The following is a 57,671-nucleotide window of genomic DNA, read 5'->3' as shown; positions in this document are numbered from 1 at the left end:
GAACATTTTATCGAAATCCTGCTCCGCGACCTGTCGATCAATGTCACAGAAATGTTTCGCGATCCGGGCTTCTACAACAGTATGCGAAAAGAAGTGGTGCCCGTGCTCAGAACCTATCCCTATATCAAAGTCTGGCATGCAGGCTGCTCCACAGGCGAAGAAGTTTACAGTTTTGCCATCCTGCTGCAGGAGGAAGGCTTGCTCAACCGGGCACAGATTTATGCCACCGACTTCAATCCCGTTGTGCTCGAAACAGCACGAAAAGGCATCTACCCGGTGAGCCGCATCAAGGAATACACCCAGAACTATCAGGCCTCAGGCGGCCTTTGCTCGTTTTCCGACTATTACATTGCCCGCTACGACTCGGTCATCATGGACCAGAGCCTGAGGAAAAACATTGTTTTCGCCGAACACAACCTGGTCACCGACAATGTGTTTGCCGAGGTACACATCATCATCTGCCGCAATGTCCTGATCTACTTCAACAAAGAATTGCAGAACAGGGTGTTGAAACTTTTCACCGAAAGTCTTGTCAAGGGAGGATTCCTCGGGCTGGGTTCAAAGGAAACCATTATGTTTACCGATGTGGCTGATGCATATATGGTGGTTGATGGCAACGAAAAGATTTACAAAAAGAAAATCCTGCTGGGGATCTGATGGCAAAAATTTCAAAGACCAGATATGCTGCCGTGGCTGTGGGCACATCGGCAGGCGGAATGAAAGCCCTGAAACAGATGATTGAGGCCCTCTCCCCCGCTTTCGGGCTGCCCATGTTTGTGGTTCAGCACCTCAGCCCGCAATCCGACAGCTTCCTGCCCCGCTACCTGAGCCAGTTCACGCATCTTAAGGTCAAAGAAGCTGATCCGAACGAGCCTGTGAAACCAGGACATGTGTACACCGCACCGCCTAACTACCATATGCTCGTGGAGCGCGATCGGAGCATCCTGCTCAGCGTGGACGAAAAAGTCAACTTTGCACGTCCTTCCATCGACGTGATGTTCGAGAGTGCGGCCTGGACCTACCAGCAAAGGCTCATCGGCATTCTGCTTACAGGGGCCAACAACGACGGTGCCAGGGGCATGTGTACCATCAAGTCGCTGGGCGGACTCACCATTGCCCAATCGCCCGATGAAGCAGAGGTGCCGGCCATGCCCGAATCGGCCATCAACCTGGGCTGCGCCTCTATGGTGCTAACCATCAAAGAGATAGCAAGCTTTCTGAATGCGATTGCTGCCTGAACGCGACTTCTGACAGGAAATTGATCCTGGTTGCAGCTAAAGTTCCTCAACCCACTCCAGGTCCACATATACCGGAAGGTGGTCGGCAAAACCACCCAGATATGTCGGTCCCATATAAGTGCGGAAGATTTTATTTCCGAGGTAGCGCTCGTCGTCCTGAAGCAGAAAATCTGAGGCAAAGATGCGGGCGCTGCCGGCCTGGTAACGCAACCCCCGGCCGGGGTTGAGCAGGCCCTGGCTGACGATAACCATATCAAATATTTGCCAGCTGTGCTGGTGTTTCAGGGTGCCCTCATGCCCAAGATGTTTGTTGTGGGCAAAAAGGTTGACCAGGTCGGTGCTGCTGGTGGTCTTGCCTGGAGGGAGCGCCCGCAGGTGCAGCAGCAGGCTTTCGTCGGTCGGGGTGTCGTTAAAATCGCCCATCATCAGCAGCTTGGCTTCGGCATGGCGTGCCAGGATGCTGTCGGCCTGATGCCTGAGCACCGAGGCAGCAAGAAAACGCCGCTCCACCGATTCAATCTGGCCACCGTAGCGCGAAGGCCAGTGGTTCACAAACACATGCAAGGTATCGGCATCGCCCACCAGAAAGGTGGCCCGCAAAATGTCGCGGGTTTTGAAATTCGGATCAGTCTGGTCAACGACCGGAATGGCCCAGCTGCTCAGCAACCTGAGGTGGTCAGGACGATAGATCAGGGCCGCATCAATGCCTCTGCGGTCGGGCGATTCGTAGTGGATGATGCGGTAACGCGCCTGACGCAGGGGCGTGTTCTGGGTGAGCTCGCGCAAAACACGCTCATTTTCCACCTCGCAAAAGCCTATGATATGCGGCAGGTCACCCTCACCAATGGCTACCAGAGTTTTGAAAACATTGTTGCGCTTGGCTGTGAAGCGGCTGTAAGTCCAGCGCTGCTCGCCTTCGGGGGTGAAGGCGTTGTAATCGCGTGTGCTGTCAACTTCCACATCAAAGAAGTTTTCAACATTCCAGAACATCACCCGCATGCTGCGCGGCTGGGCAAATGCCGAAAAGCCCGCAAACAACAAGGCCACCATCGACAGCCCGATGATTTTTCCGCCCGTGATGCGCCACGATTTTGTCATGAAAAAACCAAATTATCCGGTATCCACGCCAAATGTAAGCCATTTTGGGGCTTTTTACTAAGTTTGTCCCTGTAATCACAAAAAACGCCAAAAATGCCTGTCAAAAAAAGTCTTTGTAACTATCTGGATCATAATGTTTTACAAAAAAGTTGAAAAAAAGTCGAAAATTTTAGATGCGATTTTAACATCGAGTGGTACTAATGGGTGAACAAAAAGGAAAATTCAGCGATGATGAGATCCTCAATGGCATCAGGGTACACGATCGGGATGTGCTGGAACACCTTTACAAGGAAGTATTTCCTTTAGTGAGTTCGGTACTTTCCGACGAAGGTTGTACGGATGATGATGTTTGGGATGTATTCCAGGAAACGCTCGGGGCAATTTACAGCAAACTTGTCGCAGGCGATGGTCCGATGAAGCTGAACTCCTCGTTCACAACGTTCTTTGTTGCGGTTAGTAAACATGTCTGGCACAAGCACCTGCGCAGAATGCAGGCGGACAAGCGGTATCATGACGAGCAACGATCGCTGATGAAGACCGTGGAGCTCGACCAAATGGAAGATCACATACGCGACAGCATCCGCCTGAGGCTGATGTGGCGCAACTTTGGCAAACTGAAGCCCGAGTGCCGCCAGCTCATCGAAGGCATCGCCAAAGGACTGGGGGCCTCCGAATTGATGAACTTCAGCCCGCTTAGCTCGCGTCAGGCATTTTACAACAAGCGCCGCATCTGCATCGAGAGATTAATTCAACTAATTAAAAATGATCCAGATTACTTTATTTTCAAAGACTATGAAAAACCTTGACAGAATTGAGCGTTACGTAAACCACGAGATGGACGAAGACGTACTGTGGGAGTTCAAAAAAGAGCTTGAAAATAATCCGCAACTTGCACAGGAGCTTGCAATAGTGCGCGGTTTAAAGCTAACTTCGCAGTCGGCTGACAATCTCAAACTTATGGGTATCATGGAAGAAATCCGACAGCAAAACCAGCCTGCGAAACAACGCAGCCTGGTTAGCCGGCGCACCCTCGCATATGCTGCGAGCCTGCTGCTGCTCGCCACGCTCGGAATCTTGCTTTGGCAAAATGTTTTTTCCAACAGGCATCATCACAAACTATATGCTGCCTATTATCAGCCCGAGCCTGTATCGTTTGCTGTCCGATCGACCACGATGGGAAGCGACCAGCCCGTGATGCTGGGACTGAACTACTTTGAGCAAGGCAACTTTGCCAAAGCCATCGAAAGCTTCAACCAGTCGCCCGGCAATGCCATGGGCAAGCTTTACAACGGGCTGGCCAATATGGAGCTGGGAAATTTCGAACAGGCCATCGCTCAGTTCAAAAGTATATTGGCCGGACAGGACAACCTATTTACCGACCAGGCCGCATGGTACCTGAGCATGTGTTATCTGAAAACAAACAAAACAAAAGAGCTCGAAAGCATGCTCCGCCAGATTGCCTCCGGCCGGAGCATTTATAAGACCAAGGCCCAGAAACTGATGAAAGAGCTGGGAATGCACGAAACCGACTAAAGCGGGCGATAAAGCATAATTTTTTCAGGGCCGGCAACCAATTCAAGCCGGCCTTTTTTATGCCCAAAACTCCAATATGCACCCCGAACGGCACGTCTATTACCTATCGGTATTTTCTTAATTTTGTCACCAAACCATATTTCTGATGGACAAACCACCCCGCCCCTCGCGCAATGAGGTGTTTCTCAACTACAAAATATGGCTATCGGGCATCACCGGGCACGGCAGGGTATCGGCCGAAGCATTCGCGCTGCTCGAACAAACAGCCATCTCCGGTCGCCTGACGCAGGCCGCCGAAGCCCTGGGTATCAGCTACCGCAAAGCATGGGGACTGATCAAAGAAGCAGAGGAGATCCTGGGCTACCCCCTGCTCGACACCCAGCGCGGGGGAAAAGATGGCGGCAACTCGAGCCTGACACCCGCTGCCCTCAAACTGCTCGAAGCCTACCATGCCCTGCAGCAAAAATTTGACCAGCAGGTCGAACAAGCCTATCAGGAATTTCTGGCAAAGATATCCAGTCAATGAACTGTTTATTTTCAATCCGAAAACAACTTCATGCATTAGACATAAATTGCGGCGACCAGACCGTTTAATACACATATCTCTGTAAATCTGCTTGTTAACCAATTTTATCAGCCATTTAAACCCAAAAAAACATATTATCTTATGACCAACCAGACAACGCTTAGCGGACTTTGTCCCAAATGCGACATCCGGCCGGCCCTGGAGAGGCTTGGCATCAAAGCTATGAACCATGGCGCCAGCGATGGCCTGCAGTGGATAGAAACCAGGGGCGAAGAGCTGAAAAGCTTTGCCAGCTGCGATGGCAGGCACATCGCTTCGGTGCGGCAGGCCCAATGGGACGATTATGAAAACATCATGGAGAAAGCGCAGAAAGCCTTTGCATACTGGCGCATGGTACCGGCACCCCGCCGGGGCGAGATTGTGCGGCAAATGGGCGAGGCTTTCCGCCGGCACAAGGAAGACCTCGGACGCCTGGTGAGTTACGAAATGGGTAAAATCTACCAGGAAGGTCTGGGCGAAGTACAGGAAATGATCGACATTGCCGACTTTTCGTTGGGTATCTCGCGGCAGCTTTACGGATTTACCATGCACAGCGAGCGGCCGCGGCACCGCATGTACGAGCAATATCATCCCCTTGGCGTGGTCGGGGTAATCACCGCCTTCAACTTTCCGGTGGCCGTTTGGGCCTGGAACGCCATGATCGCGCTGGTAACCGGCAATGTGGTGGTGTGGAAGCCTTCATCCAAAGTCCCGCTATGTGCCGTGGCCATTCACAACATCATCCGGGAGGTGCTGGTGGCCAATCAGGTGCCGGCGGGCGTGGTTAACCTGGTCATCGGTAGCAGCAAACATATAGGCGACAATTTTCTGGCCGACAAGCGCCTGCCGCTCATCAGCTGCACCGGAAGCGTGGCCGTCGGACGCCGTGTGGCGCGCATTGTGGGCGAACGTCTTGGCAAAAGCCTGCTCGAGCTGGGCGGCAACAATGCCATCATCGTGAGCAACAAAGCCAACCTCGATCTGGCAATCCGCGCCACAGTTTTCGGCGCGGTGGGTACGGCCGGACAAAGGTGCACCACCACCCGCAGACTCATTATCCACGAAGAGATTTACGACACTTTCGTGCAACGGCTCATCAATGCGTACAAACAAGTGAAGATCGGTTGCCCCCTCGACCCTGAAGTGCTGATGGGACCGCTCATCGACCGCAGTGCCGTTGAAGCTTACCTGCATGCCCTGGAGCAACTCGGCAAAGAAGGCGGACGCATTCTCTTTGGTGGCAGGGTACTCGAAGGACCAGGTTATGAATCAGGTTGTTACGTAGAACCTGTGCTGGCCGAAGCCGAAAACCACTTCAAAATTGTACAGGAAGAAACCTTTGCACCCATCCTCTACCTTATGAAGTATAAAACCATTGAGGAAGCCATTGCCATGAACAATGGTGTACCGCAAGGGCTGTCGTCCTCCATCTTCAGTACCGACATCATGGAAACCGAGCAATTTCTCTCGCACGAAGGTTCCGACTGTGGCATTGCCAACGTGAATATCGGGACTTCGGGAGCCGAGATAGGCGGGGCTTTCGGAGGTGAGAAAGAAACCGGAGGCGGGCGCGAGTCGGGCAGCGATGCCTGGAAGTTTTACATGCGCCGGCAGACCAACACCATCAACTGGAGCACCGACCTGCCTTTTGCGCAAGGCATTAAATTTGTAATCTGACAAACCGAACCCATTTAATAAATGACTAATATTCAGGTATTTCGCGAGCAGATCGAAAAAGGCTACGCCTGCAAGGGCGATTATCTGGTGCTGGGTGGAGCCATGATTGACCATCAGGCAGTGGATGGCCTGCAGGTGAAAGCCCCCCTGCGCATGTTCAACAGGCATGGGTTGGTGGCCGGCGCCACAGGAACAGGTAAATCGAAAACCCTGCAGATGATTTCGGAGGGGCTTTCGGACCAGGGTGTATCGGTGCTGCTCATGGACATCAAAGGCGATATGAGCGGGCTGGCCATGCCGGGCAACCCGCATACCCGCATCGAAGAACGCCACCAAAAAATTGGCAAAACATGGCAGCCCTCGGCCTACCCCGTTGAGCTTCTCACCATCTCGCACGAACCAGGCGCCCGCATGCGTGCCACCATCAGCGAGTTCGGGCCGGTTTTGCTGAGCAAGATGCTCGAGCTCAACGACAACCAGCAAGGCCTGGTGGCACTGGCTTTCAAGTTTGCCGACGACCGTGGCCTGCCACTGCTCGACATCAAAGACTTTCGCGCTGTGCTTCAGTATATTGCAGGCGAAGGGAAAGACGAAGTGCAGAAAAACTACGGTTTGGTGAGCAGCGCCTCGGTGGGTGCCGTTATGCGCAAGCTGCTCGAGCTGGAACAACAAGGCGCCGAGCTCTTTTTCGGCGAACCCAGCTTTGAGGTGGACGACCTGGTGCGTCTCGACCCACAAGGCCGCGGCTACATCAACATCCTCCGCCTGGTGGACATTCAGACCAGGCCAAAGCTCTTTTCTACCTTCATGCTAGCCTTGCTGGCTGAGATTTATGAAAAGTATCCTGAAAGGGGCGACGTGGAACGCCCGGAGCTGGTAATCTTCATCGACGAAGCCCACCTGATATTCAACGAGGCTTCCAAGGCCCTGCTCAGCCAGATCGAAACAATCATCAAGCTCATCCGCTCCAAAGGTGTAGGCATCTTTTTCTGCACCCAGGTGCCCTCGGATGTGCCCAATATCATCCTGAGTCAGCTGGGAATGAAGGTGCAACACTCCCTGCGCGCTTTTACTGCCAAAGACCGCAAGGACATCAAACTGGCAGCCGAAAACTACCCCGTCTCGGAGTTTTATAAGACCGATGAACTGCTCACCTCGCTGGGCACAGGAGAAGCCATGGTGAGTGTGCTCAACGAAAAAGGCAATCCCAGTCCGCTGGTGCACTGCCTGATGTGCGCCCCGCAGTCGCGCATGGATGTGCTGAACCCGGATGAGATTCAGCAGTTGTTGCGCCGTAGCCAGCTGGTGTCGAAATACAACACCACCATCGATCGCAACAGTGCATTTGAAATGCTTCAGCGCAAGTTGGAACAGAGTAGCGATCAGGCGCCTTCAGGCACTTCCGGCCGCAGCGGCCCGGGCAGCCAGCGTCGCGAGCCAAGCACCTTTGAAACGGTGATGAAAAGCCCGGTTACCACCACCATCATCCGCGAGGTCACCCGCGGACTGCTGGGGGTGCTGGGCATCAAAACCACCACCCGCCGGACTTCCACACGAAGGCGATAACCTGACGGAGGTCGTTCACTTTGGCCGGAGCGCCTTTAGCTGAAAGCCCTGTGGCAAGCCTTTGGCTCAGATTACTTTTGCCGCCCAAATAGTCGCAATGATCATCCACACCTACGCCGGGGAGCTTGCAGCTTTGCTCGTGGCAGTCTTCTGGACCATTACCGCACTCTCGTTTGAGGTAGCCACCAAACGCATCGGTTCGCTGCCCGTCAACATCAGCAGGCTGCTGTTTGGCTTTTTATTCCTTACGGCATTTACCACCTTAAAACGGGGAATGCCCCTGCCACTCGATGCCGGCAGCCAGCAATGGATATTTCTGAGTCTTTCGGGACTGGTGGGCTTTGTGTTTGGCGATTACTTTCTTTTTGCCAGCTACAGGCTGATCAGCTCACGTATCGCCATGCTCATCATGACTTTTGTGCCTCCGGTCACAGCCTTTCTGGGCTGGATATTTCTTGGCGAACGGATGAGTTTGCAACATCTGGCCGGAATGACGCTGACAGTGTCGGGCATCGCCATCACCATCATCAGCCGGCCCAACGGGGGCAGGATGCAACTTCGCTATCCCGCCAAAGGGATTCTGTTTGCATTTTTCGGCGTACTTGGTCAGGCCGGAGGACTGGTGCTGAGCAAGATAGGCATGCAGGAATACGACCCGTTTGCCTCAACACAGATCCGCATCATCACAGGTTTTGTGGGTTTTCTGGCTATCATTGTTTTCACCGGGCGTACGCAGCAGATTTGGCGCAGCCTCAACGACCGTATAGCACTGGCCGGCATCACCACGGGTTCATTCTTCGGGCCGTTTCTGGGGGTATCGTTCTCCCTTGTGGCCATTCAGCACACCAGCACGGGCATAGCCTCAACCCTGATGGCCATAGTGCCCATCCTCATCATCCCTCCTTCGGCACTCATCATGAAACAGAAGATCCGGCTTTTCGACTACCTGGGCGCAATGATCAGCGTGGCTGGCGTGGTGCTCTTCTTCGTCTGAAAAGTCAGGCGCCGTTAACCGGAAAAAAACATCCGAAAATCAGTCAAGCTCATCACCTATGCCGGTAATGGCTAATTTTACAAGCCAATCAAAAACCAAAACCGATCCTATCATGCAAAGATTTATCAGAATTTTTGTTCCGGCACTTGCTTTATGGTTTGGGCTTGCCCGGCCGGCAATTGCCCAGGAAGCCGAACAGAAAGCACCTAAAGGCTATGTGTTCACCCCTGTAAAAGAAATTCCGCACACCCCTGTGGCCAACCAGTTCCGTTCGGGCACTTGCTGGAGCTTTTCCGGACAGGCTCTGCTCGAAGCCGAGATATTGCGCACCAAAGGAAAAACGGTCGATCTGTCGGAAATGTTTGTAGTCAGGCATGCCTATTCGGAAAAAGCAAAAAAATATGTGAGGCTTCAGGGCCACCTGAACATGGCGGCCGGTGGAGGATTCAGCGACGTGATGATGGTAGCAGCCAATTACGGTATGATGCCCGAGCAGGCTTACACCGGTCTGGTGATTGGCGAAGACAAACACGTGCACGGCGAAATGGATGAAGTGTTCAAAGCCTACGTGGATGCGGTGATCAAAAACAAAAACCGCAAACTGACTCCCGTGTGGCACCAGGGTTTCGAGGCCCTGCTCGATACCTACCTGGGTAAATTACCGGCCAGCTTCAGCTGGGAAGGCAAAACCTACGATGCCAAAAGCTTTGCCAAAGAAATGGGAATCAAACCCGAGGATTATATCGAACTCACCTCCTACACCCATCATCCTTTCTATCAGCCTTTTGCTGTTGAGATACCCGACAACTGGATGTGGAGCATGTGCTACAACCTGCCCATGGACGAATTGATGCAGGTGTTGGATCATGCAATCGACAAAGGATACACCGTTGCCTGGGCAGCCGATGTGAGCGAAAAAGGCTTTTCGTGGAAAAACGGCCTGGCTGTGGTGCCTGCGGAAGAACGCTCCGACCTGAGCGGCACCGAAAAAGAACGCTGGGAAGCCCTTACCCCGGCCGAAAGGCAGAAAGCACTCTTCAGTTTCGAACAAGTGGTGCCCGAGAAAAAAATTACACAGGAGATGCGCCAGACTACCTTCGACAACTACGAAACCACCGATGACCACGGCATGCTCATCGTGGGGACAGTCACCGACCAGAACGGCAACAAGTATTACAAGGTGAAAAACTCCTGGGGCACAGAAGAACACATCTACAACGGCTATCTCTATGCATCCGTGCCTTACGTTCAACTTAAAACCATAAGCATCATGGTGCACCGCGATGCCATTCCGAAAGCCCTTTTGAAAAAGCTCAACCTTTAAAAAAACTTAAAGTTTCAAAAGGGAGCCACGCGGCTCCCTTTTGCTTTTCCACGACTTTGGGGGTTTTGGTTACTTTTGCCAAAACTCCAACACACAGTAAATATGTCATTGTACAGTATTTTTGAGCACACCCATTCTGGTCTCCGCTGGGTTCTAATTCTTCTTTTCGTCCTGACAATCTACCGCCTTTTCGTCGAAGCATTTAGAGGAAGCTACAGCCCTAAAACGCTGCAATTTGGAAAGTTTACCGTCATTGTGGCCCACATCCAGGTATTGATCGGCCTGGTACTTTACTTTTTCCTGAGCCCAAAGGTACATTTCGACCCGGAAGCCATGAAAAGCACCTTCCTGCGATTTTATCTTGTTGAACATATCAGCATGATGCTGATTGCGGTCATTTTGCTTACCATCGCATGGGTGAAAGGAAAAAAGAAAGAAGCACATCAAAAAAGAGCCAGATATTTGTTCACCTGGTTTGTGGTTGCTTTCGTCATCATATTGGCAGCAATTCCTTGGCCATTCCGAACCGCATTGGGTGGCGGATGGTTTTAATGTGAAAAATTCTTTCGAATTTTACACCTGTTTTTCAAACCTTTATCACCACATCTCATGGAACAGCATTACGGTTTTCTCAGGTCAGTTCTGGTGCTGATTGCAGTCGGCATCTGGGTGCTCGTGCTTCAGAATGCAGGCCTGGTGCCCCAGATCAAACCCACACAAGTAACAACAAATCAAGCTCTTGAGGTAAAAGGGGTAGTCGAGGTTGAAAACACTGTATTCATTAAGGGTCGCGTGGATGCCAACATTGAATCAATCAACGGGCATGCAAAGTTTTACAAAGATCCACGAACCGGAGAGTATTACGTGCTGCCTGTGACCGATCCTTACCAATAAACATAAATGATTGAATAGCAGCATGTTAGATCCGCTGCGCAATATCATGAAGCGCTTCGACTCCGCGTGGGACGAGCGTTCAAATTTCAGGAAGCTTGAGCGCTACGGTGTGGTATTGCTTTATCTCATACTTGCGGGATTGTTTGCAGCTATCGTGCTCAGGCACTGAAAGTTTATCTATTACACACGAAATTTCGGGCCGTATTAGGTAAAAAATATTAGTTTCGCTTCACAGGTAAATCGATTTAGAGAATTAACCAAAACAATGAACAGATGAAAAAAAACTTTACGCTGATTTTTTCATTGCTGATGGCCATTGGGACTCATGCACAAGTGATGCTCTCCGAGAACTTCAGCAGCGGTACTTTCCCGCCAGCAGGCTGGACTGTATCCGGCCAGAACACCAACTGGCGCATCTCGCAGACGGCCAATGCCGGAGGCGTTGCACCGGAGGGACGATTGAACTGGAGTCCGCAGTTTAATACCCTGACGAGGCTGATCTCTCCCGCAATTAATTTGACGGGCCAAACCAAGGTTGCGCTGCGTTTAAAGCACAAGGTGGATCACTATTCGTCCAATTTCCAGATTGGCGTGAGCACCAGAGCCAACGCCACCGCCACATGGAATAACGTTTGGACACAAACCGTTACTGCAGATATCCCCGCCCAGGAAAGGCTGATTATCATTGAAAACAGCGATGTGAACAGTGATGCCTTTCAGTTCTCAATTTTCTTCTCGGGCAACAGCTACAATATCGACGACTGGTGGTTCGACGATTTCGAACTCTTTGTTCCCGCACAGGTGGATGGCGGTCTGGCCTCACAGAATATACCCACATATTTCTTTGGAGAGAAGACCATACAGGGCACGGTAATCAACTTTGGCCTTGATCCCATTACCAGCTATAAGGTGAACTGGTCGCTCAACGATGGAGAAGTATTCACCACCGATGTCGCAGGCCTGAACATCGCTACCGGACAATCGCACAACTTCACTGCACAACAGACACTCAATCCGCCTGCGGGCGACCATGTGTTTAAAATCTGGATCTCGCATGTAAACGGACAACAACCCGATGGCAATCCCGCCAACGACATGATCACCAAAAACATCGGTGTTGCCACCCAAAGCCTGCAAAGGCGTCCGCTTTTCGAAGAGTTTACAAGTTCAACCTGTGCCCCTTGTGCTTCATTCAACAACAGCATTTTCAATCCCTTTGTGAATCAGAATGGACAAAACATTGCCCTAATCAAATACCAGATGAACTGGCCGGGCAGTGGCGACCCCTATTACACCGCTGAAGGCGGGGTGCGCCGCACTTACTATGCAGTGAATGCTGTGCCTATGCTGTTTGTCGAAGGCAAAAATGTGGCCACAAGTGCAGCTGCTGTGAATACAGCCTACCAGGCAGGCATGGCCGACCCGGCTTTCGTAAAGATTGAAGCTACCCACGAAATTCAAGGCACTTTCTTTAACGCCAATGTGCAGATTACACCTTACGTCAACCTCAACAACGCAACCATGCATGTGGTGATTGTTGAAAAGCTGACTACCGGAAACGTGGCTTCGAATGGCGAAACCTCCTTCAAGCATGTGATGATGAAAATGTGGCCCAACGCCAGCGGCACCACCCAGAATTTTGCCGCCGGCCAGACAGCCACTTTCAACATCAGCCAGAATATGGCGGGCACATTTGTTGAGGAAATGAACGACCTGGTGGCAGTAGTTTTCCTGCAGGACAACAGCAACAAATATGTGTTCCAGGCTGCCTACACCCTCGACGCCAGCCAGGTGGCTGCCACTGTGAGCTTCGATCCTGTAGCCGGCAGCACAGGCATTCCCACAAACAGCCAGCTGCATATTCACTACAATATGCCGATCGCTTTTATTGGTGGCATCCCCATCACCAACGACAATGTGGCCGCCATCATCACCCTCAAGCAGCAAAACGGACCCAACTTCCCCTTTACTGCTACTATCAACGACGAGAAAACCACCATCACCGTGACACCCACCGGGCTGCTGAACAGCTATACATGGTACGAACTGAGCATCGAAGCCGTACAGAACAACTATGGTGTGATTACCCCCGGAGCTTCTAACAATTTTGAAACAGGTATGCATGTGGGCATTGGTGAACAGTTTACCACGCTGGCGGGCATTTATCCCAACCCTGCCAACGACAACATCACCCTGCGCTATTACCTGAGCGAAAGCAGCAATGTGCAGATTCAGATTCTGGATCTGAGCGGCAAGCTGGTTCAGCAGATAGCTCATCGTACACAAGCCGCCGGCGAACACATGCAGCAAATCAACATCAGCCAGATGCCTGCGGGCGTTTACCTGGTCAGAATGCAAACACCTACGTTCGTGCAAACAGAAAGGCTTATTGTGAAATAACATACCTTAACTCATTCAAACAGGCTGCTTCATCACCTTCGAAGCAGCCTGTTTTTTATAATCCATCCCAAAAACCCGGATATTTGCCCCGCATGGAATCTCCGCTCAAAGCCCGCGTGGCACCATGGCTTTTGTTGCTCACCTCCGCCATCTGGGGCATGGCGTTTGTGGCGCAGCGCAAAGGCATGGAGTTTCATGGGCCACTCACTTTCAACGGCTTACGGTTTCTATTGGGCGCCCTAACCTTGCTGCCTTTTGTTGTTTTGCGAAAGCAAAATGCAAATACAGTTAGCTGGTGGCGCAACCCTGTTTTGCTACTTCATGCCCTCATGGCTTCGGTGGCGCTGTTCCTGGGCTCAGCATTTCAACAGGTTGGCATTGTGTACACTACAGCCGGGAAAGCAGGTTTTATCACTTCGTTCTACATCGTATTGGTTCCGTTTTATGGCTTACTCAAAGGCAACACCCCCGGCCTGAGGTATTGGGTGGGCACTGCAGTTGTTCTTGCAGGCTTGTTTTTACTGACAAAAGAACCTGAGCTCAACCTGAGAATGGGTGATATGCTCGTGCTGATCAGCGCAGTATTCTGGGCCATGCACATCATCATACTGGGCAAGATATCAGCCTTTCATAATCCCATCACACTGGCTTTCTGGCAGTTCACCTTTGCCGGTTTGTTCAGCCTTGTTCCAGGCCTGTTGCTGGAACCGTTTGCCACCGATCAGCTCCTGCAATCCTGGTGGCCGCTGATTTATGCAGGCGTATTTTCGGCAGGCATAGGCTTTACCCTGCAGGTGGCTGCACAACAACATGTAAAACCCGAATATACCGGCCTGATTCTGAGCCTTGAAGCCCTTTTCGCTGTATTGGGAGGTTTTCTGATACTCAACGAAAAGATGGATTCGGCAGCACTTGCAGGCTGTGCACTGATGCTTGCAGGGCTTTTTCTGGCGCAGTTTCAGCCAAAGCCCGGCCAGTAGATGTCAGGCTGTCGGCTTGGATCAAGGCTTTGGATAAACAGCACTTTTGTTCGCCAGCTTACCTCATGGCGTCGAAGCCCTGACCGTACACCCCCATCACCGTGGAGAGCGACACAAAAGCATCGCGGTCTTCCTCCTTTACAATGCGGAAAACCTGCGGATATTCCGAACGCCTGACAATGATCATCAGGATATCGTTTTCGGTTTTGGTGTACCAGCCTTTGCCCTTGATGAGCGTTACTCCCCTGCCCAGCTCAGTGGCAATGCGCGAAGCGATTGCTTCGGGATGTCTCGAGAAAATAAATAGCTGCACCGACTGCTTGTTGCCTGTGATGATCAGGTCGATGGTGTAGCTTACCACACTCATCACCACAAACCCATAAACAAGCGGCTCGATACTCCTGAATATCAGCCACGAACTTGAGATGATCACCACGTCGATGGCCAGAATGATTTTCCCGGGTGTGATATTTCTGTATTTGTTGATGATGAGGGCAACGATGTCGGTGCCGCCTGTGCTTCCGCCCTGGGTAAAGATGACCCCCATGGCCGAGCCCGCCAGGCCGGCACCCACTATGCTGGCCAGAAACTTATCCGTAACAAAAGGTTCGCGGATGTAATACTGAAGCAAGGCAAAAAATCCGGAAAGCACGGCAATGGAATAAATGGTCTTCACACCGAATCCACGACCGAGAATGCGAAGCGCAAAAATGAGCAGCACGGCATTGATTACGGCAACCGAAACACCCACAGGCAATCCGGTGGACCAATAGATCAAAGTGGAAATACCCGTGACCCCGCCGCCAAGGATATCGTTCGGGATGAGGAAAGCCGTCCAGCCAAGGGCCATGACAAAAAGTCCGGCTGTAATGATCACATATGCCTTGATTTCGGACCAGATGGATGTTTTCTGTTTTCTCATGTACCACGACAATTGCGCCCAAAATTAAAGCTTTCGCCCCTGCCGGCAATGCCTTCTTTTGAAATAGATTCCGCACAGGCCGTCAGGCAGCAATGGAAGTATTTTTGTTGCCAAATGCTGTTAAAAATCTGAAATTTTGAGAGGCACACTGACAAGCAGCACGGATTGGCAATAATTTTGATGCCTGAAAACACCAAACTTCGAAAACCTTACAGTTATGATCTGGATAATTTTTGGATTCTTTATGCTGCTGAGCTGGCTGGTTGGAGCAAGGCTCAAGTCGAAATTCAACCAATTCAGCAAGATACCCATCAACTATGGCCTCACCGGCCGTGAAATCGCGCAGAAGATGTTGCACGACAACGGCATCTTCGATGTCAAGGTTGTATCAGTTGAGGGCCAGCTCACCGACCATTACAACCCTGTGAATAAGACTGTCAACCTGAGTCCGGATGTGTACCACGGCCGTTCGGTGGCTGCAGCTGCCGTGGCTGCGCACGAATGCGGGCATGCCGTACAGCATGCCACCGCCTATTCCTGGCTGACCATGCGCAGCAAACTCGTGCCTGTGGTGAGCTTTGCTTCACAATGGGTGCAATGGGTGTTGCTGGCCGGCATCCTGCTTATCGAAACATTTCCACAAGTGCTGTTTTTTGGCATCCTGATGTTTGCCACCACCACCTTGTTCAGTTTCATCACTCTTCCTGTTGAGGTGGATGCAAGCCGCCGTGCACTTGCCTGGCTCAATGTGAGCGGCATCACCAGCCACGAAACCTATCCCAAGGCCAAAGACGCCCTCAAGTGGGCAGCTTACACCTATGTGGTTGCCGCATTGGCATCGCTGGCCACACTGCTCTACTACATCATGATCTTCATGGGCAGAAGAGAGTAACCGTAACAAAACCAACAAGATAAGCCTTAACAAAGCCTTGCATCCTTGCAGGGCTTTTTTGTTTTTCTTTCCTTCCGAAAATCAAATAAGCATACACTTGGCCGTTCAATCAGATGGCAAAGCAGAAAATAAGCATTGAAATTCCATTTTAGCCGCAACCGTTTTCGCCGTACTTTTTATCGTTAAAAAAGATTAAGCTGATGTAATTTGCTGAAGCTCATTCCCTATTTTTGCGCCCAAATTTTACCAATCAGGTCAAATCACTACACTAAACCACTTCACACAAGCTTATGGATCAAATTGTTTGGTTTATTCCCCTGGCAGGCATCGTGGGGATAGTATTTATGTTACTCAAATCCAGATGGATAGAATCGCTGGATGCCGGTACCGAAAAAATGCAACGGATTGCGGGTTATATCGCTCGCGGGGCCATGGCCTTTCTGAAGGCGGAGTACCGGATACTGGCCATTTTTGTCGCATCGGTGTCGGTGTTGCTTTTCGTGAAAGGCACATACGAGACCGGTTCCAACGGATTTGTGGTGCTGTCGTTCATCACCGGAGCAGTGCTTTCGGGCTTTGCCGGATTCATCGGAATGCGCGTGGCTACCAAGGCCAACGTACGCACCACGCAGGCCGCCCGTAATTCGCTTTCCGATGCACTCAAAGTGGCATTCACCGGAGGCAGCGTGATGGGCATTGGAGTGGTTACGCTCGGACTTCTTGGACTAAGTCTGCTTTTTTTACTCTTTAATAACCTTATCGGTGTCGACTGGAAGCTCGATGTTGTGCTGAACGTTTTATCAGCTTTTTCGCTGGGGGCCTCTTCCATTGCCCTGTTTGCCCGTGTGGGCGGAGGCATCTACACCAAGGCCGCCGATGTGGGGGCCGACCTGGTGGGAAAAGTAGAAGCAGGAATTCCTGAAGACCATTATCTGAACCCGGCCACCATCGCCGACAATGTGGGTGACAATGTGGGTGACGTGGCAGGCATGGGCGCCGACCTTTTTGAATCGTATGTGGGTTCCATCCTGGCCGCAATGGTGCTGGGGGTGGTGTTTGTCAACATGCCTGAAGTGAGCAATTATTTCCAACTGGGGCCGGTGCTCCTGCCAATGGCTCTGGCAGCCGTAGGCATACTCACAAGTGTGGCAGGCACATTTTTTGTACGCATAACCCCCAAAGGCGACCCGCAGGCTGCACTCAACAGGGGTGAGCTCATCTCCTCGGTGGTCATGGTCATTGCTTCCTATTTCCTTATCAACTTCTTCCTGCCCGACAGCTGGAAGCTGATCCACAACGACGGCACTTACACCCAATACACCGCAATGGGTGTGTTCATTGCCACCCTGGTGGGCCTTGGCATTGGTATCGGAATCGGAAAAATTACCGAATATTACACAGGCGCCGGCAAGAAAGCTGTTAAAGCCATTGTGGATCAATCCCATACCGGCGCTGCAACAAATATCATCGCAGGATTGGAACTCGGGATGAAATCCACAGCCATTCCGGTACTTGGGTTGGCTGTTGCTATCATTTTATCGTACCACTTCGCCGGTTTATATGGCATTGCCATTGCTGCGGTGGCCATGCTTGCCAACACAGGCATACAGCTGGCTGTGGATGCCTATGGCCCCATTGCCGATAATGCCGGTGGCATTGCCGAGATGAGTGAATTGCCTAAAGATGTGCGCCAGAAAACCGACAAGCTCGACGCTGTGGGCAACACCACTGCTGCCATTGGCAAAGGTTTTGCCATTGGCTCGGCCACCCTGACCGCACTTGCCCTGTTTGCGGCTTTCATGACCCAGGCCAACATCACCGTGATCGACGTTTCGCAACCGCATATTATGGCCGGACTGCTTATTGGTGGTATGCTCCCCTATCTGTTCTCGTCCATGGCCATGGGCGCAGTAGGTCGTGCCGGCCAGAAAATGATCAACGAGGTGCGACGTCAGTTTAAAGAAATTCCGGAGCTGCGCAACGCACTCGAAGTGCTGCGCAAATACAACGGCGACGTGCATAAGGTAACCAAAGAGGAAGCCGAAATCATGCAAAAAGCCGAGCGTGCGGCACAATACGAGAAGTGTGTTGAAATCTCTACCGAAGCTTCGCTCAAGGAAATGATCCTGCCGGGACTGCTTGCAGTGATTGCTCCGGCTGCTGTGGGCTTTTTGGGTGGCGCACAGATGCTTGGTGGCATGCTTGCGGGCGTGATGGCCTCGGGTGTGCTCCTGGCCATTTATCAGTCGAATGCCGGCGGAGCCTGGGACAACGCCAAAAAGATGATCGAAGAGGGAGTGCAACACCAGGGCGTCACCCATGGCAAGGGTAGCGCCTCGCACAAAGCCACCGTAGTGGGCGATACGGTTGGCGACCCGTTTAAGGACACCAGCGGCCCGTCGCTCAATATCCTTATTAAGCTTATGTCGGTGGTAGCTTTGGTGATTGCACCCAGCATTGCTGAACCTCCTGTAAAACCAAAGAATGATAAACCACTGGAATTCAAATACAAATCTGAAGCGCCAGCCAAATTAGAGAAGCCTGTCGCGACAACAGGTTTCATCGAATGATTTTTTTCGAAAAACATTTTTCAAAGCCGGGACAAATTCAGATTCCGGCTTTTTTCTTGTAACTTTGAGGGTACTTATTCCAATTTGAAGCACAAACCAAACCAGATTAACCATGAAAACCTTCATTTCTACCTTTGTTTTAGTGCTTGCAACCCTGACACTCGCAGCACAACCAGGAACACTTGATTTGAGCTTCAACCCTGGTTCAGGCGCAAATAACGAATACGTCAAAAGAATTGTTGTTCAGCCTGATGGCAAGATTCTTGTGGCCGGCGAATTCACTCAATTCAACGGGCAGAACCTCAAATACCTTGTCAGGCTTAATGCCAATGGTAGTTTGGACGAAACCTTCAATACCGGATCGGGTTTCAATGGAACAATCGGTGACATTGCCCTTCAGAGTAACGGCAAAATTATCGTTGGTGGTTCTTTTTCAAGTTTTAACGGAACAAGTGCCCAATACCTTCTTCGCCTGAATGCTGATGGTTCGCGCGATGGAAACTTTAACACCGGAACTGGACCAAACGGCTCCGTAGGATGTATATTGGTCGCTCCTGACGGAGACATTTTCATAAGTGGTAGCTTCACTAGCTTCAACGGTGTTATGCGCAACAGGATTGCAAAGCTCGGAAGCGACGGTTCACTTGCAACGAATTTTGATCCAATGGCAGGACCAGATGGTCTGGTATATACAATGGCTTTACAAAATGATGGTGCTCTGTTGATCGGAGGAAATATCTATAATTTCAATAATATTCCCGTCGGTCGTATTGCCAGAATATTGTCAAATGGACAACCTGACCCGTCCTTCAATCCCGGAACTGCAATACAAGCCATCAATCAGCATATTAATTCCATTAGTCTGCAAAGTGATGGGAAGATAATTGCAGCAGGTCTTTTTGACAGTTTCAATGGTCAGACTATAAGTAATATTGTAAGGCTTTTTCCCAATGGGCAAATTGACCCTTTATTTACACCACCCACATTCAGCGATCAACTTCAGTCAGTAGTCAGCCTTCCTAATGGGAAAATAGCGGTTGGGGGCCGTTTTAGTTCGTCAAGTCCACTGTCGCGGAAATACCTGACAATGCTGAACAACAATGGCACAATTGATGAAACATTTAATTATGGCACAGGGCCTACATCATTTATCTTTAAGGTAGCACCGTATGGCAGCGACAAATTGATGATAGGAGGCTATTTTACTTCTTATAACGGAACAAGCAGAGGCAGAATAGCACGTATTAACGTGGAATCGTTTACCCATCTCCCCGAAAAAGAAATAGATACCAAACTCGCTAACTGTTGTTGGTCAAATAACAACCAAACCCTCAACATAAAACCTTTAAAAGAAAGCAAACTTGAGCTTAAAGTTTTTGATTTAAATGGACAATTAGTATATCAACAAATTATCACTGGTGAAAGTGATATTTACTTGAATGGATTGAAGGGGGGAATCTATCACTTTGTGCTTCGTGATGGTTATTCTGTACAAACAGAAAGATTTATAAAGTTATAAATGGTTTATCAGGACTCTCCACAGCTCAAGAAAATGCATTGCCTCACCAATATTGGGGTTGCTATCTGATAGCTTATCACACAAAGGAGTTACGTTCAAACCTTGATGCTGTATTTAAAAAGTTTTTAATTAGAACGCTGGGCTATTCATTTATTTTAATTTAGGTCAACAGCTCCTGCACGAAAGCGCAAATTGACTGCATATTTAACTTGCTTGTTGTTTTAAAGAACACTATGTTAAGCTGCTGTCTATCTTATGGTTATAATGATTTACTATTGACCCAATAGTCGGGGCCAAGTGATGGCGTTACCTTCATCACCCGGAGGACAGCCGACTGACACAGGGACGATATTAATGCAAATCCCACCTTAGCCCAATTTGGATGGCAATTTGAGCGCAACTTTTTTTCCATAGCAAAATTGACCGACAAGAGTGGTTGAACTCATCCCGGTCATTGGCGGGGTGGAACGGGGTCTTCTGCTGCCCAGCCTTACATTTGCAGTTGGATTGCGAACAACCAGTGGTTTTGAATTCGGGGCAGGCCCAAACATCTCCATCGCAGATACGGGCTTAGCTTTAGCCTAGGGAATGAATATTTCCTCCGGAGATCTTAATTTCCCAATTAATTTTTCGGTAGTTACTTCTAAAAAGGGTGCCCGATTCAGCCTGCTTGTTGGATTTAACAGCGCCAGTTATTAAAACCAGAAAATTTTTTTACTGACTTCCGCAAATTAACACCCTAGATCAAAGATTTGGGCCAGTTTCATTTGCTCTTCGGTCAGCAGTAGGATTTTCTTGATTTTTTCTTTTTGTTTTGGGGTGGTAATTTCGATTTCGTAAATGCTTTGTGCGATTTCAATTACTTTTTCTGCTGAGAGATCTGAACATTTCTCTTTTAACTGTCTTTCAAGCTCTTTGAAAACTTTATATGCCACAAAATTCAGGCAGATGTGTGCTTCAATCCTTCTTTGCTTATAGTGGAAGATTGGTCTGATTTTCAGATCTGTTTTAGCAATTCTGAAAGCACGCTCAATTAGCCACAGTTGGTTGTAGTTTTCAAGTATTTCCTCTTTGGGCAGGGTAGAATTGGTCAAGTATCCCTTTAAGCCATCCCATCTTTGGTCTTGCTGTATCTTTTGCTGATCAATGCGAACTTGAACTTGCCCATCTATTTCCAGGAATTTGTTGTAGCCTCGATTGTTGATAGCTGCTTTTGTAAGCCTGCCTGTCTTGATTGCTTTTTCTAATCGTTTAAGCCCCTTTTCTCGGTTGTATTTATCTTTTTCTGCTCTTTGATGGAAGTAGTTGACTAAAAGCCTGAACCCTTCTTTCTAAGTTGAGTCCGTATTTCAAGAGCCTTTAAAGCATCCTCATCAGTGGCAGCCCCAAAACTCTTCCTAACTTTATACTTGCGGTTGAGCTTCTCAACTACTTGTACATAGATCCAGCCGCTTTTATGCTTTAGCTTCCTGACAAACACCCGCAAATATCATAACAAAAACCAAATTAACACCCAAAATCCCTAACACCCAATTTCTAAAAAACAGACATACAACTACTTACAATAATATATTCAAAAAATAAAAAAAATCTGTGGAAGTCAGGAAAAATAATAAACAGGGGAGGAGCTTTCGCCCCTCCCCTGCCAAGCATATAGTAACAAAACAACCGGTTGCTTTATCGCACAAGAACAATCTTACCGCCTGATAGCGAGGCTTTTGCTCCTGTGTTGTGGTGCAGCTGGTAGTAATACGTGCCGCTGTTGCCTATGTCGCCACGGCTTAGCTCGTAGCTGTGCTGGCCAGGCATCAGGTCTGCATCAACCAACCGATGCACCATCTGTCCGTATTGGTTAAATATGACAAGGCTTACCCTGCCAGCTTTGGGCAGCGTGAAGGACACTCTGGCCCTGTCGCTGAATGGATTGGGCATCACATAATGGGCAATTCCAGCGTCGGATGTACCTTCGGCGTGCTGTATGGCCAAAGTGCGTAAATGAACATCATTAAGAATGCTTGCCTCTGGTGAAGCAAACTCGGTAACAGGTAAAAGTTCCATATAGCGGAGCTCTGCTCCTACCTGCTGCCTGATTCTGGCCCGCAAACTAAGCAATGGCTGGTCAGCCGAAAAAGCCCTGCCCATTACCTCATACCAGGCTACCTTGATGGTTCCATCTTCCTTATCAATCGAACTGATTTCGAAACCAACCACTTCCTCCACGTCCAGCATATCCATATTGTAGCGCAAACCAATGGTTACTGCGCCAAGCACAACATCTCTGTCCACAAAGACAGGCACCATCACTTCCTCACCAGGTGCGGCTTTCACAGATTGAACGTACACAAGTGTAGCTGAGGTTTTCAGTGGAGTTCCTGGCAGGTATGAGGCATTCAGGTCGCCAGCGGCTGTCAGGTAAATGTTCATGTAGTTGTCACCTTCGCTGATTACCCCTGGATTCACCTCGTGGTAAACCATATCGGCCGGAGTTGTTGCTGCATACGTGCCAAAGGACTGGAATACCAGCTCGGGGGCCTGTGGATACAGCATGGCGTTGGGATGGGTAACCCTGGCGCCAGAAAGGATAAAGTTGTGCCTGTTGCCCGGAAAGACCTCCATATTTGGGTTATCCGTACCACGTATAATCATTATCAGGGCATCGTTGGCAGTCAAGCTTCCATTGTTGTTAACATCGGCTACCGTAATTGAGTAAGGCGTGTATGGCGCAGCAGTTATCGGTTGTATCCATGGGAAATAAACACTCATAGGTTCCTCAAGTACCATCTTCCCAACAATCAATGCATCCAGACCCGTTAGACCTCCCCAGTTGTTCCACATCCAGGTGCTGCCAAGCTGGTTGTTGCCAGGCTGCTCCCATACCCTCAGGGTGTAGTCCGTTCCACTCTCAAGTCCGTCGAATGAGTATGTGCCGGCATAACCTATATTCTGTGGTGAGGTAACCGCAACTCCTGACTTGTACAACTGAACCACAAACTGCGATGACGGCACCTGCGACTCGATCGGATTGTAATAGCGCAAACGTCCGGCCAAACTGGCATTCGAACCGAAGCGGGCTTCGTAGCTCGTGAAACAATCCACTATGGTCACCTGCCAGATCGCATCTGCCGACATCAGCTGACCAGACTGTGCATACCAGCCCTGGAAGGTGTATCCACTATTGGCCATAGCCGTCAACGTTACTGTGCTACCTTGTGCAACCGTACCACTAAACACAGCCTGTCCGCCCTGAGCAGGTATAGCCAGCAACTGAAGACTGATAGGCACCACATTCACCGTTAATGCATTGCTCAGGGCTGTGGACTGCGTTACGCATCCGTGGTCCGACAACAGCTGCACGCTTACCACGTCGCCCTGCTGCGGCACGATAACAAAGTTCGCTGTGTTGCCTCCCGCTACCTGCCCGTTAACCTTCCAGGTGAAGACAGGGTTGCTGCCGCCATTCACAGCCACGGCTGTAAAGGCTACCGGCGTACCCTGACATACCACAGGCTCGTTGGCCGTGATACTTACCGATGGTGTTACTGGTGTACTTAAGCTTAACTGCATAACCGACTGTACCTGACACAATCCATTGGTATTGGCGGTAAGGGTTAACGTTACTAGTCCGATGAGTTTATCATTGGTTCCGGGTGTATAAATGGGGTTGAGTGCACCGGTATTGCTGAAGGTGCCATCGCCGCTGCTGGTCCACAAAACGCCACTGGCATTGCTCACCTGTGCTTCTGTCATGGTGTAGGTGTCATTGGCACAAATTGTGGCGTCGCTGCCTGCAAAAGCAATCGGCGTGGGCTCGACCAGCCATGTTACAATGTACTCCTCCGATGGTGTGCATTGGGTGGACAGCCTGCGGGTGCGAACCTCTAACTCGGCAACGCCTGATGTGCTGATGTTACTTGCCGAAGTATAGGGCTGCCATAACGTCCAGATATTGCCTGTGCGGGTGCGGTAATGCAGCTCGTCGGTGCCATTGCCTCCGCTGCCGGGCACAAGCGTGGCGCTTACCATGCTACCCTCGCATACCATAGCCACTGCCGGCTGCCTGACAAGGACGCCCGGCTGGGCCTGCTTTTCAATATTCCAGCTAACAGTATTATAACCCGAATTGCTGCATACATCGCCCTGCCTGAATGTTCTGATTTCAATATGGCTCAGGCCTGCGGCTGCAATGGGGCTGCCGGGTGTGTATAGCATCCAGCTGCTCCAGCTTGTGCCGTTGTGTGTGCGGTATTCGGAAACATCAAGTCCGCTGCCGCCTGTGCCAGAAAGCAAGGTGGCCGATACTGATGTAGTCTCGCAAACCACAGGCTGTGCGGGCGATGGTTGCAACATGCCGGCCATGGGCGTAGGCTCTACTTCCCAGCCTACAGTAATCCAATTCGAAGAAGCACAGTAGCTGGCCAGGCGACGACTGCGGATCTCAAGTGCTGTGATACCATTCGTAGATAGGGCTAAGCCTTCATAAGGCTGCCAGTTGCTCCAGCCACTGCCCGAAAGCTTGCGGTACTGCTTCTCGTCATTGCCGTTGCCTCCTGAAGCATTGCTCAGGTCAGCCCATACCTGGCTGCCTTCGCACACTTTGACCGCATCAGGATATTTTGTCAGCAGGCCGGCCTCAGGCATCATCTCAAAACTCCAGCCGGAATGAACCCATGCCGAAGGACTACAATAGCTGGCCAGCCTTCGCGATCGTATCTCGATGTGCAATGCGCCAGGAATGCTCAGCACCTGACCGTTGTATGGCATCCAGTCGGTGTAATAAGTGTGATAAAATACACGGTACTCTGTCTGGTCAATACCATTACCGCCAGTGCTGCCTGTGAGAACGGCTGATACCTGAGTAGCCTCGCAAAGGGTCAGAAATGCCATCGGATTGCTGATGAAGTTTCCTGCAACTGGTGTAGGCTCCACTGTCACCGTCCACTCTCCTGTGGATTGCTCAGGAACAGTGTTGCAGGTGCCATCATTGGCGTATCTGCGGTAGGTTGTGGTGCTGGTCAGACCGGCAGGTGGCGTATAGCTTGACGAAGTGGCTCCGGTGATACTGGCTGTAAAATTGTCCGAAGAGCTCCGCCAGCTGTAGGTGATGTTCCCATCGCCTCCCGAGGCAGGGTTTACACTGCCTATGGTGGACGGGGTGCCGCCATAGCAGATGGTCTCGCCGGCAGTGGCTATGGCGCCCGGGGTGAAATCGGGCCTGACTGTCACCGTCCACTCACCTGTGGATTGCTCAGGAGCAGTGTTGCAGGTGCCATCGTTGGCGTATCTGCGGTAGGTGGTCGTGCTGGTCAGGCCGGCAGGTGGCGTGTAGCTTGACGAGTTGGCTCCGGTGATGCTGGCCGTGAAGTTGTCCGAAGAGCTTCGCCAGCTGTAGGTGATGTTCCCATCGCCTCCCGAGGCAGGGTTTACACTACCTATGGTGGACGGGGTGCCGCCATAGCAGATGGTCTCGCCGGCAGTGGCTATGGCGCCCGGGGTGAAATCGGGCCTGACTGTCACCGTCCACTCTCCTGTGGATTGCTCAGGAGCAGTGTTGCAGGTGCCATCGTTGGCGTATCTGCGGTAGGTGGTCGTGCTGGTCAGGCCGGCAGGTGGCGTGTAGCTTGACGAATTAGCCCCGGTGATGCTGGCCGTGAAATTGTCCGAAGAGCTCCGCCAGCTGTAGGTGATGTTCCCATCGCCTCCCGATGCTGCGCTTACACTGCCTATGGTGGACGGGGTGCCGCCATAGCAGATGGTCTCGCCGGCAGTGGCTATGGCGCCCGGGGTGAAATCGGGCCTGACTGTCACCGTCCACTCTCCTGTGGATTGCTCAGGAGCAGTGTTGCAGGTGCCATCGTTGGCGTATCTGCGGTAGGTGGTGGTGCTGGTCAGGCCGGCAGGTGGCGTATAGCTTGACGAATTAGCCCCGGTGATGCTGGCCGTGAAATTGTCCGAAGAGCTCCGCCAGCTGTAGGTGATGTTCCCATCGCCTCCCGATGCTGCGCTTACACTGCCTATGGTGGACGGGGTGCCGCCATAGCAGATGGTCTCGCCGGCAGTGGCTATGGCGCCCGGGGTGAAATCGGGCCTGACTGTCACCGTCCACTCACCTGTGGATTGCTCAGGAGCAGTGTTGCAGGTGCCATCGTTGGCGTATCTGCGGTAGGTGGTCGTGCTGGTCAGGCCGGCAGGTGGCGTGTAGCTTGACGAATTAGCCCCGGTGATGCTGGCCGTGAAATTGTCCGAAGAGCTCCGCCAGCTGTAGGTGATGTTCCCATCGCCTCCCGATGCTGCGCTTACACTGCCTATGGTGGACGGGGTGCCGCCATAGCAGATGGTCTCGCCGGCAGTGGCTATGGCGCCCGGGGTGAAATCGGGCCTGACTGTCACCGTCCACTCACCTGTGGATTGCTCAGGAGCAGTGTTGCAGGTGCCATCGTTGGCGTATCTGCGGTAGGTGGTCGTGCTGGTCAGGCCGGCAGGTGGCGTGTAGCTTGACGAATTAGCCCCGGTGATGCTGGCCGTGAAATTGTCCGAAGAGCTCCGCCAGCTGTAGGTGATGTTCCCATCGCCTCCCGATGCTGCGCTTACACTGCCTATGGTGGACGGGGTGCCGCCATAGCAGATGGTCTCGCCGGCAGTGGCTATGGCGCCCGGGGTGAAATCGGGCCTGACTGTCACCGTCCACTCTCCTGTGGATTGCTCAGGAGCAGTGTTGCAGGTGCCATCGTTGGCGTATCTGCGGTAGGTAGTGGTGCTGGTCAGGCCGGCAGGTGGCGTGTAGCTTGACGAATTAGCCCCGGTGATGCTGGCCGTGAAATTGTCCGAAGAGCTCCGCCAGCTGTAGGTGATGTTCCCATCGCCTCCCGATGCTGCGCTTACACTGCCTATGGTGGACGGGGTGCCGCCATAGCAGATGGTCTCGCCGGCAGTGGCTATGGCGCCCGGGGTGAAATCGGGCCTGACTGTCACCGTCCACTCACCTGTGGATTGCTCAGGAGCAGTGTTGCAGGTGCCATCGTTGGCGTATCTGCGGTAGGTAGTGGTGCTGGTCAGGCCGGCAGGTGGCGTGTAGCTTGACGAATTAGCCCCGGTGATGCTGGCCGTGAAGTTGTCCGAAGAGCTCCGCCAGCTGTAGGTGATGTTCCCATCGCCTCCCGATGCTGCGCTTACACTGCCTATGGTGGACGGGGTGCCGCCATAGCAGATGGTCTCGCCGGCAGTGGCTATGGCGCCCGGGGTGAAATCGGGCCTGACTGTCACCGTCCACTCTCCTGTGGATTGCTCAGGAACAGTGTTGCAGGTGCCATCGTTAGCATATCTGCGGTAGGTGGTGGTGTTGGTCAGACCGGCAGGTGGCGTATAGCTTGACGAGGTGGCTCCAGTGATGCTGGCTGTGAAATTGTCCGAAGAGCTCCGCCAGCTGTAGGTGATGTTCCCATCGCCTCCCGATGCTGCGCTTGCACTGCCAATGGTGGACGGGGTGCCGCCATAGCAGATGGTCTCGCCGGCAGTGGCTATGGCGCCCGGGGTGAAATCGGGCCTGACTGTCACCGTCCACTCGCCTGTGGATTGCTCAGGAACAGTGTTGCAGGTGCCATCGTTGGCGTACCTGCGGTAGGTGGTGGTGCTGGTCAGGCCGGCAGGTGGCGTATAGCTTGACGAATTAGCCCCGGTGATGCTGGCCGTGAAATTGTCCGAAGAGCTCCGCCAGCTGTAGGTGATGTTCCCGTCACCACCCGATGCATCGCTTGCACTGCCGATGGTGGACGGGGTGCCGCCATAGCAGATGGTCTCGCCGGCAGTGGCTATGGCACCCGGGGTGAAATCGGGCCTGACTGTAATGACAATACTGGCGCAGCCGGGACTAAATTGATTATTGTTGTAATTCCGGGCATAATAGGTAGTGGTTGATGCTGGGCTTACTGTAATGGAATTTCCGGTGGCTACAAAAGAACCGCCACAGCTTCCGGTATACCAATATACTGTACCCTGGGCACCCTGAGCCGTAAGCTGTGTGCTTCCTCCGTTGCAAATTGGATTGTTAGTGGCTGTGATACCCGTAGGGTTGGAGGGAGCGCTCAGGGTGGTGAATTGTTGCTGCGGCCCGTAGCCGGTACCCTCGCTGTTGGTAGCATAGGCACGTACATAATATGTCGTATTGGATGAAAGACCAGCAATATTGCTTGTAAACGTACCCACACCTGTACCCCCGTCAGTTGAGTAGCCTCCACCCGGATGACTACTCAGTGACGGCATGGTGGATGTGCTCCAAACCACACCTCTAACAGAAACAGACGCTCCTCCATCTGAACTCACATTTCCTCCGGATACGGCACTTGTTGAAGTAATGTTGTATGGAGCTGTAGTCTGATTAACAGTTGGTGGTGCAAGAACCTGACCACCTGTTACATCCCAACGCCATACACCTGTAATTCCTATGTAAGAATTTTGTTGATTTAGATGAAAGTTGGATGTTCCTGAATAGGGCAATTCAGCATAAGAGGTTTGATTGCCCGTTGACCAGCCTGCAGTGGGCCAGGCACTGATATTTCCTGATCTGTGCCAACCAATATTGTTGTATCGGAGTTCTATCTGAAACGAACGATTTGTTGAACTGTAGCCAGCAGGTCTTCTTAATACAATCTGGAAAGTAGTACCTGTTGATGCATTACCATACCCCACATTCGAGTTGTACGGCCTCACTGCAACATAGGTTGCCACAACGTAATTCCCGGTTGTATTTTGGTCGTAGTATATATTTCCTCCATTGTTAGGGTTAAGATCATCGAATTGTGCGGCTACGATAGGAAAACCCCGGTTAAATCCTGCGATGCCGGTAGGTGCATATGAATTGTAACCCTGACCGAAAGTAATGTATCCGTTAGATCCAATGTAAATACTTGTGTATGTATTTGATCCGAAGTCCACTCCATGCGGAAAAACAGATGTGATGCTCCTATTTGTATAGGTGTCATCACCTTGAGCAACTGGGTCGCTGGTTGTGTAAGTGAGCAAAGCAGCTTGTCCGTAAACATTATCAAGATTGATTGCCAGACAAAGCGAAAGCAGCACAACAATAGTCAATCTACTGTTTTTGTACTTTATAGCATTGATGTTTTTCATAACTACTTCTAATTATTGATTTTTAAACAACTTTGGAAACATCGTAACATGCATTACTTATGAAATCTGATCAGTCATTTTTGCGTTACTAATCGAAGAGCTTTTGTAATGAAATTCATATAAATGAAAGCTTTTTAAACCCATTATCAGACTTTTCAAATATGAATACGCCTTGTTTTTCTTCCTTTTAGTGGTATTCTAAGACAATAAATCTGGTTGTTTTCAAAATTTGACAATTTCGAGCTGGGTATTGAAGGTTGAATCACAGTAAACAATACTTTCAAACAATCTTTTGTTGTTGACACAGTTTGGCAGTAAGTAATGCCTTTCAGGCAGGATGAAACGTGGATTTATGGTCCTCTGACAAGTAAGTTCTTTTCCCCATTGGTTTGCTCCTGAGAGAAAGACAAGAAATTGTAGCGGATTTTTTTCATAATACTAAATTTAGGTTTCTAATCATTGAGTTTTCGTTTGCTTTTTCGAACAAAAATCTTGAGCCCACTTCGAAAAGTCGAAACGGCCAATAATAAAGAGATTGCATTTGCATCTGATTTTGGCTTTATAAATATCTGTTCGGGAAACTTTTGTTATTACTCCGGCAAATAAACATATCAATTAACAGGCTTTAGCGTAGTTTACTTTTTCGTGCTCAAAAAAGCTTTTGACTTTCTTCTTGTTGTGGTAAAGCTTTCGCATGTATGTCCTCACATAGCCTTCAAGTTCACTCTGGCTACGTGGTGCAGGCTTGCTCCTTATCTTGTTCTTCACATCATTGTTCACATATTCATCAGGGTTCAGTTCGGGGCTGTAAGCTGGCAAGAAGTACAGCTCTATAAGCAGTCTGTTTTCTTCCAACCAGGCTGAAACCCGTTTAGAGTGATGTACTTTCAAATTATCCACAATCAGGAAAACCTTACGGGGCGCATCGCGCACAAGCCGTTTCAAAAAAGTGAGGAAAATGTCTATGTTCATTGCCCCTTTATAGACCATCCAACGTATCTTGCCTTGGTTGTCAATGGCCGAAACCATACTGGTGCTAAAGCGTTTGCCCGTTACATTTCTCACAGGTGTTACCCCTTTGGGCGAATACCCCCTGCCCCTGTTATCCTCACTCGAAAACCGGTTTCGTCGCACCACATAATGTCGGCTTCATGTTCTTTTGCCTTTTCCTTTATGGCAGGGTAAACCTCCTCAAGCCACCTCTTAACCTGTTCAGGTTGTTGCTCGTACGACCTTTTAACAGGCTTCTGGGGTGTAAACCCCCCATCGCTTGAGGTAATCGCCTACTGTGCGTATGGGTAGTAAAATCCCAAATTGCATTTGGATCAGCTGGGCAACTGCATGGCGTGTCCATAAGGCATAAGGCAGCTTAAGCTGTTCAGGATGCTTGTCTATGAGCATGCTTTTAGTGGCTTTCTCTTGCAACTTGTCCAAACGGCGCATTTCGCCTTGCTTTCTGCCCCTGGTCTTAGGATTGATTGCTGAAACCCCTTCTTCTTTATAGGATTTCCACCAAAGGTGAACTGTCCGGCCACTGCATCCAAGCATCTTTGCAACTTCAACTTGTTTCTTGCCACTTTTCAACATTCGTATCGCTGACCTGCGCATCTCCTTTAGCGCTGGGTCAGGTAGTTTTCTAAAATCTATTCGTTCCATACGACAAAAATACACAATTATTTTATATATTTAACCGCCGAGGTAATAAGTGTGTATTATGAACTCTTCAGTTCAGGTTTGAGCTATAAAGATATGTTATTCAAAGTCATTTTGCAAGAGAAAAATAAAAATATAAAATTCATTTTGGTATTTCTTTACTGAATTTCACTTTTATATTAACAGAATTGAGCTTAAAAGCCAAATCTCATCCTTGCAGTAGTAAAGAGCTTTATCTTAAAAACAGGAATATAAAGGTTTTGTAAATAAAATTAAGCAAGTGAGTTAATCTTGCAGGCCACGTACAACGAACCCTTTAACGAATGGAAACTCGAGATTCCTCTCTGAAACAAAGCATCAATAGACCATGTTGTCTATAATAACTGTTTTTTAATTGACATAATCTATCGAAAGCCTATGAAAATCACCAAACATAATTGTTCCGTTTGATTTTCAGTATGCTTGCAACACCACCAGCTTCCCCTGCTGGCGCAGCTTCTCGCACAGGGCGGGCACAATCTTAGGGCGTGGATAAAGCCCCTGCTGACGAAACTCGATATCGTCGTCGCCCATGTTTTCGGCATTACCCAGCCAAATGTTCACTTTGTCGGCCATTTTAAGAAAATAAGCCAGATCGGAGGCAGGCGATCCGAGCGGATATTTTTCCATTGGTTCGTCGAGCAGGTGAAAGGCCTGATTCAGGGTGACCATGCCTTCGGTAACCAGCTCAAAACCCTCGATGAGATAGCTTGGCGGGGTAATCACACTTTCGTTTGGTGCAATCTCCAGCGGGCGGCCCATGATACGCCCCACCATTTTTGCCGTCGATCCGCCGCTGATGATATGAATTCCCTGACTTTCGGCAAATTGCGTAACTACCTGTTCGTCCAGGGCACGATCGGAAGGCGGGCCGCTCAGCAGGTTGACAACAATACCCCTGCGATTCAATGCAAACAGCACGGTAATGTCGTCTCCTTTTCCTGCCGGCCACAATTGCCTGGCCTGCGAATGTATCCGATCTGCAATCAGTTGTCCGTCAATCTTTTCCACCGGCAGCATCCCCTGAACAAAACGCCTCACCCCTGATATGTCCCATCCCTCGGGATAGTGCTTTCCGATGCCAGCCTGTGTTACCCCATCGCTCATGAGCAACAAACCTTCGTCTTTGTCCACCTTGAAGCTGGCTTCATAAACCAAGGCCTTGTTGCGGGTATATATCCGATAATCAGGCAATTGCGTGAACGTCCGTGAGATGAGCAGCGGCGAAGGCATTTCGTAGCACAATACAGTGGCTTGCCCGTTGTTGAGCAGCCTTGCAATGGTAAACACCGCAAAAGGCTCACCTGACCCCCAGGCTTTGTCCATGGTGCCCGAAACGGCATCGAAAGCCTCGCGTATGCTGCTGCCCGACCGGATATGTTCGGTGAGCCTGGCCACACACATGGTGGCGGCAATGTGCGCCCGAATGCCTGATCCTAGACCGTCGGCTAGAAATATGGTAGTAGCAAGTGCATCGCGATAAACACCCCATGCATCACCACAAGGGTCACCGGGCTTTTTGGCGCTTTGCGCCACAAAGGTATCTGTGTGTATATACATCAACCCGCCTATTTTCCTATCGAATCCATCAGTTTTTTGAGCAGCAGCTCGCCTTTGGCGGTGTGCTCGCCCAGAAACTTTGCCAGCTCCTGCGCCATACCTATTTGATGGTCCACAAGTTCCTGTGCTTTGATCAAAGCTTCCGATTTGAGTTCATCCAGTTTTTCGCGGCTCGATTGCCTATCGGTAATATCCAGAAACACCCCCACATGCTGTTTTTGCTCGGGCAGGCTGTAGGCAACCACATGACAAATCAGATTGTAAGGAGCAAAGTGCATCACCGTCCGGATTACATCTTCCTTGCCTCCCGCAAGCTTCTCGAAGCAGTCGGGATCGATGAGGTAGCTGATCTTTCGTCCGACAAGGGCGTCGGAGCAACTAAACATCTTCTTGAATGCCGGATTCATGTGGATGATGGAGAGCGAAGCGTCGAGCAACACAATGCCATTGGGATCGCGCGCCACTATGGTTTCGAAGCGGCTTTCGGCCGTGCGTCGCATAAACGGGATGCACATCTCTATCTCGGCCAGGCCGTCGAGCACTGCAATGGCCTTGTCGCGGCAGGTGGGATAGCCACATGCGGTGCAGTTGAGTTCATCCTGTTTGGTGTATTTTCCGGTTTTTTGCAAAACCTCACGGATAGCTTCTTCGGTGTAGGCCGTTTTGGGCTGCTGCACCGGTGCATCGAATGATGTACGCGTAAAGCTGCTTAGCATTGACTCTGCACTTCCAGGGTTTGTTTTGTTGTATTCCAGCACTTTGCGTCGATCACTCACAAAATTGTGCCCTGTGCTGAACGATGGTCCGGCAATGCAGCCATTCTTGCACCAAAGTGGTTCAATGATCACAGGTGTTGCCGGATTGCTCAGCGATTCAAGGGCCTGTTTCAGTTCGCGGTGGCCGCTCACAGCCAATACCTCGCTGCTAAGCAGGTTATCGTCCATGCCTGCAGTGCGCAGCAAGCCGCCTTCGAGCGGAAAAAGACGAGCCTCGCCGGGCACAACGTGGTCAAAACTGCTTTCTTCGCATCGTTTAAGGTCTATCTCCTTGATGCTGAGCAACTCGTCGAGCTCCTCAAAAGTAAGCACGGCATCTATTTCGTCTTGGGCCGACTGCCATGAAGCTTCGTCCTTTTTGGCAACACACGGGCCGACAAACACCACCTTTGCTCGCGGAGTCTGTTCCTTAATCAGACGGGCGTGCATGCGCATGGGCGATGCTACCGGAACAAGCGCCGGAATCAGCTTTGGAAAACAGCGCCTTACGTAGTTGACCACAGCAGGACATGCCGTACATATGTGCGATTTTCCGGGATTAGCTTCGATGTGTTCCCTGCTTGCTTTGGCTGCATGCCACGCTCCCAGGGCCGTTTCGCCCACAATCCTGAAACCGGCCAGCCGGAGGGCCGAAGGCAGGCGCCTGAGTTCCCAGTCGAGGTAATAGCTCACAAACGAAGGCGCAATACTTGCTGCTACCATCTGCCCGGAGGCCAGCATATCCAGAACTTTCGACAAATCCGGACGATATTCTTTGGCCTGCTGTGGGCAGTGGATGATGCATGTGCCACAGGCAATGCATCGCTCAGGCAATACCTGGGCCTGGCCATCACTCATTTTTATTGCACCTGCCGGACAAACCCGCACACATCGGTAACAATCGCGGCAACGCGCTTTTGCAGTGAAAACAACCGGCAACCGGCTTTGATTTCTTGATGTTGTGTTCATAGCCTGAGCGATTTTGGGTAAAAAATGCAAAGCCCGGGACACACAGAAATGCCCCGGGAATGCATGTTTAACCAAATTCAACCAAAATCCCAATCATATGTCAACTGTTGGCAGAGAGTGACGCGCCTATACGACGCACTTCCCTGTCGATCATTTCCTTTGCTTTTTCAAAAGTGGCATGCTCGAGGATCTGTTCGTTGACGCGCAGCACTGGTCCGCGGTCGCAACGCTCGAAGCAGAATGTCGCCTTAACATCGACCATTTCTTCCTGACCTTCAAAGCCCACAATATCTTCCAGCTTGTTTTCCACCACATAGCGGGTGATCTGCTGCAGCAACTGACGCGAGCCGCGCATGTAGCAGTTTGTACCCACACACACATACACCTCAATTTTTGGGTGATTAGTGTTGCGAATGTTAATTACCTGATCAGTGATGCGCTTTCGGCCATGGTAGTACGTGTGCAGCAGCTCGTGCGCCCTGTGTCCGCCAATCTCACCCAATACACTCTGGTACAATTCCTTAACGTAAGGATTGTCCTGCGATTTGTGCAGCTCGAGCTGTTTGTCGGCATTGTAAATACCTTGTGCACGTTTTTGCCTGAATTCAGGATCGAAGCTCACGGGTTGTCCGCCGCCGGCAATGCAGCCACCCGGACAAGCCATCACCTCTACCAGGTCGTAATCGGCTTCGCCCTTGACGATGGCATCGCAAAGTTTGCGGGCATTCCCCAAGGTATGTGCAATCCCAAGTTTAATCGTGGTTTTGCCCAGTTTCATTTCAACTGTCCGGATACCCTCAAGGCCACGCGTCTGCTTGATGTCGGTATCAATGAGGGTTTCGCCGGTGATCTTTTCATACGCAAATCTCAGCACAGCCTCGCTCACACCACCGGTGTTTCCGAAGATGACCCCGGCGCCTGTTTTGAATCCGAGCGGCAGGTCGAACGATTCAGGCTTGAGTTTGCTGAACTGCAAACCTGTTTCGTGGATCATTCTGCCCAAACCCTCGGTGGTGAGCACATGGTCCACTTCGGCCATACCGTCGTGGATAAACTCATCACGCTTGGCTTCAAATTTCTTGGCAGTGCAGGGCATGATGGAAACAATCACGAGATTTTCCGGCTTGATATTAAGCAACTTCGGAAGGACCTCGCGGGCAACGCTGCCAAACATCTGTTGTGGCGATTTGCAGGTGGACAGGTTGGGAAGCAGCTCCGGATAGTACTGCTCGGCAAATTTGACCCAGCTTGGGCAGCAGCTTGTAAACATGGGCAGTTTTTCGCCTTTCAGCTTACGCTCAATAAATTCCGTGCCCTCCTCGAGCACTGTGAGGTCGGCTGCAAACGAAGTATCGTACACCTGGTCGAACCCTATCCGTTTGAGTGCAGCCACAATCTGGCCCGTGCTGATGGTGCCCGGTTCCATTCCAAAGCCTTCGCCAAGCGCCACGCGCACTGCAGGTGCCAACTGGGCCACCACATATTTATTCGGGTCGTGAATGGCCTTCCATACTTCTTCCGTTTCCGGACGCGGAACCAGCGCACCTACCGGACAAACAGCCACACATTGACCGCAATAGACACATTCCACATCATTGAGGCTTTTGCCAAATGCCGGACCTACAGTGGTTCGTGCCCCACGGTTAACAAAATCGATGGCGCCCACACTCTGCATTTCTTTGCAGGCCCGCACGCAATCGCCGCAAAGCACACATTTGTTGGGGTCGTGAATGATGCTGCGCGAATGGTTATCGATAGGCGCCACTTTTTCGGTGCGCTGAAATCTTACTTTGGTCACACCAAGCCGGCGGGTAAGGTCCTGAAGCTTGCAGTTGTTCGAGCGGATGCAGCTTGGGCACGAAATATCGTGGTTGGCCAGAAGCAGTTCCAGGTTTACCTTTCTGAGCTGACGCACCTGGGCAGTGTTGGTGCGCACAACCATACCGTCTTTGGGTTCGATGGTGCAAGTGGCCTGAATACCCATGCCATCGATCTCGCACACACACAGGCGACATGCGCCATAGGTGCTCAGGTGCGAGTGATAGCAAAAGGTAGGCAGCTCAATGTCGGCCTTGCGAATGAGTTCGAGCAGATTGCGTTCGCCCTCAATCTGGACCATCATTCCGTCTATGTTTACAGTTCCTTTGGTATTCATCGTTTTTCGAATTGTTGAGTTACTACTGCTTTGATGGCCAATTAGTTAAATCCTACTACCGCATCGAATTTGCACACCTCGAAACAAACCCCGCATTTGGTGCACACTTCGGGATCGATCACATGCACCTGCTTCTTGTCGCCGCTGATGGCCTTTACAGGACATTTGCGGGCGCAGGCCGTACAACCGATACATTTTTCGGGGTCGATGCTGATGCTGCGCAAAGCCTTGCAATTGTTGGTGGGGCAGCGTTTATCGCGGATGTGGGCAAGGTATTCGTCTTTAAACTTCAGGATGGTCGAGAGCACCGGACTGGGGGCTGTTTTACCCAGGCCGCAGAGCGAGGCAAGTTTCACTACTTTGCCCACTTCTTCGAGCACTTCAAAAGTTTCTTCCGTGGCCCGACCTTCGATGATATCGTCGAGCAAGGCCAGCATTTGCTTGGTGCCTTCGCGGCAGGGCACACACTTGCCGCAGCTTTCGTTTTGTGTGAAATTCATAAAGAACCGGGCAATCTGTACCATGCACGATTGTTTGTTCATCACCACCAGGCCGCCCGAACCCACCATGGCTCCGATGGCCGTAAGGTTATCATAGTCGAGGGGCAGGTCGAGATCGTCTTCGGTGAGGCATCCGCCCGAAGGACCACCAATCTGCACAGCTTTGAACCCTTCGTGGGTTACATGGCCTTCGTTGTCGGTCACACCTCCGCCAATGTTGTACACAATCTCTCGTAGGGTTGTGCCAAAAGGCACTTCAATCAGCCCGGTATTGGCCACATGGCCGGTGAGTGCAAAAGTCTTGGTGCCCTTTGAGTTGGCTGTTCCGTATTTGTTGAACCACGAAGCTCCGTGGCGAATGATGAGCGGCACTGCGGCCAGGGTTTCCACATTGTTTATCACGGTGGGCTTGCCGAACAATCCTTTCTGGGCCGGGAATGGCGGCTTGGGCATCGGCATTCCGCGCTTGCCTTCGATGGAGGCCATCAGGGCTGTTTCTTCGCCACAAACAAAGGCTCCGGCACCCTCCATGATGTGGATATACATGCTGTGGCCCGAACCAAACACATTGTCGCCCAGCACGCCGGCGTCCAGTGCATCTTCTATGGCCTTGCGCATGCGTTTCACGGCCAGGGGGTACTCAAGACGCACATATACATAGCCTTCGTCGGCCCCAATGGCACGTGCAGCTATCATCATGCCTTCGAGCACACGGTGCGGATTGCCTTCCATAAGGCTGCGGTCCATGAAAGCTCCGGGGTCGCCCTCGTCACCATTGCAGATCACATATTTTTTTTCGCTTTGCTCCACACGGGTGAGGTGCCATTTGCGGCCTGTAGGAAAACCTCCGCCTCCCCTGCCCCTGAGGCCCGATACGACGATGGTATCGCAAATCTCCACATCCGTCATCTCGGTGAAAGCCTTTTGCGCTGCCAGGTATCCGCCATGTGCAATGTATTCGCGGATATCTTCCGGATCCACATGTCCGCATTCGCCCAAAACGAGCCTGTTTTGCAGCTTGTAGAACGGAATATCGAGCTGGCCGCGGTTGCGTTCTCCCGTTACAGGATTCTTGTACAGGAGCTCTTCGATCACTTCGTTGTTTACAATGGTCTGGTTGATGATACGCTCCGCATCCTCTGGTTTGACTTTCACATACATGGTTTCCTCAGGAAGAATATTCACCAGAGGTCCTTGTGCGCAAAATCCCTGGCAGCCGCTACCGGTGAGCTGTATCACCTTGCGGTCGTCGTGCACATCAAACTCGAGCTCCACAAATTCGCGCATTCCGGCCTTTTCAACGGCTGCTTTCAGCGCATTAAACACGGGCAAAGCGCCATTGGCCATACATCCCGTTCCCGCACAAACTACAATGCGTTTGTACACTTTTGAGGCTGCCGAGTTGTAAGCCTGCGCAATACCTTTCAGATCTATGCTTGTCATGGTTTCCATTATCTTGATCTTTAAGCGTTTTCGACCGTTTCAGAGTTCTCTTTCTCGCGTATTTCAGCCAGAATTTGTTCGCAGCGTTTGGCACTTACTTCGCCATATACCTGCTCGTTGACCACCATCACCGGAGCAAGCCCACAGGCGCCAAGGCAACTCACAGCCTCTACAGTAAACATCATGTCGTCGGTGGTATGCTTTTTGGCATTGAGTCCCAGGGTGGAGTTGAGCGTATCAAGCAGTCGCGATGATCCTTTCACGTGGCATGCAGTGCCATCGCAAACCTTGATCACATATTTGCCTTTGGCCTCGAGCGAGAAATGCGCATAAAACGTAGCCACGCCGTACACTTCGGCCACCGGCATGTTGAGCGCTGTGGCAATATAGGTAAGCACCTGAGGAGGCAAATACCTGTATGCTTCCTGCACCTCCTGCAGAATAGGTATCAGACGGGCTTTGTCGTTGTTGTTCCGCTCGATGATTTCGATCACCTGCTGAAACTGGCGGAGATTTTTGTTCGGTTCTGTTTTCACGTTCCGTTATGTTTTGGTGCTAATACACTGATTAAACTGCGTTGGAATGCTTTAACTTGTTCAGTATGACGGCCAGATTGGCGTAGATATGCGTATCCTGAACGATCACATGCGGAGGTACAACGAGCGGTGTGGGGGCAAAGTTCCAGATGGCCCGTATGCCCCAGCCCACCATAAGGTCGGCCACCGGCTGTGCGGCCGATGCCGGGGTGGTGATGATGCCTATGCTGATATGCAACCTGCTGGCCAGGTCGCGAAACTTTTCGAGATGAAAGACCGGCACCCCGGCGATTTCGGTGCCCACCTTGCGCTTGTCAATATCAAATGCCGCAACTATTTTAAGCCCCGATTCGCGAAACCCTTCATATTGAATAAGTGCGCTTCCCAGATATCCCGCACCGACCAGAAAAGCCTCATGCGTGCGGTTGTATCCCAGAAAATCTTCCAGCGCCGCAACCAGTTCAGGCACAAGGTAACCCACACGAGGCTTACCGCTTATCCCTGTGTAGGATAAATCTTTGACTACCTGCGTCGGGTCGAGATGCAACACCTTTGCAATGGCAGGAGCAGTAACAAATTGCTCTTCGCGCCTGAGCAGCTCGCGGAGCAGGTTAAGATAAGTAGGCATCCTTCTTACCGTGGGCTCCGGAACGGCCTGAACCACCTTTTCTGTTCCCGCTGCACTATTCATATTGTTAATTTTTTCACAACAAAGGTAAAGCAATTTTCGTTTAAAAAAAGATTTTTTTCAGTATTAAAATAAAATTATAACCAGTCTAAATAACGACAGACTTCAGCTATTTGACAAGATTATAATATTAACTATTTGTTAAACAGTGTTTTACATAATTCACACCTGAAGCAAACAATCCCATAATTAGATATTAATTTCTTTATTGAAGCAGATTTTCTTCATCCATGATGCTGTACTATGGCAACAGCGAATGATGTAGTCCTTCGGTCAGCAGACCACCTGGCAATGGTCCAAGGCCATTTTTTGCAACAGGCGGGCCGGCCCGATTGGTTTAGAGGCATATCTTTGCAATGGTATGTCCGAAATTCTGAGAACAAATTCTTCTGTTTTGAGCTGGCGGCTGGCACTCCTGATCATGCTGCTGATTGTGTGCGGTATCAGAACCTATGCCACCCATCAGCGGGCAGCCGAGATAACTTACAAGCACATCGGCGGGCTCACCTACGAGTTCACCATCACCATGTACACCTACACCCCAAGTCCGGCCGACGATGTGAGGACGACCTTACCGATAAAATGGGGCGACAACACACAAAGCGATATCCCAAGAGTTGTATTTCAGGCACTTCCGAACAACTACACACTCAATGTGTACCGCATGACGCACACCTTCCCTGCATCGGGCACTTACACAATTTCGGTGGAAGACCCAAACCGCAACTTTGGTGTGGTGAACATCCCAAACTCGGTGAATGTGCCCATGTATGTCGAAACCACCCTGGTAATCAACCCATTTCTTGGAGTCAACAACTCTGTGCAATTGCTCAATCCACCGGTGGACCAGGGATGCGTGAACAGGTTGTTCGTACACAACCCCTCGGCCTTCGATCCGGATGGCGACAGCCTGGCATTCAAACTCACCAGCTGCCGTGGTGCTAACGGACAGGTTATTCCCGGTTACACCCTTCCCATGGCCAGCACCAGTTTCGAAATGAATCCGCTTACAGGCGACCTGATCTGGCAGAATCCCATGCTGCAAGGCGAATACAATGTGGCTTTCACCATCGAAGAATGGCGAAATGGAGTGTTGGTGGGTACCGTGACCAGAGACATGCAGATATTGATCGGCGCCTGTAACAACAACCCACCTGTGATAAACGCCCCTGCAGAAACCTGTGTGCTTGCCGGCAATTTCATCTCGTTTTCGGTCAGTGCCACCGATCCCGATAACAATGCCGTGGTGCTTTCGGCCTCCGGCGGACCTTTTGTGCAGCCGCAGAATCCGGCTGTGATCAATCCTGATCCTGCTTCGGGCACCCCGACTGCCACCACCACATTTCAATGGTCAACCACATGCAGCCACATCCGGCGCAATGCCTACGACGTGCTGTTCAAAGCCCGGGACATTCATCCCGAAATCAGCCTCACCTCTTTTGCCTCCAGCAGGGTGCTGGTCATGGCACCGGCGGTGCAAAACCTTCAGGCCACGGCCCTTGGCAATGGTATTAACCTGCAGTGGAACCCATACACCTGCAACAATGCCGTGGGATACAAGGTTTACCGCAGCCTGGGACAACAGGCCTGGACCCCTTTACAATGCGAAACCGGAGTACCAGCAGGTTCCGGCTACCAACTCATAGCTACCATCAACCAGGCTGACGCATTGGCTTACCGGGACGATGCCAATGGCCAGGGACTCGCTCCGGGCAACGATTACTGCTATTTGGTAACGGCCATCTTTGCCGATGGGGCCGAAAGCAAAGCCAGCAACCCCTCATGCGCCCGACTCAGACGCGACCTGCCGGTAATTACCAACGTAACCAACGACAGCCTCAACCTGAACTCCGGCCGGGTTTGGGTGGTATGGAGCAAGCCCACTGAACTCGACACCCAGCAGTTCCCAGGCCCTTACGAATACCAATTATTCAGGTTGAGCGGCCTTACCGGGCAGAATCCCGAACTTGTGCACACCGCTCAGGGCCTCAACGACACCATATTTTACGACCAAAATGCCAATCTGAACAACCAAACCAATGGCCTGAGCTACCAGATCATGTTCAGAAGCCTCACCGCAGGCGATATCGGCCTGTCGCGCAGGGCATCCTCAGTGCTGCTCAAAGCCAATCCATCCGACCGGGCGGTCGTCCTGAGCTGGCAAACCAATGTGCCATGGAATAACAGCCGAACTGAAATTTTTGGTAAACCTGCAAACAGCGAAACATTCACGCTTCTTGGCAGTACAGGCGGAAACACCTGGCGACACGAAAACCTTGCCAATGGAGACTCCTATCATTATTATGTGCGAACCGTCGGCGCATTTTCGAGCCCGGGCTTTATTGCACCTATTGTTAACCATTCCAACGTGGTGAGCGCCGTCCCGGTGGACAACACCCCTCCATGCCCGCCGGTATTGTCGGTGACACCGGATTGCGAACGCATCGAAAACCTGCTCAGCTGGAGCCGTTTGCCCGACAGCTGTGGCTACGACCTGAAACGTATCCGGGTTTATTTCGCAACAAAACCTGATGGCGCATTCACCCTTATCGACAGCCTTGGACCGAATACCTTATCCTATCTTCATCAGAAAGAGCGCTTTGTGGTCGGCTGTTATTACCTGACAGCGGTCGATTCCACAGGCAATGTGTCAGAAGCCTCGAACAAAGTATGCATCGATTACGATGCCTGTCCGCTATTTGAGATTCCCAACTTCTTCAGCCCCAATGGCGATGGCTTCAACGACGAGCTGATTCCGATGGGTTTCCCGGCAAACAATCCAAACGCAAATATCAACCGCATTGACCTGACTATATTCAACCGTTGGGGAAATGTGGTTTTCAAAACAGACAAGCCCGAGATTCGCTGGAACGGAAAGGTGATGGGCAGTGGAACGGATGTGGCCGACGGAACCTACTTTTATGTGTGTGATGTATTTTTCGAGGGTCTTGAAGGTGAAGTGAAGCTTCGCCTGCAGGGGAGCATCACCGTTATGCGTTGAGCCCCGCCCTGACTGCAAACAGAAAAAATCTTACTTTCGTATCACCGAAGCTGATGGGTCATGCACGAACTTTCTATCGCCCTGAATATTATGGAAATTGTTGATGCAGAGGCCCGGGCTGCCGGAGCAGATGAAGTGAGCAAAATAGAACTTGAGATAGGCTCATGGTCAGGCGTGGAGCCCGATGCCATAGAGATGGCAATGGCAGAAGCCATCAGGGAGACCATCGCCTCGAAAGCCAAAGTAGTGTTTCACTGGAGAAAAGCTATGGCGGCCTGCGAAGACTGCTGCAACGAATTTGAACCTGAAGACATTTTTAAAATCTGCCCCTACTGCAACAGCCTGAACACCCACCTGCTTACAGGTAAAGAGTTGAATATCAAATCTATCGAAGTAGTAAAAGATTAAAAACAACTGATATGTGCGGAACTTGCGGCTGTGGCGAAGACGACCACATTACCTACCGGAAAATCGAACATCCTGATGATGCCCATATGCATTATCACACCCATGTGCACAAGCACGGCGATCTTGAGCATTCGCATCCACACCATCATACACACAGCCACCATGATGGTCACGTGCTTCACGATCATGCACACGATCATGCGCACCATGACCACCCTCACGAGCACGATCATCCCCATGCACACCCCAACCCACTGACCATCAGGATCGAGCGAAACATTCTGGATAAAAATCTGCAGTATGCCGAGCGCAACAGGGGATATTTTGAAGCCTTGAAAGTGACGGCTTTCAATCTGGTCAGTTCTCCGGGCTCAGGCAAGACAACCCTGCTCGAACGCACAATAAGTGCACTCAAGGCGCAAAAACAACTCTATGTCATTGAGGGCGACCAGCAAACTTCCAACGATGCCCGCCGGATCAGCCAGGCAGGAGCGCCTGTAATCCAGATAAATACCGGAAACGGCTGCCATCTGGATGCCATCATGGTCAACAAGGCCGTCAAACAGCTCGACCTCAAGCCCGAAAGCCTGTTATTTATCGAGAATGTAGGCAACCTGGTCTGCCCTGCCCTGTTCGACCTGGGTGAAACCAAACGGGTGGTCATTATCAGTGTGACTGAAGGTGACGATAAGCCGGCCAAATATCCCAATATGTTCGAAACTTCCGGGCTCTGTATTGTCAACAAGATTGACCTGTTGCCATATGTGGATTTCGACATCGAAAGTTTCGAATCCACCCTTCGCAAAATCAACAGGAATATCGGGATCATCCGACTGAGTGCCCGCACGGGCGAAGGCTTCGATCAATGGCTTGAGTGGATTGGCCGTGAGGCTGGCAAATGATTCACTTGAAATAGTAAGTGAATTTCAGTCGCTCACCTATCCTTGTTCTGGATGGAATATCCCGGATCCGGCCGTCTTGCCAGAATAGGACAAACGAGCCGCATTCGGCAAATTCATTGCGGTCGACACACTCGCACGACAAGACCTGAGACCAGTTGAATGTATCCACCGTGGCCTCGATCTCAGCCACAATTTTTACACTAAACCCCTCTGTTTTAGTGCTTTCCTTTCTTGTCCACCGCAGGGTACCTGGCACACGGCATTTTTCCGGAATCCTTTCAGGCCAAAGATTCTGTCCGTGCTCAGCAACAACAAAAGGCAGACTCGTTGCAAGGGCACACAGTTTTGCCTCAGCATCGGAGGCAGCTGTAGTGAGCTGAAGGCAGGCCATTAGTTCAGGAAGCGGGACCGAAAGACTCGCAATGGAAGTGTGCTCGAAAAGAAAAGCTTCCCTGTCGGCAAGGGATAGCTTTTTCCCGGTGCCCATATAGGGCTGGCATTGCTCCAATTCCTTCACTGCAAGCAGATAATTGTTGCCTGCCGCATCACTCAGTATGGCCTCGTAAGCCTCATTATCCCCGCTAACCGAATGCACCATATACCCCTCAAGCCTGCGCACCGTAATGTCGAAAGTGCGGTAGGTGAGCAAAATGGTTTGAGCCGCTGCAGAAGACATGAGGATACACAGCGTGCTTGCCAACCAGAGCCTCATGGGCAAAGCTTTTAGGAAGCCCCAACGCACAATGCGTGAATTTTATTTTATCTTGAGCAACGAAGTGCGAATGCCTCTGATGAGTGAAGAGCTGAAGCCCTGATGCTCCATCTCGTTCAGCCCGACAATGGTACACCCCTGGGGAGTGGTCACCCTGTCGATCAATTGCTCGGGATGTGTTTGCTCGAACAGCGCCATTACCGCAGCCCCTTTAGCAGTTTGGGAAGCTATGCTCAAGGCAGTGTGGGCATCGAAACCAATCTCAATGCCTGCCTGCATGCTGGCGCGAATGTAACGCAAGGCAAAAGCGGTTCCGCATGCGCCGAGTACGGTGGCAGCATCCATCAACTTCTCTTCGATGGGAATGACCGTTCCTATCTCCTCGAGCAGTGCGATCGCAGGGGCAGATGCTTCGTGATGTCCGTTCACCGCAACACAGGTAGCACTTTCGCCATATTGTGCAGCAATATTTGGCATGATGCGCACGACGACAACCTCCTCTCCGACAACAGCAGTTATCTCGCTTGCCGATAAACCTGTAACTGCCGACAGGAGCAGCTTATGACGGATATGCGGAGCAATCTCATTCAGTACTTCTATTGCCTGATGAGGCTTGACAGTCAGGATGATGACATCTGTAAGAGCGATGCCATCGGTATTCGACCGGCTAAGCCGGATACCCATATCGGCCATGTGGGCGATATGCTGGATATTGCGGCGGGTAATGGTGATGTGGTGGTCCGACTCGGAGCGCAGAAAACCCTTGGCCAATGCAATACCAAGGTTACCACCGCCAATGATATGAATACGCATGAGTTGTTTTTTTGGTAAAACTACTTAAAAGCTCTTTATCAGGAATGGCTGGTCAAAAATCAAAAAACCCCGTAACACTTGTGTGTCCGGGGTTTTTGTATGGGGCGGCGACGACCTACTTTCCCACGCTTGTGGCGCAGTATCATCGGCGCTGGCAGGCTTAACTTCTCTGTTCGGAATGGGAAGAGGTGAGCCCTGCCGCTATAGTCACCATAATTTCTTTAGTGTGTGGTGTGAGTGATGAATGGTGAGCGGTGAGCGGTGAGCAGTGTTCACTTCCCGTAACCCGTAACCCGTAACCCGTTACCCATTCCATCCACATCAACACAGGACAAACAAGACACAAAACTTCGTTAAAGACTTCCTCATCACCTAAGCCTATCAAACTCATATACCATAACCACAGAAAAAGCTTTCGGAATATTAGTACTGCTCGGCTTTGATGTTACCACCTTTACACCTGCAGCCTATCTACCACGTCGTCTACATGGTTCCTCTAAGGAAGCCTCATCTTGAGGTAAGTTTCGTGCTTAGATGCTTTCAGCACTTATCTTCTCCAAACTTGGCTACCCTGCTATGCAGCTGGCGCCACAACAGGTACACCAGAGGTTTGTCCAACCCGGTCCTCTCGTACTAAGGTCAGCTCCTCTCAAGCTTCCAACGCCCACAACAGATAGGGACCGAACTGTCTCGCGACGTTCTGAACCCAGCTCACGTGCCACTTTAATCGGCGAACAGCCGAACCCTTGGGACCTTCTCCAGCCCCAGGATGTGACGAGCCGACATCGAGGTGCCAAACCACTCCGTCGATATGAGCTCTTGGGAGTGATCAGCCTGTTATCCCCGGCGTACCTTTTATCCTTTGAGCGATGGCCCTTCCATGCGGAACCACCGGATCACTATGCTCTGCTTTCGCACCTGATCGACTTGTCTGTCTCACAGTCAAGCACCCTTATGCCATTGCACTCTGCGTACGGTTACCAACCGTACTGAGGGTACCTTTAGAAGCCTCCGTTACTCTTTGGGAGGCGACCACCCCAGTCAAACTACCCACCAAACACTGTCTCCGCACTAAGCAGATTAGACATCAAATACACAAAGGGTGGTATTTCAAGGTCGACTCCATGATACCTGGCGGTACCATCTCGCAGTCTCCCACCTATCCTACACATCATGCATCCAATGTCAATGTTAAGTTGTAGTGAAGGTGCACGGGGTCTTTCCGTCCCGTTGCGGGTAAGCGGCATCTTCACCGCTACTACAATTTCACCGAGCTCATGGCTGAGACAGTGCCCAGATCGTTACACCATTCGTGCAGGTCGGAACTTACCCGACAAGGAATTTCGCTACCTTAGGACCGTTATAGTTACGGCCGCCGTTTACCGGGGCTTCAATTCAATGCTTCTCCGCCTTAGGCAGATGACATCTCCTCTTAACCTTCCGGCACCGGGCAGGTGTCAGGCCTTATACTTCATCTTTCGATTTCGCAAAGCCATGTGTTTTTGTTAAACAGTCGCCTGGGCCATTTCTCTGCGCCCGCCTTACAGCGGGACCCTTTCTCCCGAAGTTACAGGGTTATTTTGCCTAGTTCCTTAGCCATGATTCACTCGAGCACCTGTGGATACTCTCCTCGACTACCTGTGTCGGTTTACGGTACGGGTAACTGGTATCTGATGCTTAGAAGGTTTTCTCGAAAGTATGTACCCAGCGCACTATCCAGTCTCCTATTAGGATCCCGGTACTATCAGGCCTCAGCATCCGCAGCGGATTTGCCTGCCGCAGATCTACCTACCTCCCTTTAACCTGCTATTCCGTCAGCAGGCGACGCCTTAACTCCTCTGTCACTCCCTCGCAATACCAGTCAGTACTGGAATATTAACCAGTCGTCCATCAACTACCCCGCCTCTACAACGGGTCCGCCTTAGGCCCCGACTAACCCTGATCCGATTAACGTTGATCAGGAAACCTTAGTCTTCCGGTGTTGCGGTTTCCCACCGCAATTATCGTTACTTATGCCTACATTTGCTTTTCCAGACGCTCCAGCAACGCTCACGCATCACCTTCCACGCCGACTGGAATGCTCCCCCTACCACTGAAGTCCTATAACTCCAATCCATAGCTTCGGTAGTATGCTTTATGCCCGCTTATTATCCATGCCCGACCGCTCGACTAGTGAGCTGTTACGCACTCTTTAAATGAATGGCTGCTTCCAAGCCAACATCCTAGCTGTCTATGCAGTCAAACCGCGTTTTATCAACTTAGCATACATTTGGGGACCTTAGCTGATGATCCGGGTTCTTTCCCTCTCGGGCAAGGACCTTAGCACCCTTGCCCTCACTCCCATCTAACATGTCATAGCATTCGGAGTTTGTCAGGGTTTGGTAGGCGGTGAAGCCCCCTAGCCCAATCAGTAGCTCTACCTCTATGACACTCTATAATGAGGCTGCCCCTAAAGGCATTTCGGGGAGTACGAGCTATCTCTCAGTTTGATTAGCCTTTCACCCCTACCCACAGCTCATCCGAAGTCTTTTCAACGACCACCGGTTCGGTCCTCCAGTGCGTGTTACCGCACCTTCAACCTGGCCATGGGTAGATCACAAAGTTTCGCGTCTACCCCCTCTGACTTAACGCCCTGTTCAGACTCGCTTTCGCTTCGGCTCCTCCGCTCTAAGCAGATTAACCTCGCCAAAAAGGTGTAACTCGTAGGCTCATTATGCAAAAGGCACGCCGTCATACGCCATCGGCGCACTCCGACCGCTTGTAAGCGTATGGTTTCAGGTTCTATTGCACTCCGCTGCGCGCGGTTCTTTTCACCTTTCCTCACGGTACTGGTCCACTATCGGTCTCTCAGGAGTATTTAGCCTTGGCGGATGGTGCCGCCAGTTTCAGACAGGATTCCTCCAGTCCCGCCTTACTCAGGATACCCGCTAACATCATAAACCATTTCGCATACAGGACTATCACCTCCTATGGTCCGGCTTTCCAACCGTGTTCCGCTATGATTTATTAACGTACTTCGCAGGTCCTACAACCCCGAAATTGCCGTAACAATCCCGGTTTGGGCTCCTTCCCGTTCGCTCGCCACTACTTGGGAAATCACTATTGTTTTCTCCTCCTCCGCTTACTAAGATGTTTCAGTTCAGCGGGTTCGCCTCTGTAATCCTTTAGACCACAGATCTCCTGACTTCATCAGGAGGGGTTGCCCCATTCGGATATCACCGGATCATAGCTCATTTGCAGCTCCCCGATGCTTTTCGCAGCTTATCACGTCCTTCTTCGCCTCTGAGAGCCTAGGCATCCCCCATACGCCCTTAATCACTTTCTTCCGTACTAACTATCGTATCTGAGTTATCCATCAATGTACAAGCCATCCAATCAGCATCTCTGCCAACCAAACAACCCATACACCGGCTCAAGTGTGAGATTAATCTCTCACTCAGTTTTGTGTCTCTCGTTTGTCACCATGTCAAAGAACTTGCGCGATTATCAACTAACCGCTCTTGCGAAGATCAAGGGAGTCGAACCCTCCGGACCTGGTCTCACCCTCAATATGGTCGTCTGACCATCTGATGTGATACCGGCCCTGCCGCCTATCTTCTTCTAACCAATCAACAGATACACCTGCCAGATACTGTAACTCCCCCTGAAGTCCTGCCGGCAATTTCTCTCTGCCGGCCTTTCTTCTTTTTCTGACAATCCGCTACAGCTTTTCTCTCTCCCGCTGTCTTTGGCTCGGGTCTGCTCAGTAGTCCCGGGCAGACTCGAACTGCCGACCCCTACATTATCAGTGTAGTGCTCTAACCAACTGAGCTACGGGACTGTGTAGCTGAATTATCCGGCCAACAGTGGCTCATGCAGTTTTCCCCTCTATGGCATCACTCCTGCTCAAGCTTACTGTCTTAACCCTGGGGTCAGTTTCCTCTTCGCCCTGTGTTCTGTCATCTATATATCGAAGCCCAAAAAAACCAGAGAAAAATCAACGCATCTCTCTGTATCATACAATAAGTCATAATCTTACTTGCCCCGTGCTTACTAAAAGTCATCCACTTCTATCCTAACAAAAGACCGTCGTTTCCTACCTCTCCAGAAAGGAGGTATTCCAGCCACACCTTCCGGTACGGCTACCTTGTTACGACTTAGCCCCAGTCACCAAGTTTACCCTAGGCGGCTCCTTGCGGTTACCGACTTCAGGTACCCCCGGCTCCCATGGCTTGACGGGCGGTGTGTACAAGGCCCGGGAACGTATTCACCGCGCCATGGCTGATGCGCGATTACTAGCGATTCCAGCTTCACGAAGTCGGGTTGCAGACTTCGATCCGAACTGAGACCGGCTTTCGAGATTCGCTCCCTGTCACCAGGTGGCTGCCCTCTGTACCGGCCATTGTAGCACGTGTGTAGCCCTGGACGTAAGGGCCGTGCTGATTTGACGTCATCCCCACCTTCCTCTCTACTTGCGTAGGCAGTTTCATTAGAGTCCCCAGCCTAACCTGTTGGCAACTAATGATAGGGGTTGCGCTCGTTATGGGACTTAACCCGACACCTCACGGCACGAGCTGACGACAACCATGCAGCACCTCGCTCAACGCCCCGAAGGGACTTGAGATTTCTCCCAATATCATCAAGCGTTCAAGCCCAGGTAAGGTTCCTCGCGTATCATCGAATTAAACCACATGCTCCACCGCTTGTGCGGGCCCCCGTCAATTCCTTTGAGTTTCAACCTTGCGATCGTACTCCCCAGGTGGATCACTTATCACTTTCGCTTAGCCGCTGACTGTTTATCGCCAACAACGAGTGATCATCGTTTACAGCGTGGACTACCAGGGTATCTAATCCTGTTTGATCCCCACGCTTTCGTGCATGAGCGTCAGTTATAGCTTGGTGAGCTGCCTCCGCTATCGGTGTTCTGTAGCATATCTATGCATTTCACCGCTACATGCTACATTCCGCCCACCTCAACTAAACTCAAGACAAACAGTATCAAAGGCAGACCCACAGTTGAGCCGTGGAATTTCACCCCTGACTTATTCGCCCGCCTGCGCACCCTTTAAACCCAATGAATCCGGATAACGCTCGCATCCTCCGTATTACCGCGGCTGCTGGCACGGAGTTAGCCGATGCTTATTCTTCAGGTACCTGCAAACCCGTATCCCGTACAGGCTTTTATTCCCTGACAAAAGCAGTTTACAACCCATAAGGCCGTCTTCCTGCACGCGGCATGGCTGGGTCAGACTTGCGTCCATTGCCCAATATTCCTTACTGCTGCCTCCCGTAGGAGTCTGGTCCGTGTCTCAGTACCAGTGTGGGGGATCGCCCTCTCAGGTCCCCTATCCATCGTAGCCTTGGTCTGCCGTTACCACACCAACTAGCTAATGGAACGCATGCCCATCTCTAACCGCAAAAGCTTTAAACACCAACAGATGCCCATCAGTGTTACTATGGGGTATTAATCCGAATTTCTCCGGGCTATCCCCCAGTTAAAGGTAGGTTGCATACGCGTTACGCACCCGTGCGCCACTCTAGGCAGGTATCGCTACCCGCTTACCGTTCGACTTGCATGTATTAAGCCTGCCGCTAGCGTTCATCCTGAGCCAGGATCAAACTCTCCATAGTATTTGTTCCTTTATAAAATTAATACCTTCGAAGTAGTTACTCCCGGCCTCTCGCTATCCTATTATATCCGTGAATTGACTCTCTTGCGCCCGAAAGCTTGGTAAAACCCGTGACCATCGCATGACCACAAAGAAATACCTGACTTCCTCTGGCTTTTTGGCTCCAATAGTTCAAAGAACTCGTTTGCTCCCGCCTGCCTCCCTCTTCCAAACTCTCTGCCTGCAAAACGGGAGTGCAAAAGTAGAAACTTTATCCAAAATACAAAACACTTTTAGAGAAAAAATTTTAAGTTTTTTATTACTCATTGATTATCTGATTCTTATACGAACATCTTTTTTTCAATCCTTTGGTCAAAACCAGAGAAAAACACCTGTTTTCTCCTTATCAGGCATACTTAAAAGCCTGAAAGTAGTGGAGCATCCTGTCGATTCAGTGATTGCAAACAATAAAAAAAGCTGCTGGCACTCGTCCAGCAGCTTTTTTCAAAATGCTTATTCCTGATTAGCGGTAGTATTTAAAGCTTCTTCCGGGATAGTAAGCGGCATTGCCGAGGAGCTCCTCGATACGAAGCAGCTGATTGTACTTGGCAATACGGTCGGTACGGCTGGCCGATCCGGTCTTGATCAGGCCGGTATTCAGCGCCACAGCCAGGTCGGCAATGGTGGTATCTTCGGTTTCACCCGAACGGTGGCTCATGATGGCAGTGTAGCCGTTGCGATAGGCCAGCTGAACACATTTGATGGTTTCGGTGAGCGAACCGATCTGGTTAACTTTGATCAGGATGGAGTTGCAGATACCCTCGTTAATCCCCTTCTGCAGGCGCTCTACGTTGGTCACGAATAAGTCGTCGCCCACCAGCTGAATTTTGTTGCCAAGCTTCTCGGTCATCAGCTTCCAACCGGCCCAGTCGTCTTCGGCCATACCATCTTCAATCGAAAGGATAGGATATTTGTTGACCCATTCTGCCCAATAATCGACCATCTGTGCGGGCGTAAGTTTTTCGCCGCTCGATTTGTGGAGATGATATACATTTTCTTCTGGCAGATAGTATTCTGATGATGCGGGGTCGAGCGCCAGTGCCACATCTTCGCCGGGCTTGTAGCCAGCTTTTTCAATGGCTTGCAGGATGACCTGAATAGCTTCTTCATTCGATTTGAGGTTGGGAGCGAAACCGCCTTCGTCGCCCACATTGGTGGCATAGCCCATTTTTTTGAGCACAGACTTCAGGCTGTGAAACACTTCGGCGCCCATACGGATGGCCTGGGCAAACGATTCGGCACCTACCGGCATGATCATAAATTCCTGGAAGTCGATGCTGTTGTCGGCATGCGAACCACCATTGATGATATTCATCATCGGGATGGGCAGTGTGTATGCGCCTACACCACCAAGGTAGCGGAACAGTGGCTGATTGGTTTCCTGAGCAGCGGCATGTGCAACAGCCAGCGATACACCAAGAATGGCGTTGGCTCCGAGCTTGCTCTTGTTGGGTGTGCCATCCAGTTCGATGAGTTTGGCATCAATCTCAGCCTGGTCGCCCACGTGGTATCCGATCATTTCGTCGGCAATAATCTCATTTACATTCTTCACTGCCTGAAGAACGCTTTTGCCCAGATACATGCTCTTGTCGTTGTCGCGAAGTTCAACAGCTTCGTGAACGCCTGTTGAAGCTCCGGAAGGAACTGCAGCGCGACCCATGATGCCGTTTTCGGTCATCACATCTACCTCAATGGTAGGATTGCCCCTCGAGTCGAGGATCTGACGGGCATGAACATCAGTAATATAGCTCATGATTTATGTTTTTTAAAAGCTTGCACAAAGTTACTGTTAATCATTAAACAAAAAGACCGGAGGCATCTGCTTCCGGTCTTTTATTTCTGCAAACGGTTGAGGAAAAGGGATTCAAATCACTTCCTCTTCCGAGGGTTTGTTTAGGCCTCTGTGCTTTGTGCATTATCGGCCGGGGCAGCCTCGGAAGCTGCAGGAGCTTCTGCTGTTGCTTTAGCCGATTTCTTACCACCACGCCTTGTCGAACGTGCTTTCCTGGCGGTTTTTTCTTTGAGCAGATTCTCATTGAAATCTACGAGTTCCATCAGAGCCAGCTCAGCGCCATCGCCCAGACGGTGTCCGAGCTTGATGATGCGTGTGTAGCCACCCGGACGGTCGGCAACTTTTGGAGCCACTACCCTGAAGAGCTCGGTTACAGCAAATTTGTTCTGCAATTCAGCAAAAACCATGCGGCGCGAATGGGTAGTATCGTCTTTAGAGCGTGTGATCATGGGCTCAATATACGGACGGAGCGCTTTGGCTTTAGCTACGGTGGTGGTAATCCGCTTGTGAAGGATGAGCGAAGCCGCCATATTCGCCAGCATCGCACTGCGATGTGCGCTGTTCCTTCCGAGGTGATTGATTTTTTTGTTGTGTCTCATATCTGTCTGCTATTCCTTATCAAGTTTATACTTACTCACATTCATGCCGAACTCCAGGCCTTTGCTGCGTACGAGCTCTTCAAGTTCGGTAAGTGATTTTCTTCCAAAGTTCCTGAATTTCAGCAGGTCGTTCTTGTTGAAAGCTACCAGGTCGCCAAGCGTTTCCACATCAGCAGCTTTGAGGCAGTTGAGTGCGCGTACCGAGAGGTCCATATCGACAAGCTTGGTTTTAAGCAGCTGACGGATATGCAGCGAACCTTCGTCGAATTCTTCGGTAACTCCCTTTTCTTCGTGGTCCACTGTGATGCGCTCGTCGGAAAAGAGCATAAAGTGCTGAATGAGAATCTTGGCAGCTTCCTTCAATGCATCCTTAGGATAGATCGACCCATCAGTGATCACCTCGAGCATCAGTTTTTCGTAGTCGGTCTTCTGCTCCACACGGTAGTTTTCAATGTGATATTTCACATTTTTGATAGGGGTGTGGATGGAGTCGATGGCAATGGTGCCTACCGGAGCGTTCACCACTTTGTTTTCCTCTGCAGGAACATATCCTCTTCCCTTGTTGATGGTGATTTCCATGCTCAGTTTCACGTCCGGATTCATGTTGCAGATAACCAGGTCGTGATTGAGCACCTGAAAAACGGAAAGGAATTTATTGATATCGCCGGCTTTGAACTGCTCCTGGTCGCCGATTACGATGTTCACTTTTTCGGTGGTTTCGGAGGCAATCTGCTGTTTGAACCTTATTTTTTTCAGGTTGAGCACGATATCGGCCACATCTTCAACCACACCGTCGATGGATGCAAATTCATGCAACACACCATCAATGCGCACGGAGGTGATGGCAAAGCCCTCCAGTGAGGAGAGCAGAATACGCCTTAAGGCATTGCCGATGGTTATTCCGAAACCTGGTTCAAGCGGCCTGAACTCGAACACACCACGGGTGTTGTCCGATTCGACCATGATCACCTTCTCAGGTTTTTGAAAAGCTAAAACAGCCATATTGTTTTCTTAAAGGTTATAAATTTAAGATACCAGGTTGGGTATGTGATTACTTGGAGTACAACTCAACGATGAGCTGTTCCTTGATGTTTTCCGGAATGTCGGCACGCGAAGGATAGTTGATGAACTTACCTTCCATTTTTGCGCTGTCCCAATCCAGCCAGGGGAACCTGTTCACGTGACCTTCAACGGAGTTGACGATAACTTCAAGTGCCTTGGAGCGCTCGCGCACACCAATCACATCGCCGGGGCGAAGCAGGTAGGAAGGAATGTTTACTACCTCACCATTGACAGTGATGTGCTTGTGGCTAACCAGTTGGCGGGCTGCACTGCGTGTAGGGGCAATACCCAGACGGAAAACAGTGTTGTCGAGCCTGGATTCGATGAGCTGGAGCAGCACCTCACCGGTGATACCTTTGCGGCGCGAAGCTTTTTCGAACAGGATGCGGAACTGACGCTCGAGAATACCGTAGGTGTATTTGGCTTTTTGTTTTTCCTGAAGCTGTACCCCGTATTCCGAGAGTTTCTTGCGACGCTTCGAGCTGCCATGTTGTCCGGGAGGATAGTTGCGTTTGTCGAAAGAACGGTCCTGGCCGTAGATGGCTTCACCAAACTTGCGTGCTATTTTTGTTTTTGGGCCAATATATCTTGCCATAGTGCTTATTGTTTTGCTTTATACGGGTTCCTGTTATACTCTTCTTCTTTTAGGCGGACGGCATCCGTTGTGCGGCAGTGGCGTAACGTCAACGATTTCAGTGACTTCGATGCCAGACGAGTGGATGGTACGGATGGCTGATTCGCGTCCAGCTCCAGGTCCCTTCACGAATACTTTCACCTTGCGCAATCCAAGGTCGTAAGCTGTTTTGGCAGCCTCTTCGGCGGCCATCTGAGCGGCGTAAGGGGTATTTTTCTTGGATCCCCTGAAGCCCATTTTCCCGGCCGAAGCCCAGGAAATCACCTGACCACTGTTGTTGGTCAGCGAGATGATAATGTTGTTGAAGGAGGCACTGATGTATGCCCTGCCGGTAGGCTCCACCTTCACAACGCGTTTTTTAACTGTTTTTGTGGTTTTTGCCATGATTTGTTAATAGTTAACGGTCAGATATGATCCGAAAGCTGTGGCCTACTTGGTAGCTTTCTTCTTGTTTGCAACGGTTTTCTTCTTTCCTTTGCGGGTGCGGGCATTGTTTTTGGTGGTCTGTCCGCGAACCGGAAGTCCCAGACGGTGACGGATTCCCCTGTAGGAACCGATATCCATCAGGCGTTTGATGCTCATCTGCACTTCGCTGCGAAGCTCACCTTCCACCTTGAAGTTGGCTCCGATGATCGTACGGATGTTGTTTTGCTCCTCGTCGTTCCAGTCCTGGACTTTTTTGTTGATGTCCACTCCGGCCTCGTTGAGGATCTTGCGTGCCGAGCTCCGGCCTATACCATAAATATAGGTGAGTGCAATCTCGCCACGTTTGTTGTTGGGAATATCTACGCCAGCAATCCTTGCCATATAAGTAATAGTTTAATGTTTCTGTTGCGGATTATCCTTGTCTTTGCTTGTACTTCGGATTCTTTTTGTTGATGACGTAAAGGCGGCCCTTGCGGCGCACAATCTTACAATCGTCGGTCCTTTTCTTAAGCGATGCTCTGACTTTCATTTTCCTGTGGTTTGGCGGAAGTGTTCGTTTACTTCCTGGTTAGTATCAATTGTTTTTACTTGTACCTGAAGGTGATCCGACCTTTGGTAAGGTCATAGGGCGACAATTCGAGCTTCACACGATCGCCGGGCAGGATTTTGATGTAGTGCATCCTCATCTTACCCGAGATGTGCGCGATAAGTTGGTGTCCGTTTTCGAGCTCTACCCTGAACATCGCATTGCCCAGCGACTCGATAACAGTTCCGTCCAGCTCTATTGGCAATTGTTTCGCCATATTGATTATTGTGTTTTTAAAAGTACTTCTTCTATCAGTTCGAACGTTGAGAGAATGTCGGCCTTTTGTTTGCCAACAGCCACCGTATGTTCGAAGTGTGCCGAAGGACGGCGGTCGGCTGTGCGAATGGTCCAGCCGTCGTCATCCTGCGTAATATTTTTTGTGCCGAGATTGATCATAGGTTCGATGGCGATGACCATTCCAGCCACCAGGCGAGGTCCGGAGCCTCTGCGTCCGAAATTAGGTACTTCGGGTGCTTCGTGCAATTTCCGTCCGACACCATGTCCTACCAGTTCGCGCACTATGCCATAACCGAATTGTTCGATATAGTGCTGAATGGCATAACTGATGTCGCCCACCCGGTTGCCTTCCACGGCCATCTTTATTCCTTCATAGAGCGACTGGCGTGTGCGTTCGAGCAACAACCGGAGTTCGTCGCTTATGTCGCCAACTGCAAATGTGAATGCAGAGTCGCCGTAAAAGCCATGCTTCAGCACACCACAATCTACCGAAACAATGTCGCCATCGCGCAATTCGCGGTTTGAGGGTATCCCGTGCACCACTTCGTCATTGACTGAGATGCAGAGCGATCCGGGGAAGCCTCCATACCCCTTGAATCCGGGGATGGCGCCATGATCCCTGATGAAGGTTTCGGCAATCCGGTCGAGTGCAATGGTTTTCACACCCGGCCGGATGTGCTTAGCAACCTCGGCTAAAGTTTTTCCAACAAGTAAAGAACTTTCACGCTGTAATTCAATCTCCTCCGGAGATTTCAGCTCAATCCCGGCCATTGCTTATCCCATGTTCATTGCTGGAGTACGACCTTTAATCCTTCCGGATTTGGTCAACCCGTCGTAATGACGCATAAGCAGGTAGCTTTCGATTTGCTGAAGTGTATCCAGCACCACACCCACAAGGATCAGCAGCGAGGTACCGCCATAGAAGTGCGCAAACTCGTTGCTCACACCCATCTGGCTGACAATAGCCGGCATGATGGCTACGAAAGCTAGGAAGATTGATCCGGGAAGGGTGATGCGCGAGAGAATATTGTCGAGGTATTCGGCTGTTCGTTTTCCGGGTTTGACACCAGGGATAAACCCACCGTTCTTTTTCATGTCTTCGGCCATCTGACTGGGATTGATGGTGATGGCTGTGTAGAAATAAGTGAAGAACACGATCATAAGGAAAAACACCAGATTGTACCAGAAGCCATTAATGTTGGTAAAGGCCGCGGCAAATCCGGTGAGGCTCTCCGATTCGGTGAATCCAACCAGGGTG

The 57,671-nt window shown here is 50.8% G+C and carries 46 protein-coding genes, 1 tRNA gene and 3 rRNA genes (2 of these 50 running past the window's edge); 21 read left to right on the top strand and 29 right to left on the bottom strand.

Annotated features, from left to right (window positions below; translation table 11 throughout):
• Positions 1–657, top strand: partial view of a protein-glutamate O-methyltransferase CheR gene (locus IPM52_14355; GenBank protein MBK9292787.1) — the 3' portion only. Its footprint begins 207 nt before the window's first position; 657 of the gene's 864 nt are visible here — the last part of the coding sequence; its start codon lies beyond the left edge, outside the window; the stop codon is at positions 655–657.
• Positions 657–1,238, top strand: coding sequence for a chemotaxis protein CheB (locus IPM52_14350; protein MBK9292786.1), 582 nt, complete (start codon positions 657–659; stop codon positions 1,236–1,238). Before IPM52_14355 ends, IPM52_14350 begins: the two co-directional genes overlap by 1 nt.
• A gap of 36 nt (positions 1,239–1,274) precedes the next feature.
• On the opposite strand, the gene IPM52_14345 is transcribed toward IPM52_14350, so the two are convergent.
• Positions 1,275–2,336, bottom strand: a complete 1,062-nt coding sequence (locus IPM52_14345; protein MBK9292785.1) for an endonuclease — start codon at positions 2,334–2,336, stop codon at positions 1,275–1,277.
• A 200-nt stretch (positions 2,337–2,536) separates the two neighbouring features.
• Here IPM52_14345 and IPM52_14340 point away from each other — a divergent pair, with 200 nt between their 5' ends.
• The 12 genes from IPM52_14340 to IPM52_14285 all read left to right on the top strand — a co-directional run bounded on the left by IPM52_14340 (position 2,537) and on the right by IPM52_14285 (position 14,269).
• The gene (locus IPM52_14340; protein MBK9292784.1) at positions 2,537–3,142 is read left to right on the top strand and encodes a sigma-70 family RNA polymerase sigma factor; all 606 of its coding nucleotides are present in this window, start codon (positions 2,537–2,539) and stop codon (positions 3,140–3,142) included.
• Complete coding sequence (locus IPM52_14335; GenBank protein MBK9292783.1) at positions 3,129–3,869, top strand: tetratricopeptide repeat protein; 741 nt, start codon at positions 3,129–3,131, stop codon at positions 3,867–3,869. The genes IPM52_14340 and IPM52_14335 overlap by 14 nt, the downstream gene beginning before the upstream one ends.
• 145 nt (positions 3,870–4,014) lie before the next feature.
• Positions 4,015–4,395, top strand: coding sequence for a LysR family transcriptional regulator (locus tag IPM52_14330; protein MBK9292782.1), 381 nt, complete (start codon positions 4,015–4,017; stop codon positions 4,393–4,395).
• 141 nt (positions 4,396–4,536) lie between these two features.
• Positions 4,537–6,111, top strand: coding sequence for an aldehyde dehydrogenase family protein (locus IPM52_14325; GenBank protein MBK9292781.1), 1,575 nt, complete (start codon positions 4,537–4,539; stop codon positions 6,109–6,111).
• Between the two features lie 21 nt (positions 6,112–6,132).
• The gene (locus tag IPM52_14320; GenBank protein MBK9292780.1) at positions 6,133–7,677 is read left to right on the top strand and encodes a DUF853 family protein; all 1,545 of its coding nucleotides are present in this window, start codon (positions 6,133–6,135) and stop codon (positions 7,675–7,677) included.
• Between the two features lie 97 nt (positions 7,678–7,774).
• Positions 7,775–8,671, top strand: a complete 897-nt coding sequence (locus tag IPM52_14315; GenBank protein MBK9292779.1) for a DMT family transporter — start codon at positions 7,775–7,777, stop codon at positions 8,669–8,671.
• A gap of 112 nt (positions 8,672–8,783) precedes the next feature.
• Positions 8,784–9,995: an aminopeptidase gene (locus IPM52_14310; protein ID MBK9292778.1), complete on the top strand. Its 1,212-nt coding sequence runs from the start codon at positions 8,784–8,786 to the stop codon at positions 9,993–9,995.
• Positions 9,996–10,097: 102 nt separating this feature from the next.
• Positions 10,098–10,547, top strand: a complete 450-nt coding sequence (locus tag IPM52_14305) for a cytochrome B (GenBank protein ID MBK9292777.1) — start codon at positions 10,098–10,100, stop codon at positions 10,545–10,547.
• A gap of 57 nt (positions 10,548–10,604) precedes the next feature.
• Positions 10,605–10,889 carry a hypothetical protein gene (locus IPM52_14300; protein ID MBK9292776.1) on the top strand — a complete coding sequence of 95 codons (285 nt, stop codon included), beginning with the start codon at positions 10,605–10,607 and terminating at the stop codon, positions 10,887–10,889.
• A gap of 22 nt (positions 10,890–10,911) precedes the next feature.
• Positions 10,912–11,058 (top strand): hypothetical protein, encoded by a 147-nt coding sequence (locus IPM52_14295; protein MBK9292775.1) that lies wholly within the window; start codon positions 10,912–10,914, stop codon positions 11,056–11,058.
• Between the two features lie 104 nt (positions 11,059–11,162).
• Positions 11,163–13,289: a T9SS type A sorting domain-containing protein gene (locus IPM52_14290; protein MBK9292774.1), complete on the top strand. Its 2,127-nt coding sequence runs from the start codon at positions 11,163–11,165 to the stop codon at positions 13,287–13,289.
• Between the two features lie 92 nt (positions 13,290–13,381).
• Entirely contained in the window at positions 13,382–14,269 is an 888-nt protein-coding gene (locus IPM52_14285; protein MBK9292773.1) for a DMT family transporter, read from the top strand.
• A gap of 58 nt (positions 14,270–14,327) precedes the next feature.
• Here the strand turns inward: IPM52_14285 and IPM52_14280 are convergent, their stop codons facing one another.
• Positions 14,328–15,191 carry a YitT family protein gene (locus IPM52_14280; GenBank protein ID MBK9292772.1) on the bottom strand — a complete coding sequence of 288 codons (864 nt, stop codon included), beginning with the start codon at positions 15,189–15,191 and terminating at the stop codon, positions 14,328–14,330.
• 217 nt (positions 15,192–15,408) lie between these two features.
• On the opposite strand from IPM52_14280, the gene IPM52_14275 reads away from it, so the two are divergent.
• The 3 genes from IPM52_14275 to IPM52_14265 all read left to right on the top strand — a co-directional run bounded on the left by IPM52_14275 (position 15,409) and on the right by IPM52_14265 (position 20,172).
• Positions 15,409–16,083: a zinc metallopeptidase gene (locus IPM52_14275; protein MBK9292771.1), complete on the top strand. Its 675-nt coding sequence runs from the start codon at positions 15,409–15,411 to the stop codon at positions 16,081–16,083.
• 290 nt (positions 16,084–16,373) lie between these two features.
• Positions 16,374–18,653 carry a sodium-translocating pyrophosphatase gene (locus IPM52_14270; GenBank protein MBK9292770.1) on the top strand — a complete coding sequence of 760 codons (2,280 nt, stop codon included), beginning with the start codon at positions 16,374–16,376 and terminating at the stop codon, positions 18,651–18,653.
• Positions 18,654–18,765: 112 nt separating this feature from the next.
• A complete protein-coding gene (locus tag IPM52_14265) occupies positions 18,766–20,172 on the top strand; it encodes a T9SS type A sorting domain-containing protein (GenBank protein MBK9292769.1) in 1,407 nt (468 codons plus the stop codon).
• Between the two features lie 731 nt (positions 20,173–20,903).
• Here the strand turns inward: IPM52_14265 and IPM52_14260 are convergent.
• The 11 genes from IPM52_14260 to IPM52_14210 all read right to left on the bottom strand — a co-directional run bounded on the left by IPM52_14260 (position 20,904) and on the right by IPM52_14210 (position 39,596).
• Positions 20,904–21,407, bottom strand: a complete 504-nt coding sequence (locus IPM52_14260; GenBank protein MBK9292768.1) for a transposase — start codon at positions 21,405–21,407, stop codon at positions 20,904–20,906.
• Between the two features lie 442 nt (positions 21,408–21,849).
• Positions 21,850–29,295, bottom strand: coding sequence for a hypothetical protein (locus IPM52_14255; GenBank protein ID MBK9292767.1), 7,446 nt, complete (start codon positions 29,293–29,295; stop codon positions 21,850–21,852).
• Positions 29,296–29,910: 615 nt separating this feature from the next.
• The gene (locus tag IPM52_14250) at positions 29,911–30,432 is read right to left on the bottom strand and encodes an IS630 family transposase (protein MBK9292766.1); all 522 of its coding nucleotides are present in this window, start codon (positions 30,430–30,432) and stop codon (positions 29,911–29,913) included.
• Positions 30,366–30,575, bottom strand: a complete 210-nt coding sequence (locus tag IPM52_14245; GenBank protein MBK9292765.1) for a winged helix-turn-helix domain-containing protein — start codon at positions 30,573–30,575, stop codon at positions 30,366–30,368. Before IPM52_14245 ends, IPM52_14250 begins: the two co-directional genes overlap by 67 nt.
• Entirely contained in the window at positions 30,532–30,951 is a 420-nt protein-coding gene (locus IPM52_14240) for a helix-turn-helix domain-containing protein (protein MBK9292764.1), read from the bottom strand. The genes IPM52_14245 and IPM52_14240 overlap by 44 nt, the downstream gene beginning before the upstream one ends.
• 450 nt (positions 30,952–31,401) lie before the next feature.
• On the bottom strand, positions 31,402–32,547 hold the full coding sequence (locus IPM52_14235) for a SpoIIE family protein phosphatase (GenBank protein MBK9292763.1): 1,146 nt from the start codon (positions 32,545–32,547) through the stop codon (positions 31,402–31,404).
• An 8-nt stretch (positions 32,548–32,555) separates the two neighbouring features.
• Positions 32,556–34,271: a 4Fe-4S binding protein gene (locus IPM52_14230; GenBank protein MBK9292762.1), complete on the bottom strand. Its 1,716-nt coding sequence runs from the start codon at positions 34,269–34,271 to the stop codon at positions 32,556–32,558.
• 100 nt (positions 34,272–34,371) lie between these two features.
• Positions 34,372–36,426: an iron hydrogenase small subunit gene (locus IPM52_14225; protein ID MBK9292761.1), complete on the bottom strand. Its 2,055-nt coding sequence runs from the start codon at positions 36,424–36,426 to the stop codon at positions 34,372–34,374.
• Positions 36,427–36,467: 41 nt separating this feature from the next.
• Positions 36,468–38,369: a 4Fe-4S binding protein gene (locus tag IPM52_14220; GenBank protein MBK9292760.1), complete on the bottom strand. Its 1,902-nt coding sequence runs from the start codon at positions 38,367–38,369 to the stop codon at positions 36,468–36,470.
• 20 nt (positions 38,370–38,389) lie between these two features.
• Entirely contained in the window at positions 38,390–38,905 is a 516-nt protein-coding gene (locus IPM52_14215) for an NAD(P)H-dependent oxidoreductase subunit E (GenBank protein MBK9292759.1), read from the bottom strand.
• Between the two features lie 31 nt (positions 38,906–38,936).
• Positions 38,937–39,596: a redox-sensing transcriptional repressor Rex gene (locus tag IPM52_14210; protein ID MBK9292758.1), complete on the bottom strand. Its 660-nt coding sequence runs from the start codon at positions 39,594–39,596 to the stop codon at positions 38,937–38,939.
• 391 nt (positions 39,597–39,987) lie between these two features.
• Here IPM52_14210 and IPM52_14205 point away from each other — a divergent pair, with 391 nt between their 5' ends.
• From IPM52_14205 to hypB, 3 genes are read left to right on the top strand one after another with little or no spacing between them, the layout of a single operon-like run.
• Entirely contained in the window at positions 39,988–42,594 is a 2,607-nt protein-coding gene (locus tag IPM52_14205) for a gliding motility-associated C-terminal domain-containing protein (GenBank protein ID MBK9292757.1), read from the top strand.
• A gap of 60 nt (positions 42,595–42,654) precedes the next feature.
• Positions 42,655–43,002 carry a hydrogenase maturation nickel metallochaperone HypA gene (gene hypA / locus IPM52_14200; protein ID MBK9292756.1) on the top strand — a complete coding sequence of 116 codons (348 nt, stop codon included), beginning with the start codon at positions 42,655–42,657 and terminating at the stop codon, positions 43,000–43,002.
• 11 nt (positions 43,003–43,013) lie between these two features.
• Positions 43,014–43,904, top strand: coding sequence for a hydrogenase nickel incorporation protein HypB (gene hypB / locus IPM52_14195; protein MBK9292755.1), 891 nt, complete (start codon positions 43,014–43,016; stop codon positions 43,902–43,904).
• Between the two features lies 1 nt (position 43,905).
• On the opposite strand, the gene IPM52_14190 is transcribed toward hypB, so the two are convergent.
• The 6 genes from IPM52_14190 to IPM52_14165 all read right to left on the bottom strand — a co-directional run bounded on the left by IPM52_14190 (position 43,906) and on the right by IPM52_14165 (position 51,039).
• A complete protein-coding gene (locus IPM52_14190; protein MBK9292754.1) occupies positions 43,906–44,616 on the bottom strand; it encodes a hypothetical protein in 711 nt (236 codons plus the stop codon).
• A 42-nt stretch (positions 44,617–44,658) separates the two neighbouring features.
• Positions 44,659–45,429: a pyrroline-5-carboxylate reductase gene (gene proC / locus IPM52_14185; protein ID MBK9292753.1), complete on the bottom strand. Its 771-nt coding sequence runs from the start codon at positions 45,427–45,429 to the stop codon at positions 44,659–44,661.
• Positions 45,430–45,531: 102 nt separating this feature from the next.
• Positions 45,532–45,644 (bottom strand): 5S ribosomal RNA (gene rrf, locus IPM52_14180).
• 188 nt (positions 45,645–45,832) lie between these two features.
• Positions 45,833–48,754 (bottom strand): 23S ribosomal RNA (locus tag IPM52_14175).
• Between the two features lie 421 nt (positions 48,755–49,175).
• Positions 49,176–49,249, bottom strand: a tRNA-Ile gene (locus tag IPM52_14170).
• 267 nt (positions 49,250–49,516) lie between these two features.
• Positions 49,517–51,039: ribosomal RNA gene (locus IPM52_14165) — 16S ribosomal RNA — on the bottom strand.
• The 16S, 23S and 5S rRNA genes sit together here with 1 tRNA gene alongside, the layout of an rRNA operon.
• Before the next feature lie 120 nt (positions 51,040–51,159).
• Between IPM52_14165 and IPM52_14160 the strand changes: the two genes are divergently transcribed.
• Positions 51,160–51,540, top strand: a complete 381-nt coding sequence (locus IPM52_14160) for a hypothetical protein (GenBank protein MBK9292752.1) — start codon at positions 51,160–51,162, stop codon at positions 51,538–51,540.
• Here IPM52_14160 and eno read toward each other — a convergent pair whose 3' ends face one another.
• From eno to secY, 10 genes are all read right to left on the bottom strand, one after another.
• Positions 51,541–52,830 carry a phosphopyruvate hydratase gene (gene eno / locus IPM52_14155; protein MBK9292751.1) on the bottom strand — a complete coding sequence of 430 codons (1,290 nt, stop codon included), beginning with the start codon at positions 52,828–52,830 and terminating at the stop codon, positions 51,541–51,543. It abuts the gene before it with no gap.
• 140 nt (positions 52,831–52,970) lie between these two features.
• Positions 52,971–53,468 (bottom strand): 50S ribosomal protein L17, encoded by a 498-nt coding sequence (gene rplQ / locus IPM52_14150; GenBank protein ID MBK9292750.1) that lies wholly within the window; start codon positions 53,466–53,468, stop codon positions 52,971–52,973.
• 9 nt (positions 53,469–53,477) lie between these two features.
• Complete coding sequence (locus tag IPM52_14145) at positions 53,478–54,470, bottom strand: DNA-directed RNA polymerase subunit alpha (protein MBK9292749.1); 993 nt, start codon at positions 54,468–54,470, stop codon at positions 53,478–53,480.
• Positions 54,471–54,519: 49 nt separating this feature from the next.
• The gene (gene rpsD, locus IPM52_14140; protein ID MBK9292748.1) at positions 54,520–55,125 is read right to left on the bottom strand and encodes a 30S ribosomal protein S4; all 606 of its coding nucleotides are present in this window, start codon (positions 55,123–55,125) and stop codon (positions 54,520–54,522) included.
• 33 nt (positions 55,126–55,158) lie between these two features.
• Entirely contained in the window at positions 55,159–55,548 is a 390-nt protein-coding gene (gene rpsK / locus IPM52_14135) for a 30S ribosomal protein S11 (protein MBK9292747.1), read from the bottom strand.
• A 45-nt stretch (positions 55,549–55,593) separates the two neighbouring features.
• Positions 55,594–55,971, bottom strand: a complete 378-nt coding sequence (rpsM, locus tag IPM52_14130) for a 30S ribosomal protein S13 (protein MBK9292746.1) — start codon at positions 55,969–55,971, stop codon at positions 55,594–55,596.
• A 31-nt stretch (positions 55,972–56,002) separates the two neighbouring features.
• Complete coding sequence (rpmJ, locus tag IPM52_14125) at positions 56,003–56,119, bottom strand: 50S ribosomal protein L36 (GenBank protein MBK9292745.1); 117 nt, start codon at positions 56,117–56,119, stop codon at positions 56,003–56,005.
• 55 nt (positions 56,120–56,174) lie between these two features.
• Complete coding sequence (gene infA, locus IPM52_14120; GenBank protein ID MBK9292744.1) at positions 56,175–56,393, bottom strand: translation initiation factor IF-1; 219 nt, start codon at positions 56,391–56,393, stop codon at positions 56,175–56,177.
• 5 nt (positions 56,394–56,398) lie between these two features.
• Complete coding sequence (gene map / locus IPM52_14115; protein ID MBK9292743.1) at positions 56,399–57,184, bottom strand: type I methionyl aminopeptidase; 786 nt, start codon at positions 57,182–57,184, stop codon at positions 56,399–56,401.
• Between the two features lie 3 nt (positions 57,185–57,187).
• Positions 57,188–57,671, bottom strand: partial view of a preprotein translocase subunit SecY gene (gene secY, locus IPM52_14110; protein MBK9292742.1) — the final stretch only. The gene runs 878 nt beyond the window's last position; only the last 484 of its 1,362 coding nucleotides appear in the window; its start codon lies beyond the right edge, outside the window; the stop codon is at positions 57,188–57,190.

The sequence above is a fragment of the Bacteroidota bacterium genome, from assembly GCA_016715945.1.
GTDB lineage: Bacteria > Bacteroidota > Bacteroidia > Bacteroidales > F082 > JALNZU01.
The sequence above is the reverse complement of the archived record's forward strand: the minus strand, read 5'-3'. Positions and strand labels throughout refer to the sequence as shown.

Excerpts from the sequence above, each read along its gene's own strand:
- rpmJ (MBK9292745.1), bottom strand. The coding sequence starts at position 56,119 with ATGAAAGTCAGAGCATCGCTTAAGAAAAGGACCGACGATTGTAAGATT.
- IPM52_14270 (MBK9292770.1), top strand. The coding sequence starts at position 16,374 with ATGGATCAAATTGTTTGGTTTATTCCCCTGGCAGGCATCGTGGGGATA.
- rplQ (MBK9292750.1), bottom strand. The coding sequence starts at position 53,468 with ATGAGACACAACAAAAAAATCAATCACCTCGGAAGGAACAGCGCACAT.
- IPM52_14230 (MBK9292762.1), bottom strand. The coding sequence starts at position 34,271 with ATGAACACAACATCAAGAAATCAAAGCCGGTTGCCGGTTGTTTTCACT.
- IPM52_14300 (MBK9292776.1), top strand. The coding sequence starts at position 10,605 with ATGGAACAGCATTACGGTTTTCTCAGGTCAGTTCTGGTGCTGATTGCA.
- IPM52_14340 (MBK9292784.1), top strand. The coding sequence starts at position 2,537 with ATGGGTGAACAAAAAGGAAAATTCAGCGATGATGAGATCCTCAATGGC.
- IPM52_14345 (MBK9292785.1), bottom strand. The coding sequence starts at position 2,336 with ATGACAAAATCGTGGCGCATCACGGGCGGAAAAATCATCGGGCTGTCG.
- map (MBK9292743.1), bottom strand. The coding sequence starts at position 57,184 with ATGGCCGGGATTGAGCTGAAATCTCCGGAGGAGATTGAATTACAGCGT.
- IPM52_14335 (MBK9292783.1), top strand. The coding sequence starts at position 3,129 with ATGAAAAACCTTGACAGAATTGAGCGTTACGTAAACCACGAGATGGAC.
- IPM52_14160 (MBK9292752.1), top strand. The coding sequence starts at position 51,160 with ATGACCACAAAGAAATACCTGACTTCCTCTGGCTTTTTGGCTCCAATA.
- IPM52_14325 (MBK9292781.1), top strand. The coding sequence starts at position 4,537 with ATGACCAACCAGACAACGCTTAGCGGACTTTGTCCCAAATGCGACATC.
- IPM52_14145 (MBK9292749.1), bottom strand. The coding sequence starts at position 54,470 with ATGGCTGTTTTAGCTTTTCAAAAACCTGAGAAGGTGATCATGGTCGAA.
- IPM52_14310 (MBK9292778.1), top strand. The coding sequence starts at position 8,784 with ATGCAAAGATTTATCAGAATTTTTGTTCCGGCACTTGCTTTATGGTTT.
- IPM52_14255 (MBK9292767.1), bottom strand. The coding sequence starts at position 29,295 with ATGAAAAACATCAATGCTATAAAGTACAAAAACAGTAGATTGACTATT.
- rpsM (MBK9292746.1), bottom strand. The coding sequence starts at position 55,971 with ATGGCAAGGATTGCTGGCGTAGATATTCCCAACAACAAACGTGGCGAG.
- IPM52_14210 (MBK9292758.1), bottom strand. The coding sequence starts at position 39,596 with ATGAATAGTGCAGCGGGAACAGAAAAGGTGGTTCAGGCCGTTCCGGAG.
- IPM52_14220 (MBK9292760.1), bottom strand. The coding sequence starts at position 38,369 with ATGACAAGCATAGATCTGAAAGGTATTGCGCAGGCTTACAACTCGGCA.
- IPM52_14275 (MBK9292771.1), top strand. The coding sequence starts at position 15,409 with ATGATCTGGATAATTTTTGGATTCTTTATGCTGCTGAGCTGGCTGGTT.
- IPM52_14290 (MBK9292774.1), top strand. The coding sequence starts at position 11,163 with ATGAAAAAAAACTTTACGCTGATTTTTTCATTGCTGATGGCCATTGGG.
- IPM52_14295 (MBK9292775.1), top strand. The coding sequence starts at position 10,912 with ATGTTAGATCCGCTGCGCAATATCATGAAGCGCTTCGACTCCGCGTGG.
- IPM52_14190 (MBK9292754.1), bottom strand. The coding sequence starts at position 44,616 with ATGAGGCTCTGGTTGGCAAGCACGCTGTGTATCCTCATGTCTTCTGCA.
- hypB (MBK9292755.1), top strand. The coding sequence starts at position 43,014 with ATGTGCGGAACTTGCGGCTGTGGCGAAGACGACCACATTACCTACCGG.
- IPM52_14265 (MBK9292769.1), top strand. The coding sequence starts at position 18,766 with ATGAAAACCTTCATTTCTACCTTTGTTTTAGTGCTTGCAACCCTGACA.
- infA (MBK9292744.1), bottom strand. The coding sequence starts at position 56,393 with ATGGCGAAACAATTGCCAATAGAGCTGGACGGAACTGTTATCGAGTCG.
- rpsK (MBK9292747.1), bottom strand. The coding sequence starts at position 55,548 with ATGGCAAAAACCACAAAAACAGTTAAAAAACGCGTTGTGAAGGTGGAG.
- IPM52_14240 (MBK9292764.1), bottom strand. The coding sequence starts at position 30,951 with ATGGAACGAATAGATTTTAGAAAACTACCTGACCCAGCGCTAAAGGAG.
- IPM52_14225 (MBK9292761.1), bottom strand. The coding sequence starts at position 36,426 with ATGAATACCAAAGGAACTGTAAACATAGACGGAATGATGGTCCAGATT.
- IPM52_14285 (MBK9292773.1), top strand. The coding sequence starts at position 13,382 with ATGGAATCTCCGCTCAAAGCCCGCGTGGCACCATGGCTTTTGTTGCTC.
- IPM52_14305 (MBK9292777.1), top strand. The coding sequence starts at position 10,098 with ATGTCATTGTACAGTATTTTTGAGCACACCCATTCTGGTCTCCGCTGG.
- proC (MBK9292753.1), bottom strand. The coding sequence starts at position 45,429 with ATGCGTATTCATATCATTGGCGGTGGTAACCTTGGTATTGCATTGGCC.
- IPM52_14235 (MBK9292763.1), bottom strand. The coding sequence starts at position 32,547 with ATGTATATACACACAGATACCTTTGTGGCGCAAAGCGCCAAAAAGCCC.
- IPM52_14330 (MBK9292782.1), top strand. The coding sequence starts at position 4,015 with ATGGACAAACCACCCCGCCCCTCGCGCAATGAGGTGTTTCTCAACTAC.
- rpsD (MBK9292748.1), bottom strand. The coding sequence starts at position 55,125 with ATGGCAAGATATATTGGCCCAAAAACAAAAATAGCACGCAAGTTTGGT.
- IPM52_14280 (MBK9292772.1), bottom strand. The coding sequence starts at position 15,191 with ATGAGAAAACAGAAAACATCCATCTGGTCCGAAATCAAGGCATATGTG.
- IPM52_14315 (MBK9292779.1), top strand. The coding sequence starts at position 7,775 with ATGATCATCCACACCTACGCCGGGGAGCTTGCAGCTTTGCTCGTGGCA.
- IPM52_14350 (MBK9292786.1), top strand. The coding sequence starts at position 657 with ATGGCAAAAATTTCAAAGACCAGATATGCTGCCGTGGCTGTGGGCACA.
- IPM52_14320 (MBK9292780.1), top strand. The coding sequence starts at position 6,133 with ATGACTAATATTCAGGTATTTCGCGAGCAGATCGAAAAAGGCTACGCC.
- eno (MBK9292751.1), bottom strand. The coding sequence starts at position 52,830 with ATGAGCTATATTACTGATGTTCATGCCCGTCAGATCCTCGACTCGAGG.
- hypA (MBK9292756.1), top strand. The coding sequence starts at position 42,655 with ATGCACGAACTTTCTATCGCCCTGAATATTATGGAAATTGTTGATGCA.